This window comes from Paenibacillus sp. Y930, assembly GCF_056786375.1.
In genome coordinates this window covers 692,055-749,725 of the sequence record NZ_JBXCIX010000003.1, presented here as the reverse complement: position 1 = coordinate 749,725, position 57,671 = coordinate 692,055, and the positions used below count along the sequence as shown (strand labels likewise).

Here is a 57,671-nt window from a genome sequence, read left to right as displayed (position 1 = left end):
CGATAATACTGCATACAGAAAAGGAATTATGATGAAAAATACTAGCACAGTCTACTATATTAAGGCACTCATTGTTATCTGTTTAAGTGTTATAGTTGTTTCTTGTTCAGCATATAAAGAGCTAGAAGATTTATCTGCGCCAATGGAACCAACGCCAATAATAACTGATGAGACTCTTAATGAAGAGACTAACGAAAGTATACCACCACAACTTGATGAACAATCTACTGAGGAAGTATTAACTGGTCAAGAAGAGGCAGAACTAGACGGTAAGTTAGATGTTAATTCAGATCCAGATTCAGAACTAGAAACAGAAGAAACGATCGATACAGAAAACTCTGACGGTGAAAAATCAGAGGAAGATAGTGCTACTAGTGAAGTCATTGCAAAGCAAGATGATTTACCAAAAGGTTTTGTCTACTTAGATGAAGTTGTACCTACCGCCCAATTTGAGATGCGCTATTACAGTGATTATAACTTTGTTGGAGTACAGATCGATGGTTACTTAGCGCCGTTAGCGATTGGCACAAGTGCGATGGCTGAGGCACTATTGAAAGTAAGTGATGAGCTAGAGGATATGGGATATCAACTTCTCATCTACGATACGTATCGTCCAGCCAAAGCAGTACAACAATTTCTAGCGTGGTCCAAAGATACGGATGATATTGCTATGAAGGAAGATTTCTATCCGAATATTGATAAATCGACTCTGTTCAAATCAGGCTATTTATCCAGTAAGTCAGGACATTCACGAGGCAGCACAGTAGATTTGACGCTAATTTATTCTGATACTAAGAAGGAAGTAGATATGGGTAGCCCTTATGATCTGCTGGATGAAATTTCTCATTTCTCGACGAAGCTTATAACAGATGAGCAGGCTGCCAATCGCCAATTGTTGCAAGACGTTATGGTGAAGTATGGATTCAAGCCGTATAGCAAAGAGTGGTGGCATTATGTATTGAAGAACGAGCCGTATCCCAGCATATATTATGATTTCGATGTTCAGTAGAAATCATAATGAGTGATGCGAATGGAGTTAACTAATATGGAGCAACGATTGCAAGTGTGGACGGTTGCCACCATGCAAAAGTATTTGAGCATTAGTGGCTAAACTATGGAGATTTCTTGACAATAAGCGCTTATTTGGGACTGTGCTGACAACAGTGATACAATGGACGTAATGTATTATTGTCGCTCGGTAACAACAAGGTAAATAGCTGGCTTAGAATGGAAGGAAACTATTACAATGAAACTAAGTAAAAACAAGCGTATATTGACCATAGTGTTATTGATCACTATTGTAGTAACGGCAGCTTTAATGCTCGTCTTTGTTATGAATAGACCTACACTTGTATTAAGTGATATGGTTAGCTACGCTCCTACTACAGTTGAGATTAATACAGCTGAAGGAACGAATAATACAGCATCGATCACGGAACCAGAAGAAATTGAGCAATTACTTAGTCTGTTAAAGGTTAGTGCGTGGGATCACCACTCTGATAGTCAGTATAATAGTGGATCAGATGCTAACTTCAAGTGTGCTCCAAATTATTATGTACAACTCAACGATTACCAGCTTCAGCTGTTATGTAAAGATGATGTTGAAGGGTATGTAAAGATTGAAATTAGAAGTAAAGAGTATTACTATACAATTCCAGTAGACATCTATACAGAGATCGAGACTTATGTAGCAAGTCATTGATCTTAGACTTTAGTACAATTATTAATTGAATGAGTAGAATAAATGCACCATACAAAAAGTAGCACTGATTACTCAGTAGCTACTTTTTGTGCTATTTGCTTAGCTTTGAATAGAAGATGAGCAGAGCCCCATTGATGAATCGTATCGAGTATCGGATCAAGCGAACGTCCATACTCTGTTATAGAATACTCAACCTTGGGCGGTACTTGTGCATATACTTCGCGATGTACGATATATTCTCCCTCTAGATCACGAAGCTGCTGTGTCAACATTTTCTGTGTAATACCTGGAAGATGACGACGTAATTCATTAAAGCGCATAGTTCCATGTTCGAGAAGTAATAATAATATTTTCGGCTTCCATTTACCAACAATAATTTCTAATGCATCGTCTACCTTACAAGCTTCGATTGGTTTTTCCATATGATCTTCTCCTTACAGTATCTTTTAGTATACTATACTACTTCAAAGTGCGTACTATCAAATTAATTATACATAATGCATAATTGAGCTAATAACAGGATGAAAGGAAGAGGAACATGGAAAAATATCGTATTGATCGAAGCAAAGGAATTGAATTTGGTTTATATACATTAGGAGATCATATTCCGAATCCAGAAACGATGGAGCGTATCTCAGCAAAGCAACGTCTTGATGAAATTATCGAGCTTGCAAAGCTTGCTGAAGAGTTTGGTTTAGATGTATTTAGTGTAGGAGAAAGCCATCAAAAATATTTCGCGACACAAGCGCATAGCGTTGTACTAAGTGCGATTGCACAAGCGACTAAACATATAAAATTAACAAGTTCTTCAACGATTATTAGTACTTCAGATCCAGTGCGCGTATACGAGGATTTCTCAACGATTGATCTTATTTCTAATGGGCGTGTAGAAATTGTAGCTGGACGAGCTTCACGTGTTGGCTTATTTGAACTACTTGGATATGATTTGAAGGATTATGAAGGATTATTCGAAGAAAAATTTGAGCTATTAAAGCTTATTAATGAGAATAAAATTGTGAATTGGGAAGGCGAGTATCGCGCTCCGTTAAAAAATGCGGAAGTATTACCGCGTCCACTTCATAACACATTGCCTTTATGGAGAGCGGTAGGTGGTGCACCTGGAAGTGCGATTCGTGCAGGGAAGCAAGGCGTTCCAATGATGCTAGCGACATTAGGTGGACCTTCATCGAACTTTAAGATTGCAGTTGATGCTTATCGGAAATCTTTAAGTGAATCTGGATTTGACCCGGCAGAGTTCCCAGTTGCAACGACAGGACTATTCTTTACAGACAAAGATTCACAAGTGGCGATGCGCGAAGCATATCCGGGTGTTAATCTTGGTTTGCAATTAGTAAATGGACATGGTTTCTCTAAGCAACATTTTGCTCAAGCACAAGATGTTCGAGATGCATTAATGGTTGGTAGCCCGCAGCAAATTATTGAGAAGATCCTATATCAGTATGAATTGTTTGGACATCAGCGTTATATGGCACAGATGGACTTTGGTGGCGTTCCCTTCCCATTACTCGTGAAAAACCTTGAACTCATTGCATCAGAAATTTTACCTGCTATAAGAAAATACACAAAACAATAATCTGAAAATATACAATCCAATAGGAGGTATTACGATGAAAATAGTCGGATTGTCTGGTTCTATCGTAGGCTCGAAAACAAAAACGGCAATGCTTGTTTTTGAAAAAACACTTCGCGCAAAATATCCAGACGCAGAATGGACGCTTATTGATTTGGCAGATTACAATGTGCAATTTAGCGACGGACGTAATTATTTGGAGTATGAGGGAGATACAGCGTTTGTTACGAAGGCATTGATGGATGCAGATACTATTTTGATTGGTACACCGATTTTCCAAGCTTCCCTTCCAGCTACATTGAAAAACATTTTTGATCTACTGCCGATTAATGCTTTTCGTGATAAAGTAATAAGCTTTTTCGTTACAGCAGGATCATCTAAACACTATTTAGTAGCTGAACAACAACTTAAGCCGATACTAGCTTATATGAAGGCACAAATTGTGCAGACGTATGTTTTTATAGAAGATCAAGACTATGTTAAGAAAGAAATAGTTAATGATGATGTGTTCCTTCGAATGGAACGACTAGTGGAAGATACGGTTAATCTTACAGCTACGTACAAACTTATTAGAAAACAGCAAGAAGATCAATATGACTTCTAACAATTAGAGTAGTATAAGACATGAAAACAACCACTATATATGCTAAAATTAGCGTAAATAGTGGTTGTTTTGTTAGGATGATTTATTATTATTCTGAGCTTGAATTTATAGTCTTTGTACAGTTGAATTGAGAGGAGCAGTAGCATGAACAAAGAAGGGCTTCAACTGATGTGCCAAGCACATCCCGGAGTTACATATGACTATCAAGTGGAATGGCAAGCAGATCGATATTTTATTGGCGGAAAGATGTTTGCAATGATAGGAACAGATGCGAAGGGAACTTCTATTATTACGATGAAATGTGATCCTGAACGTGCAGAAACGTTAAGGGAAACGGTAGCGGGAGTAATTCCTGGCTACTACATGAATAAGGCCCATTGGAACTCGATATACTTTGATGCTGACGTATCATCCGAGATGATGGGCAGCTTAATCAAACATGCTTATGAGCTAGTATTCGACAAGCTAACGAAAAAGATGAAGCAAGAGATTTCTGGCTAGAGACTTAGTAATGGAATGGCAACGGACATTGAGCTTCACTACAGTAATTAGCTGGCATGCTAATTGTTGTAGGAGGCTTTTGGAACAACGATTTGTACTCAGAGTGTCTTGCTAATCTCGAGAAATGATACTAATTAACACTAAAATACTATAGAATATTTACAAGGGTGCAATAAATTATTAAGCGTATTAGAGGTGAATGATGAAAAAGGGTTTTGAAGTATTCGATTCTGTGCATCTTAGTTGGCTTATTACTATCGTAATTATAAACATATTGATCACTATCATTTATTCTCGAAGTTCAGCATTACAAAGAGAGTGGATTCGCAAAGGCATTGGCTATACATTGCTCATTGCTGAAATTTGTAAAGTTATCGTTGTGTTAGCTACTGGGCGGAATCTGTTGTTCTATCTCCCAATTCATTTATGTGGTTTCGCGATTTTTCTTATTTTATTACATGCCTATCGCAAAAATACGACCATCTCTGAAATACTATTCAGCCTGACGATACCTGGTGCTTTCATTGCACTATTATTTCCAGGGTGGGCGAATGAGCCTGTGATGAGTTTTCTTCATATCCATTCTTTTGTCTATCACGCACTTATCTTAACGTACCCAATCATGCTACTAGCTACTGGAGAAATAACACCTAACATTCGTAGAATATGGAAAGTTGTATTATTTCTCATCATAACTATTCCACCTGTATATTACTTCAACAAAATGTACGATACGAACTATATGTTTTTGAACTGGCCGATCAATAACTCTCCGTTAATGAGTATTCAGCAGCTATTTGGTGAGAGTAGATATATCGTAGGGCTTATACTCGTATTGCTTAGCGTATGGCTAATTCAATATGGTATATGGAGCTTATGTAGTATATGGTCTAGAGCAAGAAAAAGAATGATGAAACGATGAAGTCAATTTATACGTATTAAATGAGTATATCAACAACAATGTTGAATGATTAACAAAAGATGGGGAGGGTGGGTAATGGGAAGGATAAGCTATATGGCATCAAGCTAGCAAATAGTAATGGGATATGTAACATAACGTATGATTTCGATATGAGCATTGACTATTTGCTAGGGATATATGCAATACCCATTACGTTTATTCCTTAAGTAACATATGTCATCTGCAATATGATCGAATGAAGCAAGTAGGATCATCATATTGTAGGAGGTGGAGTCTTACTATTATAGTAAGGCGAAGAATTGACACTAATTAACATTATTATATTTACGGTGCTTATTATATTTACGGCATTTTTTGTGGCAACCGAATTTGCCATTGTAAAGGTTAGACATTCGAGGATTGATCAGCTAGTTGCCGAAGGCAAGAAAGGTGCGACGTCTGCTAAGCATGTCGTTGCGCACTTGGATGAATATTTATCGGCTTGTCAATTAGGTATTACCGTTACAGCATTAGGTATTGGTATGGTCGGAGAATCTACATTTTCATTTATACTGCATCCGGCGTTTGAAGCACTTGGCATTCCAACGAATTTAATTCATGTATTCACTATTGGTACTGCTTTTATGATGGCTACCTTTTTACATGTAGTTGTCGGAGAACTGGCTCCTAAGACGGTAGCTATTCAGAAGGCAGAGGCAGTAACGCTATTATTCGCTAGACCAATAATGATATTCTATAAAATATTGTTCCCGTTTATCTGGTTCTTGAACGGCTCTGCACGTATCCTTATCGGTATATTTGGCTTGAAACCAGCAAGTGAGCATGAGGCTTCTCATACGCAAGAAGAAATTCGATTATTAATCGCTGAAAGTAATAAGACAGGTGAAATTAACAATAGTGAGATGAATTTTGTTAATAATGTATTTGAATTTGATGATACATTAGCACGTCAAATTATGATTCCACGAACAGAAATTGTTGGTTTTAATGTAAATACGCCGTATGAAGCTGTATTAAAGCGAGTTTCCCAAGAAAAATATACACGTTACCCTGTATTTGAAGGTGATCGTGACAATATTATCGGTTACTTTAATATTAAAGATTTACTTATTCAACGATTGAATAACCCAGCTATTGTCTATGAATTAGCCCACTTTATTAATCCAGTTATCAACGTTATTGAAACGAAGCCAATTAAAGAAGTTCTGCAAAAAATGCAGAAAGAACGTATTACGATGGCAATTTTAGTCGACGAATATGGTGGTACTTCAGGGTTGGTTACGATTGAGGATATTATTGAAGAATTAGTCGGAGAAATAAGAGATGAATTTGATGGTGATGAAGTTTCTCATATTCGTATAGTAGATGACGGTCACTATATTATAGATTCCAAAGTATTACTGCACGAGGTAGCTGAATTGTTGGGGATACCATTGGAGAATGACAATGTAGATACGCTAGGTGGATGGATCTACACGCAAAATGCTGATCTTGAGAAAGAGATGATCATTGCTCATGAGGGTTATGAATTCTCGATTAAACAGCAGAAAGGTCTCGTTCTTCAGTTCATCGAGGTGAAGAAGCAACCAGCACTAGAAGCGATAGAAGTGTTAGCTGAATAGCGTAAGTAATGCATTTGCACATTATAAATTAGTTGAATAGCGTGAAGAGGACGAAAGGATTGAGTACTGTCATGCAGTTGAACTCAATCCTTTTTGTTGTATTTAATGCAATGATGACATTAAAAAGGAGTCTGATGATGATAGTAGCTCTGAAAAAGTGGAGTAAGCTAGTTACAACCTATCTAATTGGTGCAATCATCGTAATCTTTATTCTACTGAATCTATTGGGATTAGTGTTCATCATATTATTATGGCTTGCTGATCCGTTCTAAATGAATATGATTCCATCACTGCTGATAATGTAATGCTTATTGCCAGCATACAATTATTGTATTACAATGTAACCAACGGTTAGTAACCAATGGTTATGAGGAGGTTGAACGATGGAATCATCATTACAAGCAAGGGAACGCATTTTAATTGCTGCACAAAAGCTTTTTGCAACAAAGGGATATGAGCAAGTAACGGTCCGTGAGATCGCTAAGGAAGCGAACTGCTCACATACAAGCATCTATCTCTACTATCAAGATAAGAGAGAACTACTTGGACAGTTAGCACAACAACCATTAACGGAGCTATTACAACAATTTGAAAGCATACATAGTAGAACCGATGACACTGCCGAGCAGAAGCTCATTGAAATTGCTAAAGTATATGTAAAGTTTGGATGGTTACATCGTAATTTGTACCAGACTTTCATGACGATTGAAGCGGGGCGTGTAGATGAACCAGGTTCAGATTGGAAGATTAGCAAGCTGCGCCAACAACTCTTTCAATTATTACAGGCTTCGGCTGCAGCACTTTTGGTACATTCAGAGGAAGATCATGTGTTAGCATTTAGTAGAATATTATTCTACCAGCTACATGGCACGATTACGACCTATGAAAACTCAATAGAAGATTTGGCTCAAATTGAAGAAAGGGTATTACCTCTAGTTGAAAAGAGCATCACCTATTTAATGAATGGAGTGAGCAAACATGAAGGTAAGTAAAATATCTCCACATATATATAAGCTTGAAAAGTGGTTAATGATTAAGGTGAGTATATGGTTAGTCGTAAGTGAGGATGGTGTATACATTGTAGATACTGGAATTGCTTCGATGAGTAAAGATATACTGAAAGCTGCAAGAGAGCTAGGGGAACTCAAAGCGATATTGCTGACCCATGGACATTCTGACCATACTGGCGGTATTCACAATATATTACAGGAAGAAAATATTCCAGTCTATGTTCATCAAGACGAGATTAAGTATATGGAAGGCAGAGAGCACTTTCCAAGAAGAAAGAAATTAGAATACAATGTTCCGCCTAATCTCGTACAACCGTTAGAAGAGAGTGATGGTCAGTTATTACCTATTAGTGATCTGGTTCCTTATTATACGCCAGGTCACTCACCTGGTCATGTTGCTTATTATCATGTTAGAGATAAGGTGCTTATTGCTGGAGATTTGTTGAATTCTAAGCGGGGGAAATTCACTAGACCTATGTCGATGTTTACCGCAGATATGACAGAAGCTATAGAGAGTAGTCGAATTATTGCGGAACTGGAGCCAGAACTCGTAACGATTTGTCATAGCAATGATGTTCGGGATGCTGCGATGCAGCTAGATACGTATATAAGTAAATATGCCTCTAGAAAACTATAATTTGAAGCGAAAGCATTCGGAACCATTGAGGAAGCGGATTGTACCGATAGTTACAAAAGTAGTGTGGAAAAATGAAGATATCAAAAACACCCTGAATGTTAGATCAAAAAGCTAACATTCAGGGGACTGTTCATCACTTGATATATGGTTCATTAATTAGCTTTGTGCAGTATACTTTTTCACAGCAGGAATAATATCTCGACCGATAAGCTCAATGTTTTTCATCACTTTATCAAATGGTACGCCACCGAAATCAATTTGTGCCATAAATCGTTGTTGACCAAAAAGTTCATATTGATACAATAACTTTTCAATAATTTGCTGTGGACTGCCAACCATTAGTGCATCCTGATAGTCGATCGCTTGATCGAATTGCTGTTTTGGATATCCGCTTCTTCTAATTGCAGTGAAGCCCGCATTAATATACGGATAGTATTCGTTCAGCGCATCCTGTGAATGTTCTGCTGTATAGAAGAGGCTAGTTGTCGCAATAGGAAGCTCACTTGGAGTATGTCCATTGTTTGTTGCTGCCTCTCGATAAGCTTCAACAGAGGCTCTGAAGTTCACTGCAGGACCACCAAGTGTAGTCAGCATCATCGGAATACCAGCTTCTCCAGCTTTAATCGCACTTGCAGGAGGTCCGCCAACCGCTCTCCATATTGGTAGATGACCATGAACAGGCTGTGGTAAAATCTCTGCGCGATGTAACGGTGCACGGAATTGACCTTCCCAGCTGACAGGTCCAGTAGTTTCATTCAATTTCACAAGCAGTTTTAATTTCTCTTCGAATAGCTCCTCATAATCATTCAGATCATAGCCAAACAATTCATATGCTCCAATGCGTGAGCCACGTCCTGCAACAATTTCTGCTCGACCGCGCGAGATTAGATCCAATGTTGCGAAGTCTTCATATGTCCGAACGGGATCAGCGACGCTTAATACAGTAGCTGAGCTAGAAAGCTTGATGCGCTTCGTTGCTTGTGCAATGGCACCAAGCACAACAGTATGAGCTTGTGTCGTAAAGTAAGTTTGATGACTTTCACCGACTGCAAAAACATCAAGCCCAGCATCCTCAGCAAGCTTACTCGCATCAATGATTTCATGAAGTCGTTGCTCAGCACTAATCGGCTGACCAATCATCGAATGCGTCATATGATCCCCTAAAGTATAAATTCCAAACTCCATACCGCTCTGCGGTTGAATTCGATATTTGTCCATAACAATCTCTCCCCAAGTTCGCCCTATTATAATGGTGTTAACACTGCCTCTATCTCAGCCCGTCTCGCTTCAAGAAACGGCGGTAGATCTAGATGCTTGCCAAGCTCTGTAATGTCTGAATCGACCATAAAGCCAGGACCATCCGTAGCGAGCTCGAACATAATATTGTTACGATCACGGAAGTAGACACTTGTAAAGTAGAAGCGTTCTACGACACCTGTTGTTGAATAGCCAAGACTTCTAATAATGTTATTCCACTGGGCAAGCTCCTGCTCATTAGCAACACGAATGGCTAGATGGTGGACGCTGCCTTTGCCAGCACGCTCTCGGGTTCCATCTTGCTCTGTTAATACAATTTCACCCCATTGCTCGCCTTCAATAGCTTGCAAAATAACTGTTGATTCCGAGCTTGTTTTTTCTACGTATCCGAAAGTATCTCGTAGTAATTCAGCTGTTGCATTCAAGTTTCGAACAGATATACCGATAGGTCCCATGCCAAGAATATGATGCTCCTCTACTACAGAAGAGTCAGACCAATAACGCCAATGTTGGGGAATAGATAATCCTTCATTGCTTAATAGGACGATGTTCAGTCCATCGGGATCTTGGAAGTGCAACGCATCATATCCGTGATACGTCGTTATTGCGCCATGATTAACATTCATCTCAGTTAGACGTTGCTCCCAGTACAAAAGGCTATTATAGGAAGGAACAAGCAGTCCGATCAAATTAATCGCATTCGTACCAGGCTGAGTATGTCCCGTCATCGGCATTTCGAAAAAAGTAAGCTCTGTACCAGGGCTGCCAATTTCATCACCGTAAAAAAGATGATACATATCGGGTGAGTCTTGATTCACGGTTTTCTTTACTAAGCGAAGACCTAATACGCCAATGTAAAATTGCATGTTTTGCGCAGCGTTTTTCGTTAGCATCGATGTGTGGTGATGACCTAATATTTTTGTCATAGTAATATCTCCTTTAAGTTGAATTAACTTATTAAATGATGTTGCGATACAGTTGAAACTATTAAAAGTGTAGTGTAAGAATTCAATTGATTAGTCAAGTGACGGCTGTAAAGTAACTACGATAATGGAGGTAATTGCTTATGCTCGCTATTTTTATGAACCTTCGTTAGAAGGGTATAAAGTGTTTTCAATTCTTCGTCAGTTAATGCTTCCTTGAAAAAAGAGGTCTGAAACGCAAGCTGTTCAGGCATGGATATATCTAGAATGTCCTTACCTTTAGTACTTAACACAATCGTTTTTGTTTTCCAATCTTGCTTACGAATAATATATCCATCCTGCTCTAATCGGGCTAACATTCGGGACATTCCACCTTGAGTAACGATAACCTTTTCGGCAAGTTCAGATTGCGTTAATGGTTGAAAGGTGCGAATTTGCATAAGAACATCGAACTGAGCTGTAGTTAGCTGAAATCTTCTTAGAAAATCATTCGATAATTGGTTACTCTGATTACTAAAGCGCATTAACCTTAACCATGTTAATGAACCAAGTGTATGCTGTTCCATCTCATCAGCTCCTAAAACTTTTCATAACTACTTGAATTACTACTTTGTAAATGAAAAGTAGCATCGAAAGCAAATCCTAAAACTTTTCATAACTACTTGAATTACTACTTTGTAAATGAAAAGTAGCATCGTAAGCATCAGCTTAAACTTTTCATAGCCTTTTGAAGCAAAGTAGATTCATAAACGTGTTTGTTTTGTTCTTACTATCACTTTACTACGCAAGTGAAAGAAAAGCAAGAAAAATATCTTTAATTTAAGATTTAAATCTAATTAACTTAGTTGTGAATACTTTGGGAGTGGGCTAATATTAAAGTAGCTATTTTATGTTAATATTTAACACACAAAAAAAAGCTGAATGTTAAAATTAATATTTATTATTGAATTTCTTGTAAATTAGTTCTCTAACTACTTATTTTGTTTGATAAAATATAACATAATAAGAGATGTCTTAATAAAAATAGATAAAGATTAATAGGAGTGGATGGAGCAAATATGTACAAAAAAGTAGAAAATGAATTGGATCTTGCCATATTTAATGGCATTTGGACAACGGTGTGGAGAGAAAAAGGATATGAATTAGAATTTAGTGATGAAGTTCTTGAGCAAAATATAATTTCGACAAAAACAGGAGAATTTGTCGGAACAGCAGAATTAAAACCATACATAGCCGATGAACATCACAAAATTAATGAGATTTCCCCTTTTCATAAACATCCATGGATTAATGAATCTAATGGAAGAGTGGCCGAAATCGATAAAATTGCTATCTTAAAAACATTTCGAGGTACAGGAGAACATATTGCCCTAGTTCTTTCATCTATTGTACACAGCTCAGCACAGTTTCAACTGAAATATTTAGTATCATTAATGGAACCCGTTTTTATGAGAGCTTTGAGAATCACCTTTAAGGTTCCGCTACAGCGGGCAGGTGAGAAAACATTTTATAAGGGCGATTATGTTATTCCTGTTATCATTGATGTTGGTTTTATTATCGAGCATGCAGAGGAATTTTCATGGTATGTGCACCCCGCAGTAATGCAACCAAGTTATTAATTTATGTAGAGGCGGATGAGAAATGAATTATGGATTATCAGAATTAGACAAAAGGAATAGGTTATTAATTGGAATTATGTGGGCGGTGCTAGCACTTGGCATCATAACCGATATTAGTATTGGTCTAGGATGGGAAATGATTATATTACTTGTAGTAGTAGGGTCTATTATTAATATTATTGCAACAGCGATGACGTTTATAAAGTCACTTAGTGCATATGTTAAATATGTTTTGCCATTTGGATTAAATGCCATTGCTGCAGTATTAATCATATCTGATCCTGAGCCGATTATTAGCACTTACTTTCTAATATATGTGAATTTAGGTATCATATCGCTGTATGCTGATTACCGTCCACTAATATTAACGGGTATTCTAGGGGGAGCAGTTACAACGTATATTCACTTGGATCCTTTTATCAAACAACGTTTATTCCCTGATGAATCGTTGTTATTCCTATATTTATATTTGTTTTTTGCGACGTTAACACTATCCGCATCGGCGCATTTCACACAACGCTTACAGCGTGAGGTAGAGAAAAATGAAGTTGAAGCCGTTCATGCTAGAAAATTGGCAGAGCAGCTAATTGAAAAACTGAAATCATCCATTCTAATGCTAAATGTTTTCAGTTCTTCCCAGAAGGAGCAGGTACATACGGCTAGTTCTATTTCCAAGGAAGTAACGACGACATTTGGAGAGATGAGCGTATCTGTTGAGCAGCAAACTAATCATATTATATCCATTAACGAGTCCACTCAACGTATCGATCATGATATTAAAGAAATGGCAGAGAGCTCCGCATTAATGGATGAGTACACTCAAAATAATGCTCATCTTAATGAAAGTAATACTGTTAAGATGCAGCAGGTTAGCGAAGAAATGAAGCAACTACGTCAATCAACAGAACAAACATTGGAAGAAATGAAAGAGCTACGAGCGAAAAATGAACATGTTAGCAAAATTGTTGATACGATTAATGATATTGCTAAACAAATTCATTTGTTAGCGTTAAATGCTGCGATTGAAGCTGCACGAGCTGGGGAACATGGAAAAGGGTTTGCCGTTGTGTCTGGTGAAGTAAGTAAGCTGGCAGATCATACAAAACATTCGGTGGAAGAAATAAGTGAACTTCTGTCCAACATTCATCTTAGTATTGATTCTGTTTATCAATATGTGGAGCAAGGAAATAACTCGGTTGTTAGAAGTGATCACTCGCTTCAAAGTGCGAATGAAGTATTAGAGCATGTTCAAACGAATACAAAGCTTGCTACTGAGCAAACGATGAAAGTAACTGAATCGACGAAGCGTCTTGGCAATCAATCGTCCTTGCTTGCTGATAGTATGAACAGTATTTCAGCTACGACGCAGCAAAATATGGCTGCCGTAGAAGAAGTTAATGCTAATATGGAATTGCAATATGCTAATATGGAAAATATGGTTGAGCAATATGACCAGCTAGATCAATTATTGCATGAGCTTAAGGAATTAGTAGAACGTAAATAAAATATAAAAATGACCATATACTAACTTGAACTCTACATTTAAGAGGACTAACCAATGGTGAAGCAATGATCGTAATGTGTTCCCTACAGCCGAGTGTTTATTGGAAAGTGGCTTTGCCACAGACATCCGATAGATGCTCGGTTTTTTCACTTTTAAATTTAAAATTAAAAGTGAAATTAAGCAATAAGTCTACTGACAGTATTGACATTAAAAGGATGAATTGTTACCATTACAATAGACTGACGGTCGGTCTGTTGTAATGGAGGTTAGATTATGAGAATAACGAAAAATTCTGAAGAACGTAAACAAGAAATATTGGACGCTGCGGCTATATTATTTACAACGAAAGGCTATGGGAAAACGACTATTAACGATATATTGCAAGCTGTAGGTATTGCCAAAGGAACGTTTTATTATCATTTTCAATCGAAAGAAGAAGTAATGGATGCCATTGTCATGCAATTCATTAACCAAGGAGTCACTGCCGCTCAGCACATCATGAATGATTCGACATTGAACGCACATGAGAAGATGTTCCGTATACTGGGTGCTCAAAGTCATGAAACTGATCAAAAAGGGGAAATGATCGACCAGCTCCATCGGATTAACAATGCAGAAATGCATCAAAAAAGCTTAGTAGAGACGATTATTAGATTAACCCCGATTTTGACAGAGGTTGTGGAGCAAGGCATTCGAGAGGGGATTTATGATACACCTGCACCACGTGAAGTGATTGAGTTTCTATTGGTATCCTCACAGTTTTTGTTAGATCGCGGAATTTTTCCATGGAATGCTGAGGAACTCGTGAAGAAGGCACACGCCTTAGCTTATATGATCGAGAAGACATTAGGGGCACAAGAAGGAAGCTTTGCGTACATACCAATGATGTATGAACGTATGATCCAACAAGGGGAAGAATGAGACCGTAACAACAGTGCAGTTATTATTGCAGCCCAAAATCTTTCGGCTTAAAACTGACATGAAGGGTGGAAAGTATATATGGCGATTCAAAAGTCATTTGGGAAATTTCTGATTGTCTGGTTTGGTCAATTCATATCCTTAATAGGGATTGGTCTTACTGCATTTTCACTTGGTGTATATGCATTCGAGCGTACACAATCGGCAACAAGTGTGGCGTTAGTGACGCTATTCACATTTTTACCGTCGATCTTGTTAAGACCAATCGGAGGCATACTTGCTGATCGAATGGATCGTAGATTATTAATGATTATTGGTGATATTGGTGCGGCAGCAGGTCTAATATTTATCCTTATTATGTTGGAGGCTAGAGTGCTAGAGTTATGGCATATTTACGTAGGTGTAACGATAAGTTCTATTTTCTCAGCATTACATAGTCCAGCGTATAAAGCCTCTGCGACAGATTTATTGTCGGAGGAACAATACTCAAAAGGTAGTGGACTTGTGCAATTGGCGGAATCATCCAAATTTCTATTTGCTCCTGTTATTGCAGCGGTTTTGCTAAGTGTAACGACGATTGAGACGATTTTACTTATTAATATTGCTACTTTTATCGTTGCTATTGTAGCTGTATTTGTCATTAAGAAAGGCATAGCTGTTGATCGTTCAGATCAAGTCAATGGGCATTGGATGGATGAGTTTTTGGAAGGATGGTACACCATTAAGCGGAATAAGGGTGTATTGCTGCTTGTAATTATTATTTCTATGACTACGTTTTATATCGGCTTACTAGAAACATTAATTGGTCCGATGCTACTAAGCTTTACTGATGTGCAAAGTCTAGGTGTTTTTCAATCGATAAGTGCTATCGGAATGCTCATTAGCAGTATCATTATTGGCATGGTGACGATTACGAAAAGGTATGTAAATATGTTAATTATCGGACTGATTGTAGGAGGTATTGCCTTCTCCTTACTTGGGTTGTCGACAAATATTATGTTCATAATGATTGCAGGTTTTATCTTCTTAGCGGCGCTACCTTTTGTTAATACGAGCGCAGATGTATTAGTACGACAGAACATACCTAATGAGAAACAAGGACGGGTATGGGGAATGATTGGAATTCTATCGCAGCTTGGATTCATTGCTGCTTATTGTTCAGCAGGGTATCTAGCTGATTATCTGTTTAATCCATGGCTTGCTGAAGATGGAGCACTAGCTTCGACAGTAGGAACCGTTATAGGGACAGGACCTGGTAGAGGAATAGGAATGATATTCATTATTGCGGGCATATTTGTAGCTATTATTGGCGTAGTAACCTTTCGACTTCGATCAATTCGTGAACTTGATCATGTTAAAAATGGTGGTTAACGAGGATAGTTAACTAATCATATATAACGATTATGTGACGAATGAGGAATCTATCAAGCATTTTTGTTGTATAAGCGTGACGGAATGTTAGGTAGGGAGCAGATTGAAGAAATATGTGAACCAGTAACAGTATAATATTATCAATTAATAACAGTAGTATATAGTACGCTATACAATGAGTAGATCATGGTTATCGATAGGACGGTTATGTAACGTAACTGATCTCAAGATATCGTAGATCTACTTTTTTTGGATGAGCAGTAAAACAAAGCAATGGATGAATAGTGTTAAAGGTTATATTTATTGTAGTATGATAGGTATTGATCTCGATCATAGTATGATTAAATAAGGAGGCGAATTAGTATTATGCTATTTTCGCCAAGAGGATAAAGTATAATATTTACTATATAAAGTTTTAGCAATATGCTTTCGAAGCTACTTTTTATTACAGCCAGTATCTCAAGAAGTTCATAAAAAGTTCTAGGAGGTTGCATATGTACAAAGTATTGTTAGTTGATGATGAGATTTTCGTTCGAAAAGGAATTATAGGGTTAATGAATTGGAATGAGCTGCAATATGAGATTTGTGGCGAAGCAGAGAACGGCCTACAAGCTATTGAAATGATCGAACAGCTGAAGCCAGATCTTGTTATTGCTGATATTCGTATGCCGATATTAGATGGACTAGACTTAATTAAGGAAGTGAATGAAAGAGGGAAGCACCGGCCATTATTTATTATTGTAAGTGGATATCATGATTTTTCATATGCGCAGCAAGCATTACGCTATCATGTATCAGATTATATATTGAAGCCGGTTGATGAGAAGGAGCTAGAAGCGACACTACGTCGTGTAGCTAGTACATTATCGAAAAAAAGATTAACGACATTAACAGGTGAAAAACCGTTAAATGAATCGATTATTGAAACATTGCTGAATACGGAGTGTAGCGAGGAAGATGAAAAACAGCTAGCGGAAGCACTTCATATTCCTGTTAGCGGAAACTATTGCTATGTCATCGTGGAAGTTCATGATGGTCAGTTGCGTAATGGTGATTATAACCATGAACTATTTAGTCAATTAGATCATCTATTGCGCAATATTACAGAAGCGGTAGCCTATCATATTCCTATTCATGCTCTAGCAAAAAATCAATTCGGTTTGATCATACAAATGGATCTATTAAAGCAAGCGTTGCTAACATTTACTTTAGAAGAAGCACTTCGCTTATTACGCTTAGCGCTAGTTAAAGGTGTAGAAGCACCGATTACGCTCTATATCGGGGCAGAGGTTAATCGACTAAGAGCAATCGCAAGTTCCGCGAGTTCCGCGAAAGAAGTCATCAAATACAAATTTGCTGAAGATGGTAAGCATGTTATTTTTGCTAACGATGTAAGTGGAACTCCATTATATTATTTTGATATTGAAACAACTATATATAACAATTTACTTGAGCAAATAGAAGAGAATAAACATGATGCCTATGAACAAACGATTGAGCAAATGTTTCAGCAATTCAGATCAATGCGGTTTGCTCCGAGTGCAGTTGCGAATGCATTGACGCGTTGTACGATTGGAATTATTAATATTGTGCGGCAGATGGATGGTCAGGAAGAAGAACTGACCTTACTTCCTGAAATGTTAGGCTGGCAGAAAAAATATAGTAGATTGTCTGAACTACAGGAAATCTTCCTTAAGTTTGTACAGGAGGCTTCGCAATATATATTGGAGCGACGCGGGGAGCAAGGGAAAGGTAGCATAGAGAAAATTAAGAAATACATCGATAATCATTATACTGAGAACATTAACTTAAAAGGAATTGCCGCTAAATTCTATATGAACTCCGTCTATCTAGGTCAACTATTTCGTAAGTCATACGGGTCGTATTTCAATGAATATCTGTTGGGTATTCGCGTCGAAGAAGCGAAAAAATTACTAAGACAGACCGACTTACGTATGTATGAAGTAGCAGGAAAAGTAGGATTCCAAAATGCAGATTACTTTGTGACGCAATTTGAAAAACTAGAAAAAATGACACCAACTGATTATCGTAACAAAGTATTAGGCAAAAAATAAATAGGTGGAGATGACAAGTGCGAAGATTTCATATTAATAATCTTAAGCTTAGAAACAAGCTTGTAGTCATTTATTTTTTATGTGTATTTATCCCGATTTTATTGACTAATGTTGTGTTTTACAATGTGACGACAAATAATATTAGAAATCAAAAAGCAGCGGATGCAGAACTGGCTCTAGAACAATTACAAAATGAATTACGTGTTGTTATTGAGGATGCGGCGGGTAGTGCTTATCTGTATTATATAGATCCAGTGCTCAATAGCCATTTGAATCAACATTATGAAACCAATGATCAGTATATTGCATCATTGGCTGCTATAAGAAGTATATTTAATCGCTCTGAAAAAGAATATAAGACGATAAGTTCTACACTTATTATGACGGATAATCCAACCATATTATCTTCAGGCAACATCATATCACTGAATGAAGAAATATTAAGCTCGCCATGGTTTAAGGAGTTTTCGGCTAATAACAATTCCTATCCTTATCTACATGTTACTGAAAAAAGCATAAGTATTATTCAAGCGTTAGACACTGAACAAACGGGTAAGTACGAGCATCTAATTAAAATTGATCTGAACATGGAATATGTGAAGCAATTGATGGAGCTTTCTAGCTTCCAAGGTAATGTTTACTTTATGAATGATGAAAACAGCGTACATTATAGTAACGACGCAGAGTTATCATTAGTAGCAGGTCCCATTAGTTTTTCCGAGATTAAGCAACCACAGAAGGCATTAACCTTCTCCAAAACATATCATAATAATCGATATCTCGGTGGTTGGTCATTATATGGTGTTGTAGATGAAGAGCAAATTCTGTCTGAAGTAAGTCAAACAGCACAGTTTATTGTTCTATTAGCGATCATTAATTTTGTCGTACCAACGATGATTATTACGATGATTTCCAGCTCGATTCACGTTCGCGTGAAAAAAATATTGAGCCATATGAAGAAAGTAAAAGGAAAAAACTTTGAACAAATTCCTTATGATCGTGCAAGAGATGAAATCGGCGAACTATCGGTAGAGTTTAATCGGATGATTGAGCGTATTGATAACTTAATTAACGATGTGTATGTCGCTGATATACAGAAGAAGGATCTTGAAATTAGGCAGCGTCAAGCACAGCTGCATGCGCTTCATAGTCAAATTAATCCCCACTTTTTATTCAATGCGCTAGAGACGATACGTATGCGAAGTCTAATGAAAGGGGAGTCGGAAACGGCTCGAACGATTCAAAACATGGGGAAAATATTCCGTAAATCGATTTCATGGAAAAAAAGCTTTGTGACCATTCGTGAAGAAATCGAACTTATTGAGAGTTTCCTAGAAATTCAGAAGTATCGCTTTGGCGATAAGCTCCAGTTTCAAATTACGGTAGAGGATGCACTGAATGAACAGCTCATACCGAAAATGACCTTTTTGCCGTTTGTTGAAAATGCGAGTATCCATGGCATAGAAAGTAATCCTGGTATTGGCTTAATTACGATTCAGATTGCACATGAAGCTCAATCTATTGTTTTCGTTATTTCTGATAATGGAATGGGGATGAGTGAACATAAGTTAGGTGAATTACAAGCCTATTTCAGTGATGATCAGCAGATGGGTGATAATGTTGGAATGAAAAATGTATTTACTCGTCTACGCATCGTTTATGGTGACGACTTTACTTATAAGATGGAAAGTGAAGTAGGAGCAGGTACACGTGTCATGCTGCGACTTCCCATGAAAGAGCTGGAATAAGTAGTTGAATATTGCCGGGAATTGTCGTTTTTTGTAATTAAACATAGAAAAACTCGAAAAAAGCATAGAAATTTAAGCGGTTTCACAAATATCTAAGCTTTTCAAAGGACAATGTATAGTTTACTGGGTAACGAGTCCATCGTATTAGAATTATACTGAAAGTGCTTACAAAATAACATTACTAAAAGGGGGAACAAAGTTATGAACCAAAGAAAGTGGTTAAAGACAAGTCTTGCAGTTGTAATGGCATCAGTATTGCTTATTGCAGGCTGCGGAAGTAACGATGCAAACAACAAAGGAGCGAACTCCGGATCGACAGGAGATGAGACAGCACCAGTAACGTATACGTACTTCAGCTTTGGTAGTAACAAAGATATTAATGCAAGTGATACAGACATCGGTAAGAAGCTGCAAGAACAAACAGGTGTTGACTGGAAAATGGAGTTTGCAGTCGGAGATGTAAGCACTAAATCAGGAGTTATGATCACAGGTGGCGATTATCCGGACGTTATCGTTCCTGAGGGTGAAATTGATAAATTGATCGATGCGGAAGCATTCAGACCATTGAACGAATTGATTGAAGAGCATGCTCCTAACATTAAGCGTGTATACGGAGATTATATGGACAAGTTTACAGCTGATGATGGAAACATTTATGTTCTACCATTCTCTGCTGACCAAGGTTACATTAGTGATCCTAATATCGGTCAAGGTGCTTTCTGGATTCAACGTGGTGTATTGAAAGAATTCGGATATCCAGAAATCAAAACTTTAGATCAGTATTTTGATCTAATTGCTGAGTACAAAGCAAAATATCCTACTGTAGATGGTAAAGACACTATTGGATTTATCACTTATGCTGGTGTAGCTGACAACTTCTTCACCATTACAAATGCTCCAATGCACTTGGCTGGTTTCCCTAATGACGGCGGTGTAACCGTTGACATGGAAACTCATGATGCAAAAGTATATGCTGCAAGTGATATTGAAAAGCCTTGGTTACAAAAGCTTAATGAAATCAATGCTGCTGGATTATTCGATCCAGAAACATTTACAGCGAACAAAGATCAATATCTTGCAAAATTAACTTCTGGTCGTGTTCTAGGTTACTTTAACTACGGCTGGCAGGTTGGCGATGCGACAAACAACTTGAAGACTGCTGGTAATGATGATCTTCGTTATGTAGGACTTCCAATCGTATATGATGAGTCGATTACTGATCAATATATCGATCCACCAGCGTTTGTTAACAACCGTGGTGTTGGTATCTCTGTAAGTGCAAAAGATCCAGTTCGTATTATTAAATACTTCGATAATCTTCTAACAGAAGAAAATCAAAAGCTAGTTCAATGGGGTGAAGAAGGCGTTACTTACTCCGTTAATGAAGAAGGGCGTTATGTTATGAATGATGAGCAAATTGCTAATCGTAATGACAATGAATTCAAACGCAGCTATGGTTGGTCATACTTCGAGTACAGCTGGCCTCGTTATGGTAATAGCTCAGTATTCGAAGACGGTAATGCATATGCCGTAGGTAATCAACCTGAAGTTGCTAATGCAGGATACACAGAAGGTGACCTAGCTATTCTTAATGCCTATAACATTCAAACATTTGCAGAACCATTCTCTGATCCACAAGATCGTCCTTGGTTCCCAGCATGGAGTGTTAACAAGGAACAAGGTTCTGCTGAACAAATCTTCGAGCAAAAATCAGGAGATGCTCAACAAAAATACTTCCCTAAATTAGTATTTGCAAAACCTGCTGAATTCGAATCTGTATGGAACGAATATGTTGCAGAATTCAGTAAACTTGATGTAGCTGGCTATGAAGCGTTCATGACAAATAATGTGAAAGAGCGTGTAGCTGGTAACTGGTAAGAAGATACAAATAAATGGAGAAGCGGAGTTCAACCTTCGCTTTTCCCTTCTCATAACAGTAACTTATTAACTCACGCAACTTTGTATTGCCGGAAGGGAGACTAATCAGGTGGAGAAACATACTGAACTAACTGTAACAGCTGCTGGTACCTCACGTTTTCAAAAATATATGACAGCATTGTCTAAGCAAAAAATGCTAATGCTAATGTCTCTTCCTTTTCTTATTTGGGTATTTATTTTCAAGTACGTTCCGCTTTGGGGATGGACAATTTCATTCCAAAAATTTAGACCATCAAGAGGTTTGTTTGAGCAAGAATGGGTTGGGTTAACTAACTTTAAGTTTCTATTCCAAGAAGAAGCGTTCTATCGTGTATTGCGAAATACATTAGTCATGAGTTCAATTAACTTAGTTTTAGGATTCATAACTGCAATTGTTCTAGCTATTCTACTTAATGAGCTTAGAAGTGTTATGTTCAAACGTACTGTACAAACCATTAGCTATTTACCTCACTTTATTTCTTGGGTCGTTGCGGCCAATATTGTTCAATCAGCATTAGCACCAGAAGGTATCATTAATATTTTAATGTTAAAAATGAATCTAATTGATCAACCCGTTCTGTGGTTAGGTAAGGGTGAATACTTCTGGGGTATTCTAGGAGCTACAGAGGTTTGGAAAAATGTCGGCTGGAATACAATTATCTATCTAGCAGCAATTACAACGATAGATCCTTCGCAATATGAAGCAGCTGAAATTGATGGTGCAAGTCGTCTCCAGCGTATTTTGCACATTACACTTCCAGGCATGAAATCGGTTATTGTAATCTTGTTGATCATGAATCTTGGGCATATTCTGGAATCTGGATTTGAGCCACAGTACCTACTAGGTAATGGTATGAACGTGGATTACTCCGAAAACCTTGATATATTCGTTTTGAAATACGGGATGAACATGGGTAACTACGGTTTGGCAACAGCAGCCGGCATGTTTAAAACCGTTGTCAGCTTCATCTTCCTCATGGCAGCTAACTCCGTAGCGAAGAAACTAGGCGAGAGTAGACTGTACTAATCATCACGTAAGGAGGCTATAACGATGGATCAAGCCAAATCATCACGTAAAGTGTACTCAACAGTACCTGATAAAATTTTCGATACATTTAATATTGTCTTTATGATAGGTTTAATGATCTTTACGCTATATCCATTTTTGAATATGTTTGCACTATCCTTTAATGAAGCAAACGATTCTATTCGTGGGGGAATTTATATTTGGCCACGACAATGGACTTGGGCTAACTACGAATATGTATTGAATGAGTCGTCAATTTTCTGGGCAACATTTATTTCTGCGGCTCGTACAATTATCGGTACAATCACATCAGTATTTGCAACGGCGATGCTAGCCTATACGATTAGTAGACCTGAATATTTACTACGTAAATTTGTAACGATAGCTTTTATTTTCACAATGTACTTCAGTGGTGGACTGATTCCTAACTATCTATTAACGAAAGAGTTAGGTCTGCTAGATTCTTTCTGGGTATATATCATTCCAGGTCTTGTCGGGGTATTTAATATGATCGTTATTCGATCATTCATCGAAGGACTGCCAGATGGTATTATGGAATCTGCGAGAATCGATGGTGCAGGTGAATTTACAACATTTATGAAAATTGTATTGCCGCTTACGATTCCAGCATTAGCAACAGTATCCTTATTCGTAGCGGTATATCAATGGAACTCATGGTTCGACGTATTTCTATATAACTCATCTAATATTAAGTTGAGTACATTACAATATGAGCTAATGAAAATACTATCCACATCAACGACATCAACAGGCTCATCTGCAGGAGATGCCTTTGCTAACGCACAAGGCAGTGCAACGGCTGTAACTCCAACGTCTATTCGTGCAACGATGACGATTGTGGCAAGCTTACCGATTATTGCTGTATATCCGTTCTTGCAGAAGTATTTTGTGACGGGTATGACGGTCGGTGGCGTTAAAGGCTAATAAGTGCGGACTTTGATAACGATGAATATACTGACGTAGTTTACTCGGCAAGCGTTTTACTTGGACTAAAAATAGGTTAAACAAAATAGATTGAAAATACTAGGGCTGTGTCCGTTCGATAGGTTTATTCGGACTAAGACACAGCTTTTAGTCAACGAGAGGAACAATACGATGAATAACAATGGTTATGAGGCTTGGTTAAGATATGATGCAATTGAGGACGAACAACTAGTACATTCATATTGTAAATATATTAAGGAAATTATTGTTGCACCGCAGCTTGGAGCAGGTCCTGTTCAATCAGCAGTAGAAGAGCTGCAACTAGCGATTCCAAAGCTAGTGGAGATTATACCGACAATTAATGAAGGTAAAGCAGTTAATGATACTTTTCTAGTTGTTGGTACAAAGGATAGCAACTCGTACATTTCGGATGCGATTGTTGGCCCAATTGCAGCGTTAAGCAGTGATGAAGGTTATATTATTAAAACAATTACGAGTAAACAGTCTTCATACATTGTCGTTGCTGGTGCCACAGAAAAAGCAACATTATATGGTGTGTTCCATCTGTTACGTCTCATGCAGCAGGGCGAAAGCCTTGAGGCACTGAACATTCAAGAAGCTCCTAAGTATAAACTGCGAATGATTAATCATTGGGACAATATGGATGGCAGCATCGAGCGTGGTTATTCAGGTCAGTCTATTTTCTATCATAACAATGAGCTATTAGTAGATTCACCACGTGTACGAGATTATGCAAGATTAATGGCTTCGATCGGAATTAATAATATTGCGATTAACAACGTTAATGTTCATCATCATGAAACATTTCTTATTACACAAAAACTACTACCGAAGGTTGCTCAATTTGCAGCAATTTTTAGGGCGTATGGCATTACATTATTCCTTAGTGTGAACTATGCAGCTACAATAGAGCTTGGAGAAGTAGATTCTGCTGATCCATTAGATGAACGTGTGCAAGAGTGGTGGAAACGTAAAGCGGCAGAAGTATATGCTACAATTCCAGACTTTGGTGGTTTCCTTGTAAAAGCAGATTCAGAGAATCGTCCTGGTCCATTTACTTATGGTAGAGATCATGCAGATGGAGCTAATATGCTGGCAGAAGCATTACAACCATTCGGTGGTTTAGTACTATGGAGATGTTTTGTCTATGATTGTCATCAAGATTGGAGAGATCGTTCTACTGATCGTGCGCGAGCAGCATATGATCATTTCAAACCATTAGATGGTCGCTTCTTAGATAATGTTATATTGCAAATTAAAAATGGTCCGATGGATTTCCAAGTTCGTGAACCAGTTTCACCATTATTCGGTGCAATGGAACAAACAAACCAAGTGATGGAATTCCAGATCACTCAAGAATATACAGGTCAACAACGTCATGTATGCTACCTAATCCCGCAGTGGAAAGAGGTACTACAGTTTGATACACTTCATAAAGGCGAAGGCAGTACCGTTCAAGAAATCGCAGCGGGTAATGTCCATCCTTACTCACATAGCGGTATCGCTGCAGTAACGAGTATTGGTGATGATGACAACTGGACAGGACATCATCTGTCACAGGCGAATTTATATGGCTATGGTCGTCTATTATGGAATCCAGAGCAATCTAGTGAACAAATTGCTGGGGAATGGACAGCGTTGACATTCGGTACGAATCGTCAAGTACAACAAATGATCAATACTTTCCTAATGGAATCTTGGTCGATCTATGAAAGCTATACTTCTCCTCTAGGAGTAGGCTGGATGGTCACACCTCATTATCACTATGGTCCAGACATTGATGGATATGAATATTCAAAATGGGGTACGTATCACTTTGCCGATCATAAAGGAATCGGTGTTAATCGTACCGTTGCTGATGGAACAGGTTATATCGGACAATATGAACAAGCGAATGCACAGCTTTATGAAAATGTGAATACTTGTCCAGATGAATTGCTATTGTTCTTCCATCATGTACCTTATACGCATGTGCTACATTCAGGGAAAACAGTTATTCAGCACATTTATGATACGCATTTCACAGGAGTAGAACGTGTCCAGTACTGGATTAGTCAGTGGAATGAGCTTAATGAAGTTGTGGATAGTGAGCGTCATGCTCATATATTAGATAGATTGGAAGTACAGCTAGAAAATGCTAAGCAATGGTGTGATATTGTCAATACGTATTTCTATCGAAAATCAGGCATTGAAGATGCAGCGGGCAGAACGATTTACTAATGTAACAATGTCCTAGTAATTGAAGCGATCAAGAAAAGAGCGAAGAAACATGAATAGTTGGAGGGGAAATTGGATGAGCAGTATTCCGAAATTATGGGAAGTTTATAAGTCCTATTTTGATATTGGTGCAGCAGTAAACCTTGAGACTATTAAAGGTTCAGAAAAACTACTAGCTACACATTTTAATAGCATTACGGCAGAAAATGATATGAAATTTGTTAATGTTCAGCCTGAAGAGAACCGCTATACATTCGAGGCAGGGGATGAATTATTAGCTTTTGCGAAGCAGCATGGCATGAAGATGAGAGGTCACACATTAGTATGGCATAATCAGACGACGGATTGGATATTTGAGGGTGAAAATGGCGAACCAGCATCTCGTGAATTATTGCTATCTCGTATGAAAGCTCATATCGATACCGTTGTTGGCAGATATAAAGGAAGCATCTATGCTTGGGATGTTGTGAACGAGGTTATTGAGGATAAGAGTGACATATGGCTGCGTGATTCGCGTTGGCTACAAATTATCGGTGAAGATTTCATCGAGCATGCCTTCCGTTATGCACATGAGGCTGATCCGGATGCGCTGTTATTCTACAATGACTACAATGAATGCAATCCAGAGAAACGCGATAAAATTATTAAGCTTGTGAAGTCACTACAAGATCGCGGGGTACCTATTCATGGTATTGGCTTGCAAGGGCATTGGAATCTTTCAGGGCCAAGTATTGCAGACATTCGCGAAGCGATTGAGAAGTATGCAGCTCTAGGGCTACAACTGCAATTTACTGAGCTTGATATATCTGTCTTCGATTATGAGGATCGTCGGACGGATCTTACTGCACCAACAGCAGAAATACTAGCGAAGCAAGCAGTGCGCTATAAAGAAATTTTTGATTTATTCCGTGAATATAAGGATGTTATTACAGCTGTAACATTCTGGGGTGCAGCAGAGGACTACACTTGGCTTGATGATTTCCCAGTCAAAGGTCGTAAAAACTGGCCATTTGTATTTGATGAACAGCATGAGCCAAAGGATTCTTTCTGGCGCTTGGTCGATCATGAGCTGACAAGAACAATTGAATATACAAACCCAATTCTTCCAGGGTTTTATCCTGACCCAAGTGCGATTCGCGTTGGTGAAGATTATTATATGGTAACTAGTACATTCGAATACTTCCCTGGTGTGCCGATCTTTCATAGTAAAGATCTTGTCAACTGGAAGCAAATCGGGCATGTATTGACGAGGGAGAGTCAAGTCAATTTGCTTACTCGTAATAGCTCAGAAGGAATATACGCTCCTGTACTTCGTTATGATGATGGCTTGTTCTATATGATTACAACGGATGTATACGGCATCGGCAATTTCTATGTTACAGCGGCTGATCCAGCAGGTCCTTGGAGTGATCCGATTAAGATTCCTTATGGAAATATTGATCCATCCTTGTTCTTCGATGATGATGGTAAAGTGTATGTTTCTATTCAAGCTGGTTTTGGCGAAACCTCTCATATTATTCAATATGAGATAAATGTCGCTACAGGAGAGGTATTATCAGAGCCAGTTGTTGTATTCGAGGGGGATGAAGGACCGTGGGTTGAAGGTCCACATTTGTATAAAATTAACGGCATTTACTATATGATGACGGCTTCAGGTGGTACTGGTCCGATGCATCGCGAAATTATTGGACGTAGCAATCATCCGTATGGTCCCTTTGAAATGTTGGAGTATCCCATTCTTACGCATAATGCGATAAAGGAGCACCCGATTCAGTATACAGGTCATGCGGAGCTAATCGATGATATTGACGGCAACTGGTGGGCGCTATTTCTAGCGGTTCGTCTGCGTAATGATCGTGGTAGTGTGTTAGGTCGTGAAACATACCTTGCGCCGGTGACATGGGTAGATGGCTGGCCGATTATTGATAATAACGAAGGTCATGTAGAACTAGCAATGTCGGTTACCGTTCCGACACTACAACCTCGTGAAGATATCGTTATGCAAGCCGCGCCAGAAAAAAATGTAACGACATTCTCGGCACAGCAACCACTCCATATGGAGTGGATCTATACTCGTGTGCTGCCTTCTGAATCAGCGGTTTCATTGTGTAGCAACGATGGATGGCTAACATTAGTCGGTAATGAATATAGCTTGAAGGATGGCCAAAATAATTTATACGTATGCCGTCGTCAGCTTCATCATGCGATGCGCATTGAAACGTATATGGAGTTTGCTCCTGTAGTTGATGGGGAGCATGCAGGTATTGCTGCACGACTAAGTGACAATACGTTTTATGCTATAGGCGTAAGTCAGCAGGACGGACAATTCGGAATTGCTGCGATTACGATGAAGAATAAGCAGGAGGAAGCTAGCTTCCTCGCTGTTACGAAGCAAACAGGCGTATGGTTAGCTATTAACTCTACCGAAAAGCAATATGAGCTGCAATATTCACTGGATCGTAAGCAATGGCATTCGATTGCTAGTGCGGATGCTAGTCATATTTCACCAGATTCAGACGGTTCATTTACTGGTGTATGTATAGGGATGTTTGCTAACGGAACAAAGCAGGCTACAGCAGCCCCAGCTAAGTTCGAATATTTCCAATATGAAGCACGATAACTCAATCGAAGCTGAGCTAGCTCCATAATCTTTTCAGACAATTGCTATATTAAAATTAATAAGCGTGATATATTCTGTTCATACAATAGAATATATTACGCTTATTTTCGCTTTTATTTGAACTATCTATAAGCTACAAATGCTGTTTAATATATTGAAAGCTTGCGACAAGATCATCGTGTATAACGATATCGAACAAGTAATCTAGCTCAGTAGCCTCGTAGTTAATAATAGCTAGCTTAGGCTGGCTAGCCCGACTGGCGTAGAAAGGCAATTCCTTTACCGGAAATACTTGCAGCGACGACCCAAGCGTAAGAAATAGATCGCATTGCTCACTTGCTTCATAAGCTTCAGGCAGATGACGCACGATACCGCCAAATAGGACAACATCAGGCTTTAATATGAAGTTATCATGCTCGCAACGTGGAATCTTCTCAGCCATAACATAATTCAAATCGAAACTACGCTTGCATTTAGGACAATGAGCATGATCGATGGAGCCATGAGCTTCGAGAATATGACGACTCCCAGCTTTACGATGCAATCCATCTACATTTTGCGTAACAATCGTAACCTTTTTCCCGAGAGCTTCGAGTTCAGCCAGCATCGTATGTGTAATATTAGGCTCGTATTGCTGCATCCGCTCCATTAGAAAAATGTCTTTGAAGTTTGTCCAAAAGTCTTTGGGGTGAGTTGCGTAATATCCTTCAGATAGTAAATATTCAACGTTATTAACTTGTGAATAGATCCCATTCGGTGAACGAAAGTCTGGAATTCCACTCGCAGTGCTAATGCCGGCACCCGATAGCACAGTAATAAAGTTAGCTTTTCTTATTTGTTCAACTAATTGATTAAGCATAGATATGTTCACATCTCCAGTTCATGAATTACTTATTAACTACTACTTATTTACTGCTCATTAGGTTGTTTAGATTTTCGTTCACGCAATGCTACACTTAATACGGTACCTACAATTAGTGACCACAATGCAGCAGAAATACCAAAAAAAGATATGTTAGCTGCAGAAATAATAAAGGCAAATACGACAGGAAAGCTATTTTTTGTATCGGCAAATGATGAACTCATACTATTAAGAAGGACTCCTAACAATGAAAAGCCAATAATCGTTGCAATAAAGTATTGCGGAAGTGATGTAATGTATGGGACTAGCTTCCAAGCAAAAATACCGAAAATAATGCAAAGCACACTGGAAACAACAGCTGCACGATAACGTTGCTTATGCTCGCCACTTTCATCACTACTGCAGATCGTTGTCATCATGCCACCAGTATTGATAGAATGCTTGTGAAAAAGCTGCCTAATGCAGAAGCGATACCTGAATAAGAAATTATTCGATTAATTGGTGGCTTATAACCTTGCTTAGTTAATGAGGCTAATGATACTGCTAGATCATTGCTTAATATGAGCACTGCAATTGGAATAGCTATCGAAATTAATCCCTGCCATGTAAATTCAGGTGTTATCCATATAGGGAATTCGTATGCAATTGGTGTTACTTGTGGAAATGTATAAGTGAATAATAATCCGATTAGACCAAATACAATGACACCAATAATAGGTGGAACAGCTTTGAAAATTCTAGGTGCCACAAAATATCCGATCAGGGCAAGTAAACCGACAAGTGGGTTAGCTTTGAATGAAGGGATGAGTTCTAATATATATTGCATAATGATACCTGCAAGCATAGCATCAATAATTGATCGTGGAATATGTTTGAATAGAACATTGAATATACCAGTGAATCCAAGCACTGCAATAATGAGCCCCGACATTAAGAAACTTGCCGTAAGCTGGGGTAATGTTAATTGTATAGAAACGGTACTTAAAAATGCGACAGTGGTAATGGAGTGTGCTCCAGCAATCGGTAATTTGTATCGCAAAGCAAGAAATAAGTTGAATAATCCTGCTACAGCGTAAGAGACGAATAACCAAGAAAGTAGTTCTCTTCCATTGAAACCTAGATGGTTAGCGCTGTGAATCGTTAATATTGCTCCGCCTGTACACGCCATTAATGCAGAACTCATGCCTGTTGCTACTTGTTGTTGATTTACGATCATGCTTGCTCGAACTCCTTAATATTGTATTACGTAATTGCTACTTATACAGTATAGCAAAATAAAGAGTCTATATTTGTGAAAGTTACACAAGTATTTCACATCGCTAGAATATCTGAATACAGAGTTGAAAAATTAAGTCCACTGATATAATCATATCCGCATTCATGGAACGCTAGGCTATTAATACCTATCGAGTTCAGGCATATTCCCTCATTAAAATTGTTCAGTTTAGTGTCAATAGTCCAATTTATCCATCAAACAAACTGTGATTCTAGTAAATGAAAAAATGTTGAAGCATATCACCACCAGTATTGGCGTTAAATAAATGCAAACATTAAAAAAAACGGTGTTTTCGTACAACGGTATGTAAATATACCTTAAATTGGTAGTCAGGAATCCAGGAATATAATATAATAATTACAAGGGTATAAGCAGCCTAAGACATTTCTAATAGATACTTTTATTAACTAGAGAGAGTCGTATCGATTATTAGTTTGTCAAATATGCTAACATAATAATAAAAACTAATAAACAGACTTGGAAAAATGAACGATTGTGGATGGTGATACCGATAAAAGTATGGAAAAGACAATTACTTTGGTTTCGGAGCCTTACGTGGAAGATGAAGGTGATCTACGTTATTGTTTATTGCTTGATGGGTGTAGTTCGACTGGGGATTATAGTGCTACCATTCAAACATATTGCCCCAATACTAGGCAAGAAGAATATACATTCCACCCTCGAAGTGGAATGTAAGGTGCTTAAGAAAGCAGCGAAGATCGGCTATGCAGTAGAGATGATAGGCAACTACACACCATGGGAGAGCAAGTGTCTAGTAAGAGCAATTACCGCACAGGTTATTCTTAGAATACTAAGGACACCTAGCACGTTATATCTTGGGATGTCGAAGGATGAATCCAATAAGCTAATAGCTCATGCCTGGCTACGTTGTGGGAAATTAATTATTACCGGAGCCAGTGAGAGTGAGAATTTTAAGAGTGTTATGCATTTTTCTAGTCTCACCAGAGAAGAAGCGGTAGGCATGCAGCATTGAATGAATATGAGAACGTTATCACGGGAGTAGGAAGTGAAGAGATGGGAGTCATATGTGGAATTTTCACACCTAAGGATCAAGCTAAAGCAGCTGAATTTGGACCTCAAATATTTCAAAAACTTCAAATCTACAATTACGATTACGTTGAAAATACAGAGGATAACGGTGTATATCTTGGTTGCGGGATAATCTTTAACACACCAGAATCTCGCTTAGAACAACTGCCAAGAAGAAGCGTCAATAATCGTTACATAATAACAGCGGACGCCATTATTGACAATAGGAAGGAGCTGCTAGATTCATTCGGCATGGACGATACGGATATGTCCACAATTACCGACAGTGAATTAATTCTTTGTGCATACGAGAAGTGGGGGTATGATTGTCCGAAATACTTGATAGGAGACTATGCTTTTGCAATCTGGGATAAGGATCGTAAAGAGCTATATTGTGCTCGTGATGTAATGGGATCGCGATCGTTGTACTTTACAATGGTTTCGGATATGTTCGCTTTCAGTACGATCGAGAAGCCATTGCTCGGTATTGCAGGCATGAGGGCAGAGCTGAATGAAAAGTGGATCGCGGGGTTTCTAGCAATTGATGGTCTTCAGCATAATATTGACAATTACGAAACGATATATAGTGGTATCTATCAGCTCCTTCCCGCTAACTATGCTATCGTGAATGATGATGGGGTTAAGCAAATTCAATATTGGGATATTTTAAAGGATGTTAAACCAGTCCGTTTCCAGACGGATGAGGAATATGTAGAAGCATTCAACAAGATTTTTGATGAAGCTGTTTCTTGTCGTCTAAGGAGTGCAGGAGAAATAGCAATAATGCTAAGTGGTGGTATGGATTCAGGCTCTGTAGCATGCGTGGCGGCTAAGCAATTGGAAAAGTCTAACCGCAAACTATACGCGTTTTCTTCGGTACCAGTAGAAGGGTTTAACGAGGTGCCAGCCAAGCATAACATATACAACGAATCAAATGAGATTAACTTAGTGGCCCAAGCTTATCCAAACATCGATGTCTCGTATTGCAGTTTTGAAGGGACAAGCTCATTGACTGATATAGACAAGTTCATTGAAATCTTGGAACAGCCATATAAAATTTTTCAAAACATGACTTGGTATGTACCCATGTTGCAGAACGCTCAGGATAAGAACTGTAGCGTAATGTTGAATGGTCAGATGGGTAATAGTACCATATCTTATGGGGAATTCGATATTCATTTGCTGACATTATACAGGTCAGGTAAGCTAATTGCTACCGCTAAGGAAATTCATGCAATAAGTCGAATGATGAAAGTACCGATAAAGAAGGCTTATAAGTTAGCTACACAAGTCATTATGCCCTATAACATAAGAAGCTGGCGAGATCGACGTCGCGCTCAAGACTTTGATCGATATAATAATGTAATTGTGAATCGGTCTTTGGTCAGGAAGTGGGGAATAGATAAACTATTAGATGATCTGGGCGCAAACTTGCTGACTCCAAAGAATTATGACTATGAGGAAGATAGAGCGCACCGTGTTGGTCACATTGGATTGACCCAAATAGCGGCTACGGAAACTAAATTGTCTCTGGCTAATCATATAACAATTCGTGACCCTTCTAAAGATCGACGAGTAGTTGAGTTTTGCCTGTCTATTCCATCAGATCAGTATGTAAAGAATGGGAACGACCGGTACTTGTTACGCAGAGCTATGAAAGGTGTCTTACCAGAATCTATACGTACCAATACAATGACTAAAGGTCGGCAGAGCGCCGATATGATACACAGACTGAAGCCAGTATGGAACAAGGTTGTTGAAGAGATGGATGCCATACTTGATAGTAGAGAAATAGAACATTATGTAGAGATGAAGAAGCTCCAAGAAATAAGAAATGCAATGGATAAATGTCTAGAAGATAATGATGTTTTAACAGTGCGCTTAACGCTAATTGTAATTATTTTTTATAGATTTATTATTAATTTTAATCGATCTTTTTCAAGTGGGGTGGTTAAATGAGTAGCGAAAATAAGTACTATTATAAGGCGTTTGGACTAAATTTGGAGTCTGACTATTTTTTGAACGGGTTGTTACCATCAGATGGACCTACTGAAGTACGCATTATTGAAGGGGAAATTTCTGTCCAGTTTCCAGGGCCGCTAGGAGAGAACGCATATTGGAGCGAAGGAAAGGAAAATTTTTCATTTCGGATTAAAGGATTAGGTGCTTTCTCGATAAATAGTGGAAGGGAAATCACGATACATAATGACACACAGATGCCTGACGATAGAAATGAATTATTTATTCTAGGTACATGTATAGGAGTATTATTACTACAAAGAGGACTTATCCCGATGCATGGTAGTGCCTTGTCACTGCATAATAAAGAAGTCATAATTACAGGGGATTCAGGAGCAGGGAAATCGACCTTAACCGCTTCGCTCATCAAGCGAGGATATTCTTTTCTTGCGGATGATATTTCTGCTTTACAGGTTGAGGGGAACGGTGATGCCTGGATTATGCCAGCATTCCCTAAGCAGAAATTGTGTGGTGATACAGCTACTATGATCTTTGGAGGGTTAGACGGCCTCGAACGAATTCCGGGAATACGAGATAAATATCATGTGCCAAGTAGCGATCAATTCATTGCAGAAAGCAGGAAGTTATGCGCGCTATTTGAACTTTCTACTCATTCGGGCTCGGAGGTTGAATTAGAGGAAGTAGAAGGGACAGAAAAGCTTGCAATCATCATACGCAATACCTATAGATTTCTATTTATCGAAGTGAATGGGATGGAAGTACAACACTTTCAACAATGTTCCAAAATTGCTTCAACAATTAAAGTATATAGGTTGAAACGACCAATGAAAGGCTTTACGGTTGAAGAGCAAATTAACAAAATTATAATGGTGTTGGACAAAATATAGGCTTAAAAATAAAACGAGAGGCTGCCCCATTGTCATCTATGATGATTATTGGGACAGCCTACTCACTTTAACTTTGGTTTTCTCTAACTCAATCAATTGTCCATTCTTAAGTTCGTAGATTCTGTCACATATATCAGCGACGGATAATCGATGCGTGATTGCGATACATGTTTTTAGAGGTGCCATTCGCTTAAGACTACTAATAACTTCCCATTCCGTGTTTAAGTCAAGTGCAGAGGTAGCCTCGTCTAGTAATAGAATAGGGGCTGGCCGTAATAGCGCTCGGGCAAGAGCAACTCTCTGCGACTGTCCCTCAGATAATCCATATCCTCCTTCACCTATTCTCGTTTCTAATCCATTCGGTAACTTCTCGATAAATTCCCATGCACATGCTTGTTTGGCAACTTCTATAAGTTCGTTGTCAGTAGCTGATGTCAGGCCAATTCGGATATTGTCAGCAATTGTACCTGATAATAATGTATTTCCTTGAGGTACATAGGAGAAATATGATCGTGTGTTTGAGGATAGAATATGTTTCTGTCTATCTCCATCATAGATACATAATTGTCCCTCTTGAGGCTGAATCAAAGTGAGTAAGAGACGCAGCAGTGTCGTTTTCCCTTCACCAGACGTTCCTACAATCGCGATAATTTCACCTTGATTTATTTTTAATGATACATCGATTAGGATAGGACTGCTTTCCTCATAGGAAAAATGAACACGATCAAGAGTAAGGGAGTTTAATGTTGATTGGGAATGAACATCCTTCGATTTTTCTGCTTCCAATGTTAAAGATTCAAATTCCTTGAGTCGTTCTGCAGATGCGGCGGCTGCAATCACAAGAGGCAATGAGCGTGACAATCCTTCCATAGGTGCTTGAATTTGTCCGACTAATTGCAAAAAGGCTGTAAAAGTACCAAAACTCGTAGTGCCGGCCGATAATTTGAATGCTCCTACGCCAAATGCGAGGAAAAAACCGATACGGTAGCCGATTCCCATGCTAACCCCAGTAGTAACAGCATACATTTGGCGTTTCATTACCCAGAACAATTTGTTCTTTTGGAGTCGATCGACATTCCCTATACTTTCTTTTTCGTTCTCGAATGTCTTTACGATTAGGGAATGATGAACACTTTCCGTCAGATACGATCGGTACTGGCTTTCCGCAGATTGAATATGATGCTGAAACTTTTTTAATTTACGTCCTATAAACCAACTAATTAGAATAAAGAAGGGGCCTACCAAGAAAGCAGATATAGCCAGGGTACTATCAAAGTACCAAAGTGTCGTAAATGCCGTAATTAACTGTACAAACAGGGATATCATACTTGGAAACGTGTTTGCCCAAACGTCAACAACGTTAGTCACGTCGCTAGTTAATCGGGTTTGAATATCTCCATTATGATATTTGTGCAAGCTGCTCCACTCTGTCCTGAACAGGCGATCTAGGAACTGCTTTTGTAATTTATAACTTAGCAGTTCTTTGAATTTGGTGACTCTCATGGTGAGATAAGCCCCAAGAACGATCTGTGTAATAAGGATGAATGCAAATAGAAAAATATAAAATGCGGATTCGGAAAATCCTTTTTCAATCGATGTATCAATCATTTTCATGGACACAATCGCGGTTGCTACTGAGCTTACTGAAATAATAATGTTGAGGGAAGTAATTAGCGTCAATAATCCCCAATAGCCGCGAACTTGTCTAATCAGCCAGATATAGACGTTCCAGTCGGTTAATTGCTTGAACTTGTTAATTTCTGATCGCCTCCTAGATGTCTATGAGAGGACGCGATTATTTTCAAGATGCTTTGCCATTGCTTTCAGTAGCGGCTCTCGCAGATCCGAAGTATTGAGAGCAAAATCGAGGGTTGTTAGAATGAAACCAAGCTTTTCACCAACATCATGACGAGTACCTTCGAAATTATATGCAAGCACAGATTCATACTCATTAAGTTTCTGAATCGCGTCAGTCAGTTGGATTTCGCCTCCTGCACCGATTTCTTGCTTCTCAAGAAAATCAAAGATTTTCGGGGTGAATACGTAACGACCCATTATTGCGAGATTAGATGGCGCTGTACCTGATTTCGGTTTCTCAATGAAACGGTTGACATTGTATAATCTATCTTTCTGTCCTGCTGGATCAATGATGCCGTATCGGTGAGTCTCATCATAAGGGACCTCTTGAACACCAATGACTGATTGGCCAGTATTCTCATATACATCTATCAACTGGCGCAAGCAAGGGACTTGACCTGTTACGATGTCATCACCAAGCAATACTCCAAACGGCTCATCTCCTATAAATCTTCTTGCACACCATACAGCATGTCCGAGTCCTTTGGGCTCCTTCTGTCTAATATAATGAATTTCTACTTTAGCAGAGCGTTGGATCTCTTCAAGCAATTGTAGCTTACCTGATTCGAATAACCGTTCTTCCAACTCATAGGAATTGTCAAAATGGTCTTCAATCGCTCTTTTTCCTTTTCCGGTTACAATAATAATATCCTCAATTCCTGAATTAATGGCCTCTTCCACGATGTATTGTATAGTTGGCTTATTAATGATCGGAAGCATTTCCTTTGGCATTGCTTTTGTTGCAGGCAAAAATCTGGTACCAAGTCCTGCTGCGGGAATAATTACCTTTTTGACTTTTTGCATCATAAATCACACTCCCTATCCTTTTTCTATTTTTCTGTAGTAACTAATCGTATTAGATTTAAGTCCAAAAGCGAATTTAGAAATTGAAGTGTTTGTTCCGAGCAGGTAGCTTCATCTACTTCATATAAAACCTTTAGTTTGTCTACAACATGTTGTATGTGAATTGGCGAATCTATTAAATTCCAGATAGAGCTACTTACATCTTCGAGTGCATAATACTTACCGGTTTCGATTTGAATCATGCCTATTTCTCCATCCAAATCTGTTGTAGGAATATCATCGTTACGGACTACCTCGTCACTCAACTGTAACCGACTGTCGATCAATAATTACACCCCTCATAGATAAATTATTCCAGTGATTTGTACTATAATTCCATAAAATATCTAGAAAAGAAGAAACCGCAAACAGATTAGTCATTATTATCAGTTTGCGGTTTCAACTGTTTTCAATTAAGACATTGACCACCAATTATTACCATCTGGGTCTGTAAACATTCCGTCGGGATTAGTTTTAAACTGAGTACCCTTTGCCGTTTCTTTCACGTCTAGTTCCTTAATCTCTGGTTGTGTCCATGTCATTTTTTCCATTGTGCTCACCACCTTTCTTTAGAAAGAGTGCAATGCGTTTTTCCCGATTCGCATAGTATAGCCTGAAAAATAGACATTATAGGAATTTAACCTAAATAATGGTTCGAATCTTGTCTAATATCTTACAACTACTTACCATTTTTTACAAGAGAAAATAATGAAATTCTAATCTTTTTTTTTTAGTAAATAGATTAAAAGATTTGCAATCGTATTCATTGATATTACAAGATATAATTTACAAAAAAAAGAAGTGATTTTCTTTTTTTTGTCATAAAAGTAGTGGATTAGTAGAAAGATGTATAGTATATTTGTTCTAATCTAGTAACTATAAGGTAGGTGGAACAGTATGCATAAATCAAATCTTCTGGCAAACGTTAATTTAATACAGTTTTTCATTGATGTGGTCACAATGGTCGCATCGTTCATTTTGTCCTTTATAATTACAAAGAACCTTACTAACCTGTTCCCAATAATGGAGTACGTCTGGATACTCATTATTTTTATACCGGCGTGGATATTTTTGATGAATATTAAAAAGATGTATGACAAAACAACGTTTATGTATACCGACCGGATTATTCGTAACATTTTCTATTCTTCTTTTGTATCCGCCATTGTAGTAGCTGCATTAATCTTTTTTATTAAGGAAACTCATATCAGCCGATTGCTTTTTGGAATATATATTTGTATATCATTAGTTCTTCTCGTTATAGCAAGATTTAGCTGCAACTTTTATTTGCAAAGATTTAGTAAAATTTGGGTTCCAAGAACAATAGTTGTAGGAACTCCCCAAATGTCAAAGAAGTTACGCAGGTATTTGCTAAAGACAAATATACAATTAAATATTATTGGTTTTGTGCAAGTCGAACCGCAAAAAAAACTCCGAAAAAACTACCATCTAGGTTATCTTCATGATCTCGAAGCCATTATTAAGCAAAACTCTATCGATGAAGTCACAATCGCTCTTCCTAGTAATTACGTCAGTAAAATTGAACCTTACATTCTAAGATGCGAGGAAATGGGAATTACGGTACGAATGATTATTGATTTATACGAACTCAGATTTTCTAAAACTTATCTCTCCTACTTAGGCACTTACCCCATGTTGACCTTTCATTCCGTGACTTTAAATACAGTTAATCTGTTTTACAAACGAGCAATTGATGTAATAGGGGCTCTTGTAGGAATAACCCTCACCACGTTAATTGCAGCCGTTATCATCTTTGCCATAAAGCTAGAATCGAAGGGACCAGCAATTTTCTCACAAGATCGAGTTGGTCAAAATGGTCGAACGTTTAAAATTTATAAATTCCGAACAATGTACATAGATGCTGAAGAGCGAAAAGAAAAATTGATGAAATTAAACCAAGTAGACGGCGGATTCATGTTCAAGATCAAGGATGATCCAAGAATCACTAAGGTGGGGGGGCTTCTTCGGAAGACCAGCCTAGATGAACTTCCACAATTTATTAATGTACTTAAAGGTGAAATGAGTCTAGTGGGAACGAGACCACCGACGCTTGATGAAGTTGGCAGATATGAAGCCTATCATCGAAGAAGGTTAAGCTTTAAGCCTGGATTAACCGGTTTATGGCAAGTAAGTGGAAGAAGTGACATTACGGATTTTGAAGAGGTCGTAAGATTGGATACAAGTTATATCGATCATTGGTCATTATGGCTCGATATTAAGATTATATTGAAAACGGTAAAGATGGTATTTTGGAAAAAGAGTGGGGCAATGTAAATAAATATCAGGAGGGATTCAAAGTGCAGATCAGCAGATACGAGACAAACAAGCGAAAAAGAATGATTAAAATGAAAATAAGTATGCTAACGGTATGCATATCTACTATTGTTCTACAAACGTCCTGCGCTACGGGGTTAAATCTGGAGACAAAACTCGAACCGGCTTTAGTAATGGGAGCAGGAGATTCCTCTAATTATTATACAGTAGAGAAGGGAACTGCAATAACAACTCTAGTGGGAAATGGAAAAATTGTACCTACTAAAACGACAAGTTTATACTTTAACAATGTGTCTGGCCAATTGGATAAGTTAAATTTTGGTTTGAATGATCAGGTTAGAAAAGATGATTTGTTTGCGGAGATTAGGCCTACAGATATTCAAAACCGGCTCGAGGCACAACGAATCGTAGTAGAGAAGGGACAGGCGAGACTACAGTTCTTGAGTTCGAACCAATCGGAAATTCAAAAAATCAGAAAAAGCATTGAGTTAGCACAAATACAGCTTACAAACTTATTGGAAAAGAAAGAAAATCTATCTGCTGATAATAAACTAACGATAGATAAGGCTAAATTGGCATTGGAACAATTGCAAATACAAATGAAATCTTCTACAGTGTCCAAGGAGCTCACCGAGCTTGAATCGCATCAAGATGAGGGAGCAATCGAGAAAATTAAAATACGTCTTGAACAAATTGAAAACGAGATTACTTCTGCAGGTGCTGCTGTTACGGAACAGCAAGCCGTTTTCGATAGCCTATCGCAAACTGACGTAAGTGAGAATGATATAAAACTAGCCAAACTTCGTCTAGAGCAACTTAAGTTAGATCTAGTGAATACTGAGAAAAGTAAACAACTTTCTGAATTAGATTTAGACCTAGCTCTTGCTACGAAAAATTCGCAAGGCATTCAAAAATCAGAAGGAGATCTTACTAAAGCTGAATTACGCATGGTCCAAGCGGAGTTGGCATTGGAAGGCATTCAAAAATCAATTGATATAGCAACGCTTACCATAGAGCAAACGTCTAAATCAAATGATGAGAAAGTAAAGGCAACGGGAAGTGATATTTTACAAATAAAAACACAACTAGAGCAACTTAAATTACAGTTAACTTCACAAATGAAAAATACTGAATATGACAAGCTCCAGGCTGACTACGATCAACAAAGCGCAGAATTAAGTTTGAGAATATTAGAGGAAAGTCTTGAAAACAGTAAACTTTATTCTCCTGTAGACGGCGTAGTATCTTATCTAAACAATGTTTCCATTACCGATATAATCGGAAACAGTCAAATACTTGCAAAAATTGCTGATCCCAAAGAGCTTGTTTTCCAATTCTCAGCAGTAGATGCGCATTACGTAAATGATGCAAGCCGTATTGTACTAACTATTGGTGTTGAGAAATATAATGTTGAGATGTATAAACCTCAACCGGGAGACTCATTCTTACAGAACAATAGTGCAGAGATGAAAAACATCAGCAATCTGTATGTGAAATTCAAGGATAACATACCTGCTCTAAAATTTGAGGAATTGGTACAAGCGCAATTGGAAGTAGAGAAGAACGACGTATTGCTTATACCAAAAACAAACGTTCGAGTAGAAAACGGTAAAATACTTGTTGAACTATTGAAAGAAAATGAAATTGTTACGACAGAGATTGTAAGAGGAATTGAAACTGATACGACCGTTGAAGTTATAAATGGTCTTAAGGTCGGCGATCGAATTGTCATAAGATAAATAGAAACTAGGGTGAGAATTATGGAATTTCAAAGATTAGTAGACGCAATTATTCGTAAGTTTTGGTTTATTGGTATATTCGCAATTGGTGGTTCAGTTCTTCTTGGAGGATACAGTTACGCAACTAGTTATCCCGTGTACCAAACTGAAACCACGTTATACATTATGAAACAAAGTAATTCTGTTCTATCTGGTGATAGCATTAATCTTCAGGATATTACATTAAGTCGGGAACTGATTAAGGATTACGGATATATCGTATTATCGAGAAAAGTATTAGATCCGGCAATAAAAAATCTTAATGAACGTGGAATTGAAGTAACCGATATTAGTTCAGCCATTTCGGTGAATTTGAAAAAAGAATCTAATGTAATGTCCATTGTAGTCAGATGGCATGATCCGGTTCAAGCTACAGAAATCTCCAATGCAGTTAGTCAATCATTTATTTCTGAGATAAGGCAGTTGGCCAACACAAGTTCAGTTGGAATCTTAGATGAAGCTCGTGTGCCTTTGGCTTCAGTCCCTGTGAATCATATGAAAAAGGCAATTGTTGGTTTTATGGCTGGCGCAATTTTTTCGCTAGCGATTATCTATTTAAGGGAGTTATTCGATAATACAATTCGATCAACTTCCGAAATTGAAAAGGGCTTGGGTTTGAAAATTGTTGGGATTATCCCCGGACATAATATTAGTTAAGGAGTACTCACATAAATATGCAAACTAAAACCTTTAATGTTTATAACGAAGAAAACAAGGCTGTTCAAGATGCTTACGCAATGTTAACGGCCAATATTCATTTAAGTAGCAGTCATAATCCAAATAAAACACTGGCAATTACAAGCTGCAAGCCAAAAGTGGGAAAGACTTCCATAGCAATTACATTAGCGATAACGATGGCAGGATTAGGTTGGAATGTGCTATTGGTAGATGGGGACATGCGGCGACCAGCTGCGGGAAAGCGTCTTAGTGGAAATTCATTACTTGGTTTATCAGATTATTTGTCAGGGAACTATGACCTTCAGGAGGTACTGTGTCAAACTAATATAAATAATCTAACGTTTTTGCATAGTGGTGAAAATGAGGGAAATCCAATAGGGTTATTATGTAGCAGCAAATTTGAAGAGCTAAACAGAATAACAAAAGAAGCGTATGATTACGTTATTTTCGATACGCCTTCCCTTTCATCCGTCGTAGATGCATCCTTAATCGCTGCAAAAGTAGATGCGACGCTGCTTGTTGTTGAAATTGGAGCAACCTCAATGAACTCATTGCGTCCTGCAAAACAACAGTTGGAAAAAGCTAAGGCCAATCTTCTGGGCGTAGTATTGAATAAAGTGAAAAAAAATGACTATAAAAAGTTTTTTGGGTCATTCGATTATTTTATGGATGGAAAGAAGTTTATTAACAAAAATAGTAAAAGAGAATTAGAGTAGAAGGCTCTTTTTGCGGAGGGCATAAATGGGGAAGTTCGGGATAAAGAAAATAGCAGTCTTTATAGTTACAGTACTAATTTTATTTGTCATAATCCTGATCACCCGAGCGGCGTCAGAGCAGAGCGGTACACATTCCAATATAGCAAGCGGGAAAATAGTGAAATATACTATGGAAACTATGATCAACAATAATCTTCCTGTTAATAGGGAAGATACTTTTTGGAGAATAACAGCAAATGAGCTCGTAAGAAAAGCTGCCCACTTTATAGAGTACTTGTTAATCGGATTGTTTTTGTCAGTATTAATTAACTTATTCACAAAAAAAATGTGGATTTCGATACCGGGAGCATCATTAGTATGCTTCATATTAGCCTATTTGGATGAGTACCGTCAACAGTTTATAGCTGGTAGAGGGTCGACATGGTTTGATGTAAGAATAGACACTTATGGTTCGTTGACGGGTATTTTAATCGTAACAATCTTCTTTGTTATTTATAATAAGTTTCGGCAGTTAAAGGCTGAAATTCTCAATCTGGAAGAAGAACTAGTGAAAAAAACATCGTAGTTAGGGAGATTATATGATATTCATTACTCTCGGTACACAGAAATTTCAACTTAATCGGCTATTACAACAAATAGATGAGTATGTTGAACAGGGTTTAATAGAAGAGGAGATCATTGCCCAGGTAGGACACTCCGATTACAAACCTAAAAATTATAAGTGTTATCCGTTTTTTGATAAAAAAAATTTTGACGAGTATATTCAAAGGTCAAGTATGGTTATCACACATAGCGGTGTTGGATCTATTGTGGCGGCTCTTCATTATAAGAAACCGATAATCGTATACCCTCGACTCAAAAAATATAATGAGCATGTTGATAATCATCAATTAGATATAGCACGTGCTTTTGCTCAAAAAGGTTATATTTTGTGTTGCAATGAGAATGATCATTTAATTAATTTAATTGAGAAATGCAGTGTCTTGGAATTTAAGGAATATGTTTCCCAAAGAGAGCGAATTGTTAGTATGATTGATATCTTCTTGAATGAGAATACTCAGATTACTACGCATAGATCCACAGGAGTTGGGCAGGACATGAATTGAGCAAAGATATGAGCGAGAGGTGTTAAAAATGATACATGTTAGTATTATTGTTCCGGTATATAACGTCGAGCAATATCTTGATAAATGCTTACATAGCCTAGTTAATCAGACACTCAAGGAAATAGAAATTATTGTAGTGAATGATGGTTCCACTGATCAATCTCAAAAAATTATAGATCAATATAAACATAATGATAATATCAAAGCCTACTCCAAAGTAAATGGTGGCTTGTCTGATGCTAGAAATTTTGGAATGCAGTTTGCTGTTGGAGAGTATATCGGATTTGTCGATTCGGATGATTTTGTTGAACTAGATATGTACGAAAATATGTATTTGAAGGCGAAAGCAGAAGATAGCGATATAGTGGAATGTAACTTGCGACACACGTATCCTAACGCTGAAGATATTGAAATAGGTAAGGAAATATACGATAAGAAAGAAATGTTAATGGTTGGTAGGTCAGTTGTGTGGAATAAGATCTACAAAAGAGAATGGCTACTGAATACAAATGTAACATTCCCAGTAGATTTGATCTATGAGGATGTAGAGTTTTTTGTTAAATTAATTCCTTATATTAGCGTTTATTCATATGTACAACCTGCATACATCCACTATCTCCAAAGAAACACCTCCCTGAATAATAGATCTACATTAAAAACACTTGATATTTTGCAAATACTTATAAACATTAAAAAGTATTATATTGAAAATGATTATTATGATGACTACAAAGAAGCATTAGAGTTCTTTTTTGCAAGAATTCTATTATGTAGCTCGTTTTTCAGGATGAGTAAGATCGGTAATGCAAGTGACAGAAAGATGGCTTTACAGCTTAGTTGGAGACTATTAATTGAACATTTCCCCGAGTGGAGATCCAATAAAATTTTACTTGAGAGCACGAGCCGACAAGCTATATTTATGAAGACTGTTAATAATATGACCTATCCACTTTACTCTGTTGCTTTTCCGTTCATTTTTTCCGCAAATAAAAACATCAAGAGAATATTTAATAAGTAAAGCTAATGACTTGGATAGATATAAAGGAGAGAGCATTGTATGAAGCTTAGTGTTATAGTCCCGATATATAATGCCGAGAAGTATTTGTCAAAGTGCCTAGATGAAATTTTAACCTGTCCATTTCCAGAAATGGAGTGCTTAATGATTAATGATGGGAGCACTGATTCTTCCTTACATATATGTGAGACCTACGCAAAAAAAGACTCGAGGTTTAAAGTCATTGATAAATCTAATGAAGGTGTTTCCATTGCACGAAATACGGGGCTATTTCGTGCATCTGGAAAGTATGTCATGTTCCTAGATGCGGATGATTACATAAAATCCAATAAATGGAATGTAATTATGGATGCAATCAATTTAGAGTTAGATTTCGTTGCATTCAGTTACTATACACTTTACCAAGATGGAAAGGTTATAGAGGAGCTTTTTGATATTGAATCAAAGACGACAGACGATATAAATAGCATACGGAAGTTACTCTTGGGCACTGCTGCTCTAAATACATGTTGGGGAAAATTGTTTAAGTTAAATACGATCATAACCAATCACATCCAGTTTAGAGATGGGCTTAAGACGGGAGAAGATGCTATTTTTGTTCTCGACTACTTAAAAGTAGCCAACGATCTCTTATTAATAAATGAAAGTGTATTGTATTACAGACAGCATGGAGAAAGCGTCATGCATAAGCTTGATATTCATTCCAAAATCCAAGATTTTAGGGAACTATTCGACTGCAGAAAACGGTTGGCGGATATTTGGAATAATGGCGAGTTAAAAGGAGTAATGTACAGAGAATTTTTTTCTGTTATTACCAATTTATTGCTATTGTATTCGTATAAAAATAATTTTTCAGAGTGTAATAGAGTTGTAACTCAAGTTGTTAAAGAAGATATGATTAAAGATATATTAAGTAATGTTAACCCATCCCAGTTAAGATCGTTTTATAAACGATTCGAGCTTCAGATGTTGAAGCGAAATAATATTATATTGTTGTCATCTTACTTCAAAATAAAAAGTTTGTTTATGAGAGTGGCAGGTGATTAATATTAAAAAGAAATTCGGAAAAATTGATCGCAATGTCGAGTTGCTACTTGAGCTCTTAAAATCGACAATTACGGATGAATTTATTCATCTGGAGAGATTTGTGAATGAGAATACTGATTGGGAGTATATTTTTACTGTAGCACGTAGCAGTAAAGTTGATGGTTTACTCTATTATGCTTGTTTAAGAGATCCCAGACTTAAAACAATATTATCTGAGCATTCTCAACAATGGAAAGAGCACAAAAGAGTTCATCATATAACACAAAGCTATAAGCAAGCTGCAATTAAACAGATTATTGCAGAAGCGGAAAAAGATGATGTTAAGTTAGTATTGTTTAAGGGAATGATTCTAGCTGATTTATATCCCCAGTTCGATCTTCGTCCTTCAAAGGATACCGATATTTTCGTATATGAGAAGGATAAAGAGAAAGTAACGAATCTATTATATAGACTTGGATACGAAAAGAATGAGGAGCACTCTAAAAACAATGTGCCGGTTTTTGTTTCTCCCAAAATGAATCACATGATTGAAATCCACTATTCCCTCTGGGAAGACTATGAGGGAAGAAGAATAAATATTTTAAATGAGATGAAATTGACCGAACGAGAATCATTAATTGAACTTGATGCATGTAACCTTAAGCTTACGACATTAGGCCATGAGGAGCATTTCATTTATCAGATGTTTCATATTATTAAGCATTTTGTAATAGACTCCATTGGTATAAGGTGTTTAGTTGATATTACTTTTTTTGTGAATAAATATGGGGATAGCATTGACTATCAATATTTTTGGGAATGTATGAGAAGACTTGGATACACCAAATTTTGTATAAACTTCTTATGCCTGTGCGTAAAATATTTTAAGATGAATAGCAGCATATTACTCAATATGACCTATGAAGATGACGGGACAGAGGAAGCGCTACTGTTAGATATGATTCATAAGGGCGTACTATACGAGCATAAAACAAGCCCATGGCAAATTCTTGGAATAATGACCCCGTATCTGGTTGGAGAGGAAAAGGTGCCAGTGACAGGCATCAAAAGAAAAATAAAAGTGCTCTTTCCAGCAGCAAAGGCGCTGCCAGAGAAATTCAGTTACGCAAAAAATAACAAGATTTTACTACCTTTAGCGTGGGTGCATAAGATCATTGATTTTATGTTACGGTACAATACTTACAATAAGATCTACAAAGATTGGTACAATCCACTTGAAAAGTTAGAGGCAGCTGATTATAGACTCCAATTAATCAAGAAACTTGAGCTTTAACAAAGATAGTAAAGGAGTGGATAAAGATGGCTAGTAAAATATGTTTCGCTGCTTCGTCTGGAGGGCATTTAGAAGAAATTGCTCGTCTGATAGATTTAACTCATAAATATGAATCATTTCTGATTACTGAAAAAAGCCACTTTCAGGAACTGGATATGTGCGACAACATATACTATGTCAGTCAGATCAATCGTATGGAGCCACTTTTTCTATTTAAATTATTCATGCTGTTCTTTAGGTCCCTATATATTTTGATAAAAGAAAGACCAAGCTGCATCATATCAACGGGAGCATTGGCTACGTATCCAATCTGTATAATTGGATTTATTCTGAGGATAAAAATAATATATATCGAGTCTTTCGCCAGAGTAGACTCACCATCATTGACAGGAAAACTCATGTATAAGTTTGCTGATCTGTTTATCGTTCAATGGGAAGAGATGCTAGAGGTATATCCTAAAGCTAAGTATGGAGGCGGGATTTTCTAGTTATGAATCTTGATTATATGGAGCTGCGCAGAAATGAACATATATTTATTATTGCATTTTGTATATTTATCTTAAAAAATCTCTTACCTATCTCAGCTTTAATATATTACCCGAACAAACTAGACTTAATTATGATTCTATTGTTTGCTATGTGTATTGGCTATAAATTGATTACCCAAAAGTATAATCCCTATAGTTTGTTATTGCTAGTGCTTTTTACGCTTCTATTTGGATATGCTGCGTTATCAACACAATATTACTCCATTTTTTATGGATATTTATGTTTAATTGCAATGCAAAACGTTAAATTAGAAAACGTTCTAAAAGCTAGTGTAGTAATTAAGAAGGTATATCTATTTATTCATGTATGTATATATTTTAGTATTCTATTTCTATATCCCGATACAGTTGAGTTGATTGAGAGAAACGGTGTAATCAGACATTTCTTTCATATGCAGCACCCCAACTTATTTTCTGCAATATTAGTTTGGACATGCTTGGAATATATTTATTTGAAATATGATCGTATTAAATTTAATGATTTACTAATCATTTTTCTAATCAATATGTTTTTTTATTTTTATACGAACACAAATACCGGCTTAATTGTAATAGTCCTTGCTATAGTATTCATCCTTTTTGAGAAACGGAAAGGAGAAGCATTTCAGCTCTTTTTGAGTAAATGTACAAAAGTTATTTTCCCTTTACTAGCGGTGTTATTTATTTTACTGGTTGCTATGTATACCAAACTAAGTGGTATTGCATATACAATTTGGCACGAATTGGATAAAGTTTTAACCGGAAGATTGCTCTACGGGGCGTATGCATATGATCAATATGGATACTCGTTAAATGGTAGGAATATATCATTTCCTGAAAAGTCATATTGGGGTGGATTTTGGTTAGATAATATTTATTTTGATAATTCATATCTATATTTATTCATAACATACGGGAGCTTCTATTTAATATTTATTTCTGCTATATTTTATGTACTTGAACCAAAGATGGAACCAAAGGATAAAATTATGGTTATTATGCTAGCGGTGTTTGGTGTCATGGAAGGCTATGTGTTAAATATTAGCTTGTGTTTCCCTCTAATAATAATTGGAAAATATATTTATGATCTAAATTATAAATTCATTGGAAGAGGTCACTTATTATATGAAGAAAAAAATTAGTATAATTATTCCTGCCTATAATGTTGCAGGATACCTCGAAAAGTGTTTGGATAGTCTAATTGAACAGACATTTATGGATTTTGAAATTATCGTTATCAATGATGGTTCTACGGATGAAACCCCTCAAATCTGTAACGATTACGCCTTACGAGACTCCAGAATCAAGATTATACATAAACAAAACGAAGGTGTATCCATGGCAAGAAATACCGGGGTTGAGGCTGCATCGGGAGAATTTATTCTATTTTTTGATGGAGATGACTTTGTAGAACCATACACATGTGAAGAGCTTTATAACACGATTACCGAAAAAAATGTTGATGCTTTAATATATGGATACCACTGCTATGAAAATGGAAAAGTAAAAGCAACGTGCTATCCAATTTTTGAAGAAGGCTTCTATGAAGGTAATGCGATTCTAAATACACTAGTACCTAGATTTATCGGAGTATCTTACGATGGAGTGAACAAGTGGCTTAATCGTGAAGAAAATGCATTGTACGTTGAAAACCCAGCTCTTTGGAGAATTATGCTTAGAAGCGACATTATTAAGACCAACGCTTTGAAATTTAATAGAAATCTCAAAGTGGGTGAAGATACTATATTTATTTCCGAGTATTTAAGCCATGCTCAGAAATGCTACGTCTATCATAAGTGCTTTTATTACTTGGTGACGAGGGAAACATCAACCATTTACAAGTATGAAAGAAACCCAACAGCGAAGCTTGAAGGAAAGATCAATTTATTGGATGCCAGACTAGAATTGACTGAACGAATTAAGAATAGAGTGGGCATAAATATTGACAACGATTGGCGTGGAACGGTATTAATGTCATGTGTGGAAATGGCATTCTTGTTAGCCAAAAAACATCCTAGTTATCGATTTATGAAAAGATACAAGCTTTATATGGGTTACATAAGACAAAGTGAAGTCAAGAAAACGATCGTAAATTATAAGCTTGATTATGTACCTAATGTTAAGACAGTGCCTTTTCTTATGATGAAGTGGCATATGTTCTTAATTCTCTTCGGATGTATGCCACTACTGCATCTACTGAAATATAAATTTCAAAGAGAATAGAACGATAATTATGGGAGCCTATATGAAATGAAAATTGCTTTTTTGAATCTATGCCACTGTGATCCAGATGTCGTTACTAGGGTAGCTAATAAATTAACTCAAAATCAAAGCTTTGATATGTATATACATGTAGATAGAAAGGCTGATATCACTCCTTTTCAAGAGAGATTAGCACACAATAATCAAGTTTACTTTATTGAAGATAGGCAAAAGGTATATTGGGGAGGATATAACGCAATAGAAGCAACATTAGAATTGCTTGAAACCGCCATTAAATCTGAGCAGAAATACGATTACTTTGTACTTCTTCAAAACCTTGACTACCCTGTCCGCTCCAATACATATATCGAAGAATTCTTCAATAGTCACAATGGCAGTGAATTTATAAGAGGATGCAAAATCGCTAACACTAAAGACTGGCATTACTCTAGTAAGTATAAGATTTACAATAAAAGAGACGATGATTTTTATATAACAAATAAGTCGAAATTAAAAAAGTATATGAGATATTTGAAGCTTGCCTTGAAGAGTATTGCGACCATTGGTTTTAATGGTGTCATTAAAGAAAGTGGACAGACTTATGACATTCATTATGGCGCTGCACAATGGGCGATAACTAGAGAATGTGCACAATATATTGTTGAATTTGAAAAATCACATCCAAAATTCAATAACACTATGAAGCATATTCAATTTCCGGATGAAGAGTATTTCCATACCATTGTACATAATTCAAAGTTCAAATATAGCTGTGTGAAATATGATGAGCCCGAGCAAAGATGGCTTGTGAATTGGCGAAACCTACACTATTTTGAATTCCCCCAAACCGTGACCGTATTTACTGAACATGACATTGAAAAAATAATGAAAGAAGATGTTTTGTTTGTGCGGAAGGTTAAAAGTGGGGATTCGGATGGCTTAATGGATAGAATAGATGAAGAAATCAAACAGATTGAAATGAAATTATGGAGTAAGGAGAGAAGTTAAATGGAGTTAAAACAACGTAATCATCCTATGGAAAATCTTAAACATAAACTTAAAGATATAACGAATGTGATACCATCTGGATCGAATGTATTCTACATTGATTATCCTGTCCATGGAAATTGTGGTGACCTTCTGATTATGAAGGGCACAGAAGCCTTTTTTAAGGCATTCAATGTTAATGTGAAGGCAAGATACAGTGTTATAGACTTTCCAGAAAAATTGAAAGTGGAAAAAAAAGATATTTTTGTCATGCATGGAGGAGGGAATTTTGGAGACTTATATCCGATCCATCAAAAAATAAGAGAAAAAGTCATATCTCAGTATCCGAACAATAGAGTTGTTATATTACCGCAGACCATCTTCTATAAAAGTGAAAGGGAGTATAGCAAAACAGCTGCTATATTTAATGCACACAAGGATGTACATATCTATTTAAGAGACACAGATATCTACGAGACGGCTGTTAAAGAATTCAAAAACTGTAATGTGTATTTATCTCCTGACATGGCACATCAACTTTGGCCAATCGAACATAATCGTAAACCAACAAAGGCAATACTACGCTTTTTCAGAACAGATGTAGAGAAGTCACCTAGTCAAGTACGCATGGAGGCAGACGCTAATGGAGACTATTTTGATTGGGCTACTCTATATAGCAGAAATGAGAGAAGGATGATAACACTTATTTCCAAGCTAGCTGAAAAGAATATTCCGGTTAGTTATATGTGGACCAAGTATTCGGATTATCTAGTAAATAAAGCTATAAAGTTATTTGGTTCCTATCATGAAATTCAAACTTCAAGGATGCATGGTCATATACTTTCTTGTCTAATGGGTAAGAAAAACGTGTTACTTGATAACTCGTACGGCAAAAACTCTAATTATTATAAAACATGGACTAAAGAAATAACTTCGGCAAGTTTAATAAAAGAATAAATCAAAGTTATTAACATTAAATCAGAAAATTAGGAGGAAAGTATTTGGATAATATAATTTCCGTAATTGTTCCTATCTATAATGTCGAACCATACCTGAAAAGATGCATAGAGAGTATTAGAAGTCAAACTTATCAGAATCTAGAGATTATATTGGTAGATGATGGTTCTAAGGATGACTGCGGGGTTATTTGTGACGAGTATGAAAAGCGAGATAGTAGAATAAAAGTAATCCATAAAGTAAATGGAGGACTATCTGATGCTAGAAATGCAGGAATTGATATTGCTACAGGGCATTTTATCGTATTTATAGATTCTGATGATTTTATTCATTACACAATGTGCGAAAGATTATTGACTACATTAATTAAAACAAATGCAGATATTGCTATATGTAATTTGAAGTATGCATACGAAGCAAATGAATCTGCAATTGATGTCACCGGAACGATTGCGGAGTCTGAAGGGATCATTCTTGATCGAATGTCAACACAGCTAATGTATTTTGATAAGCAACAAAGTGTCATTGGCACAGTTGCATGGAACAAAATGTATAAAAAAAGTATTTTTGATAAAGTGAGGTATCCGAAGGGGAAGATCCATGAGGATGAATTTACAACCTATCAATTATTGTATCGGGCGGAGAAAGTCGTTTATTTGAATGAACCAATGTACTTTTACTTTCAAAAAAGTGACAGCATTATGGGCCAATTTAATGAAAAGAGATTTCATTTATTTGAGGCTTATCGTCATCGGATGCAATTCTATGGCGATAACAATGAATTTGAACTATTCAGAAAAATGCTAATGCTGTATATAAGAATGAGTGCGCAATATATGAAATGGTCGAAAGATAAACAAAGTAATCATGCCGAATTAATTAGAAGTGACCGATCTAAATTGAAAGAGATTTACTTGAAGAACAAGAAGATGATTAGAACAACAATGATGGAAAATCTAGAATTAATGGTATACTTTTTTAATGAAAAAGTGTATTACAATATGTGGAGAATGAGGGGCAAAATGAGTACACAATCTACCCGTAACTCAGGGATTAATTAAGGGGAAACTGTGTTGGATAATAATAGCAGAACTTATAATTCTACAAAAAATATGGTAATGGGTTTCGCCAGTAAATTTTTATCAATCATTCTTACTTTTGTTGGAAGGGCCATATTTGTTAGAATCCTCTCAGTTGAGTATCTGGGTATAAATGGATTATTTGCCGATGTACTGATGATGCTTTCTCTGGCGGATTTAGGCTTTGGAACCGCTATGGCATATAGCTTCTATAGGCCTCTTGCAGAGAACAACAAAGTGAAAGTAACCGCGTTGATTAACTTTTATAAACGAATTTACTACTTCATTGCTATAGTTGTTGCAATAGTTGGTGTCGGATTTGTTCCTTTCTTAAAGTATATAGTCAATGTGGAAGTTCCAATTCCGAATCTTGAAATATATTATATAGTCATGCTAGCAAATACAGTGATTTCATACCTGTTTGTTTATAAATCATCACTTATTGTTGCTGATCAAAAAGGATATCATATAGCCAAGTATGAGATGTGGATAACTGCAAGTAAGCTTATTTTACAGACATTGGTATTGTTGATTACTCACAGTTACCTGCTTTATATTATGGTGACCATTGTTACAACCGTTTCGAACAATCTACTCATCTCAAAAATTGCAAACAAATTGTACCCTTACATAAAAGAAAAAGTCATCCTATCTGCTGCGGAAAGGAAAGAAATATTTGGTAATATGAAGGGTGTGTTCGTTTACAAGTTTTCAGCCGTGCTTATTACGGGAACAAACAATATCCTTATTTCTGTAATGGTCGGAACGGCCAGTGTCGGTTTTTTTGCGAATTATTATACTATAACAGCAAATATTAGCGCCATGGTCTTTATTGTGTTCAGTTCCCTTACACCGAGTATCGGGAATCTCGTGGTTAATGAAGGAACTGAGAAAAGGTATGAAATCTTTAAATCTATGGAAATGGTGAGCTACTGGTTAAGTGGTGTTTGTGTTGTATGTACCTATTTTCTTGTGCAGGATTTTATATCATTATGGGTAGGAGTCGACTATGTATTAGGCAAGACAGAGTTACTGTTTATTATACTTAACTTTTATTTAGGTATTGTTTTACAACCGCTATGGGCTTTTCGGGAAGCAACAGGTTTGTATATGAAAACAAAATATGTAATGTTAGTAACGGCATTACTTAATATTGTTTTATCTATCATCTTGGGATCTCACTTTGGTCTAGCGGGTATATTGGCGGCAAATTTCATCGCAAAAGTCACTACATATTTTTGGTATGAGCCTATCGTTTTGTTTAAAGAGTTTTTCAATAGAAAAGCAACACAGTATTTTATTGGTCATGCCTTGAACTTTGCTTTGGCTATTGGAATATTACTAGTAGTTAAATGGATGCTTTCTGATTTTACAGAGCAGTCCCTATTTATATGGTTTATAAAAGCTTTCATTTGCTTGATTGTTGTCAATTTTATTTATTTGGTCAGATATATGAAGACTGAGGAGTTCCGATCCATTTATTATAGGATAAGAACTATGCTAAGAAAAGGTAGTAAAACCACTTGACTTCGAATTAATTGATTGGAGATTCAAATTATGAGTAAGCCTAGATTAGATTCAATTGATATGGCAAGAGGCGTAAGTATTTTGCTTGTTGCTGCCTTCCATGCTAACTTACCGACATCGATTAACGAGGTATTAGCGCACTTTAGGATGCCGTTATTTTTTTTGTTGTCTGGCTTTCTATTTAGTCAAAGGTATTTTGCTAGTCCGCAGTTGCTTTTAAAAAACCGAATTAAGACGCTGCTCTTACCATACTTTGTAGCGGCTTTTTCTTTCTATGTATTTTTTGTTTTACGTACAATAATTGGTAAGGACGAGGTTTCATTGTCAAGGACATTTGTAGGAGTTTTTTACGGAATTTCTCCTGATGATTGGCTGATCATCAATATAGCATTGTGGTTTCTAGTTTGTCTCTTTTGTACACAAGTCATTTTTAGTATTGTGATGAAATTTGTTCAAAACATTAATAGTTATGTTCAATTATTTGTGTTCCTTGCAATTAGCATTGTCGGAGTTTTGGTTGGCAAGATTATGTATTTACCTTGGAGTTTTGACGTTGCGTTGGTATGTCAGATTTTTGTGTTTACTGGTTATAAGCTAAAAGAATATGAAATATTGGATAAGTTTAAGCCTATAAGTTTTGTCACATTGGGATTGGTAGTACTCTTTGCTGTAGCAGCCTATTTTAATGCTGAGGTTGACGTCGGTTTTAGAGTGTACAGTAATGTACTATTATTTTATTTGGCAGGTATTTGTGGAAGTATCGTTGTTCTTAAAATAGTATCATTATTCTCTTCAATTAAAGTTATTTCTAAGTCTCTCTCCTATATTGGGAGGGAGTCATTAATTATACTTATCTTCCACGGTGGCCTCTTTCTTTATACGACGGGAGTTTTAAGCAATCGTTTTGGGATCAATATTCATTGGATTATTGCTTGGATGATCTCCATTGCTGGTTCTCTTGTGATTGCTGAAATCATTAAAAAAATCCCGATATTAAACCTAGTGTTAAATGGAAAATCAATGAACAAGTTAGCAACAAGTAATAAGAGGGTTGCGGAGGCCGCGGAAGTTGTATAATTGTAAAAGAAGTGAACGAGTTTGGTAGGACTAGATTTACTGAAAGCATCTTTTTTGCCTCCTCTCTACTCGAAATGGGTAAAGAGGAGGCGAGTTTATTCTTTCAAAAGATAGCGAGGTGTGACTCCAACTACTGTACAATGCTCCGGCACGTTTTTTACAACAACCGTTCCGGCACCAATTTTAGCGCCATTACCAATGTGGATGGAACCAAGTACATTCGCACCTGCTCCAATCCTAACATTATCTCCAATCGATGGATATCCGGCTTCTGTAAATCCGATTGTCACTTGTTGATTAATCCAACAATTCTCACCTATGGATTTAGCTGTTATAATTGTACTAAAACCATGTTCAATATAAAATCCTCCTCCGATCTCCAAAGTGTAAATATAAAGTGTGTTTAGTCTCGGATAAAAGATGGATAGAAATACGCCAAGCAGTCTGTTGTGTTTTTTTATACGGTGGTAGAACAAGTTTCGAAACTCTGGCAAATGAACTAGCAACCAATTTAATTGCATAAGTATATGTAGATGGCTAATATTACGTCTTTTTGACCATACTGTAAGATCTTTATTAATTGTATCTTTCATAGGTGAGAATTTATACGCTAGGAGAGCTGGAATCGAACGGAAAATATTTGCATTGCACCACAGTTTTTCAATATTCACTCATATTTCCTCCCTTGATATTAGTAATCAAATTGTAGCATAAAAAATATTGACAAGGAATCATCAGGAAGGGTTTATTATGAAAAACATGAAAAAAACACCTTTTTTTAAAGTGGTAGCAGTTATTTTGATGATCACTTTAATCTTCATGTTAGTACCTACAGGCCGCACTGGAGTTGCGGAAGGCACAGGTACAGCAACTAATACTGTGAAAGCAATGAAGTTAGGCTGGAACTTAGGCAATACATTAGATGCTTTTAGTACAAATCCAGAAGCGTACGAAATTGCTCAGCAAAAAAGGGATAAGTATCAGATTATGGCGGTATACTCGACAAAAGAATATAGCGGATGGGATGCATCGCCAACATCTTACTTAACTGGAAATGGATCAGAATATGTCTTAACGTGGAATATTCAAAAATTAAACTCGGATAAAAAGCAACAGAGCGGGACATTTTCATTTCAAATTATTAATCAAGAGATTGGAGCTACAGGATCTAGTACTTTAGATTTTACTGTCACTAAGGCCGAATTTAAAAAGAAAGACGGTTCGATTGTTAAACTTAGCAATATTCTAGGGAAACATTCTGAATCCATAAATAGTAAAGTGACAGCATATATTACTTCAGATCTAACAAAACAGTCTAAATTAAAGAACGCAACGGATATTGTGGGTGGAACGCTGACGATTAGAATAAAAATAAACAAATATCCAATGCCTAAAAATCCAAATATTACAAAAGAAGTGTATTATGAAACCTTATGGGGAAATCCTGTGACCTCAAAGGCTATGATAAAAGATATAAAAGATGCTGGTTTTGGTGCTGTAAGAATACCTGTTACTTTCTATAATCATATGGATTCCCAAGGAACGATCGACCTCGCTTGGCTTGAAAGGGTTAAAGAAGTTGTACAGTATGTAATAGATAACGACATGTATTGTATTATTAATGTGCATCATGATACCGGTGCAAAGGGATGGTTGAAAGCAGATCCTACAACATTGAATGCTAATGCTGAGAAATACAATTACATGTGGAGTCAAATATCCAGTTATATGAAGGATATTGATGATAAATTGCTATTTGAAGGGTATAACGAGCTCTTAAATGAATCCAATAAGTGGTCATGGGCTGATCAAGATTCCTATAAAGCTGCCAATGACTTAAATCAAGCTTTTGTTAATACGGTAAGAAGTACTGGCGGGAATAATGCTCAAAGATGTTTAAT

General features: G+C 37.0%; 52 protein-coding genes and 2 pseudogenes (1 of these 54 only partly in view). 43 read left to right on the top strand and 11 right to left on the bottom strand.

The window, feature by feature from the left end; all coding sequences use genetic code 11:
- Nucleotides 1-28: 28 nt before the first annotated feature.
- Both AC1TO5_RS12230 and AC1TO5_RS12225 read left to right on the top strand, forming a co-directional pair.
- Nucleotides 29-1,009 carry a M15 family metallopeptidase gene (locus AC1TO5_RS12230; protein ID WP_482063077.1) on the top strand — a complete coding sequence of 327 codons (981 nt, stop codon included), beginning with the start codon at nucleotides 29-31 and terminating at the stop codon, nucleotides 1,007-1,009.
- 237 nt (nucleotides 1,010-1,246) lie between these two features.
- Complete coding sequence (locus AC1TO5_RS12225; RefSeq protein ID WP_482063076.1) at nucleotides 1,247-1,702, top strand: hypothetical protein; 456 nt, start codon at nucleotides 1,247-1,249, stop codon at nucleotides 1,700-1,702.
- 68 nt (nucleotides 1,703-1,770) lie between these two features.
- On the opposite strand, the gene AC1TO5_RS12220 is transcribed toward AC1TO5_RS12225, so the two are convergent.
- The gene (locus tag AC1TO5_RS12220) at nucleotides 1,771-2,124 is read right to left on the bottom strand and encodes a winged helix-turn-helix transcriptional regulator (RefSeq protein WP_482063075.1); all 354 of its coding nucleotides are present in this window, start codon (nucleotides 2,122-2,124) and stop codon (nucleotides 1,771-1,773) included.
- Nucleotides 2,125-2,240: 116 nt separating this feature from the next.
- Between AC1TO5_RS12220 and AC1TO5_RS12215 the strand changes: the two genes are divergently transcribed.
- The 8 genes from AC1TO5_RS12215 to AC1TO5_RS12180 all read left to right on the top strand — a co-directional run bounded on the left by AC1TO5_RS12215 (nucleotide 2,241) and on the right by AC1TO5_RS12180 (nucleotide 8,589).
- Nucleotides 2,241-3,296, top strand: coding sequence for an LLM class flavin-dependent oxidoreductase (locus AC1TO5_RS12215; RefSeq protein WP_482063074.1), 1,056 nt, complete (start codon nucleotides 2,241-2,243; stop codon nucleotides 3,294-3,296).
- A gap of 34 nt (nucleotides 3,297-3,330) precedes the next feature.
- Nucleotides 3,331-3,897 (top strand): NADPH-dependent FMN reductase, encoded by a 567-nt coding sequence (locus tag AC1TO5_RS12210; protein ID WP_482063073.1) that lies wholly within the window; start codon nucleotides 3,331-3,333, stop codon nucleotides 3,895-3,897.
- Nucleotides 3,898-4,041: 144 nt separating this feature from the next.
- Nucleotides 4,042-4,398 carry an MmcQ/YjbR family DNA-binding protein gene (locus AC1TO5_RS12205; protein ID WP_482063072.1) on the top strand — a complete coding sequence of 119 codons (357 nt, stop codon included), beginning with the start codon at nucleotides 4,042-4,044 and terminating at the stop codon, nucleotides 4,396-4,398.
- 199 nt (nucleotides 4,399-4,597) lie between these two features.
- Nucleotides 4,598-5,320 (top strand): YwaF family protein, encoded by a 723-nt coding sequence (locus AC1TO5_RS12200; RefSeq protein ID WP_482063071.1) that lies wholly within the window; start codon nucleotides 4,598-4,600, stop codon nucleotides 5,318-5,320.
- A gap of 299 nt (nucleotides 5,321-5,619) precedes the next feature.
- Nucleotides 5,620-6,942: a hemolysin family protein gene (locus AC1TO5_RS12195; RefSeq protein WP_482063070.1), complete on the top strand. Its 1,323-nt coding sequence runs from the start codon at nucleotides 5,620-5,622 to the stop codon at nucleotides 6,940-6,942.
- A 134-nt stretch (nucleotides 6,943-7,076) separates the two neighbouring features.
- On the top strand, nucleotides 7,077-7,214 hold the full coding sequence (locus tag AC1TO5_RS12190) for a hypothetical protein (RefSeq protein ID WP_482063069.1): 138 nt from the start codon (nucleotides 7,077-7,079) through the stop codon (nucleotides 7,212-7,214).
- Nucleotides 7,215-7,325: 111 nt separating this feature from the next.
- Nucleotides 7,326-7,934, top strand: coding sequence for a TetR/AcrR family transcriptional regulator (locus AC1TO5_RS12185; protein ID WP_482063068.1), 609 nt, complete (start codon nucleotides 7,326-7,328; stop codon nucleotides 7,932-7,934).
- Entirely contained in the window at nucleotides 7,921-8,589 is a 669-nt protein-coding gene (locus AC1TO5_RS12180) for an MBL fold metallo-hydrolase (protein WP_482063067.1), read from the top strand. The genes AC1TO5_RS12185 and AC1TO5_RS12180 overlap by 14 nt, the downstream gene beginning before the upstream one ends.
- A gap of 156 nt (nucleotides 8,590-8,745) precedes the next feature.
- Here AC1TO5_RS12180 and AC1TO5_RS12175 read toward each other — a convergent pair whose 3' ends face one another.
- The 3 genes from AC1TO5_RS12175 to AC1TO5_RS12165 all read right to left on the bottom strand — a co-directional run bounded on the left by AC1TO5_RS12175 (nucleotide 8,746) and on the right by AC1TO5_RS12165 (nucleotide 11,335).
- Nucleotides 8,746-9,807, bottom strand: a complete 1,062-nt coding sequence (locus AC1TO5_RS12175) for an LLM class flavin-dependent oxidoreductase (protein WP_482063066.1) — start codon at nucleotides 9,805-9,807, stop codon at nucleotides 8,746-8,748.
- A 26-nt stretch (nucleotides 9,808-9,833) separates the two neighbouring features.
- Entirely contained in the window at nucleotides 9,834-10,772 is a 939-nt protein-coding gene (locus AC1TO5_RS12170; protein WP_482063065.1) for a ring-cleaving dioxygenase, read from the bottom strand.
- A 116-nt stretch (nucleotides 10,773-10,888) separates the two neighbouring features.
- A complete protein-coding gene (locus AC1TO5_RS12165; RefSeq protein ID WP_482063064.1) occupies nucleotides 10,889-11,335 on the bottom strand; it encodes a MarR family winged helix-turn-helix transcriptional regulator in 447 nt (148 codons plus the stop codon).
- Between the two features lie 492 nt (nucleotides 11,336-11,827).
- Between AC1TO5_RS12165 and AC1TO5_RS12160 the strand changes: the two genes are divergently transcribed.
- The 12 genes and pseudogenes from AC1TO5_RS12160 to AC1TO5_RS12105 all read left to right on the top strand — a co-directional run bounded on the left by AC1TO5_RS12160 (nucleotide 11,828) and on the right by AC1TO5_RS12105 (nucleotide 28,751).
- On the top strand, nucleotides 11,828-12,388 hold the full coding sequence (locus AC1TO5_RS12160; RefSeq protein WP_482063063.1) for a GNAT family N-acetyltransferase: 561 nt from the start codon (nucleotides 11,828-11,830) through the stop codon (nucleotides 12,386-12,388).
- Nucleotides 12,389-12,410: 22 nt separating this feature from the next.
- Entirely contained in the window at nucleotides 12,411-13,892 is a 1,482-nt protein-coding gene (locus tag AC1TO5_RS12155; RefSeq protein WP_482063062.1) for a methyl-accepting chemotaxis protein, read from the top strand.
- Between the two features lie 273 nt (nucleotides 13,893-14,165).
- Nucleotides 14,166-14,813: a TetR/AcrR family transcriptional regulator gene (locus tag AC1TO5_RS12150; RefSeq protein WP_482063061.1), complete on the top strand. Its 648-nt coding sequence runs from the start codon at nucleotides 14,166-14,168 to the stop codon at nucleotides 14,811-14,813.
- A 78-nt stretch (nucleotides 14,814-14,891) separates the two neighbouring features.
- On the top strand, nucleotides 14,892-16,181 hold the full coding sequence (locus AC1TO5_RS12145; protein ID WP_482063060.1) for an MFS transporter: 1,290 nt from the start codon (nucleotides 14,892-14,894) through the stop codon (nucleotides 16,179-16,181).
- Between the two features lie 494 nt (nucleotides 16,182-16,675).
- Nucleotides 16,676-18,256, top strand: a complete 1,581-nt coding sequence (locus AC1TO5_RS12140) for a response regulator (RefSeq protein WP_482063059.1) — start codon at nucleotides 16,676-16,678, stop codon at nucleotides 18,254-18,256.
- Nucleotides 18,257-18,273: 17 nt separating this feature from the next.
- A complete protein-coding gene (locus AC1TO5_RS12135; RefSeq protein WP_482063058.1) occupies nucleotides 18,274-20,004 on the top strand; it encodes a sensor histidine kinase in 1,731 nt (576 codons plus the stop codon).
- Nucleotides 20,005-20,205: 201 nt separating this feature from the next.
- Nucleotides 20,206-21,882, top strand: coding sequence for an ABC transporter substrate-binding protein (locus AC1TO5_RS12130; RefSeq protein ID WP_482063057.1), 1,677 nt, complete (start codon nucleotides 20,206-20,208; stop codon nucleotides 21,880-21,882).
- Between the two features lie 169 nt (nucleotides 21,883-22,051).
- Nucleotides 22,052-22,948 carry an ABC transporter permease gene (locus tag AC1TO5_RS12125; RefSeq protein ID WP_482063121.1) on the top strand — a complete coding sequence of 299 codons (897 nt, stop codon included), beginning with the start codon at nucleotides 22,052-22,054 and terminating at the stop codon, nucleotides 22,946-22,948.
- A 24-nt stretch (nucleotides 22,949-22,972) separates the two neighbouring features.
- Entirely contained in the window at nucleotides 22,973-23,893 is a 921-nt protein-coding gene (locus tag AC1TO5_RS12120) for a carbohydrate ABC transporter permease (protein ID WP_482063056.1), read from the top strand.
- 171 nt (nucleotides 23,894-24,064) lie between these two features.
- Nucleotides 24,065-26,134 carry an alpha-glucuronidase family glycosyl hydrolase gene (locus tag AC1TO5_RS12115; protein WP_482063055.1) on the top strand — a complete coding sequence of 690 codons (2,070 nt, stop codon included), beginning with the start codon at nucleotides 24,065-24,067 and terminating at the stop codon, nucleotides 26,132-26,134.
- A gap of 73 nt (nucleotides 26,135-26,207) precedes the next feature.
- Nucleotides 26,208-27,194 (top strand): annotated as a pseudogene (locus AC1TO5_RS12110) (endo-1,4-beta-xylanase); the annotation flags it as partial.
- Entirely contained in the window at nucleotides 27,186-28,751 is a 1,566-nt protein-coding gene (locus tag AC1TO5_RS12105; protein ID WP_482063120.1) for a glycoside hydrolase family 43 protein, read from the top strand. The pseudogene AC1TO5_RS12110 and the gene AC1TO5_RS12105, both read left to right, overlap by 9 nt.
- A gap of 133 nt (nucleotides 28,752-28,884) precedes the next feature.
- Here the strand turns inward: AC1TO5_RS12105 and AC1TO5_RS12100 are convergent, their stop codons facing one another.
- Nucleotides 28,885-29,610, bottom strand: coding sequence for an NAD-dependent protein deacylase (locus tag AC1TO5_RS12100; RefSeq protein WP_482063054.1), 726 nt, complete (start codon nucleotides 29,608-29,610; stop codon nucleotides 28,885-28,887).
- Between the two features lie 50 nt (nucleotides 29,611-29,660).
- Nucleotides 29,661-30,781, bottom strand: a pseudogene (locus AC1TO5_RS12095) (benzoate/H(+) symporter BenE family transporter).
- A gap of 670 nt (nucleotides 30,782-31,451) precedes the next feature.
- On the opposite strand from AC1TO5_RS12095, the gene AC1TO5_RS12090 reads away from it, so the two are divergent.
- Genes AC1TO5_RS12090 through AC1TO5_RS12080 form a run of 3 tightly spaced genes read left to right on the top strand, consistent with a single transcriptional unit; the run spans nucleotide 31,452 to nucleotide 34,806 of the window.
- A complete protein-coding gene (locus tag AC1TO5_RS12090; protein ID WP_482063053.1) occupies nucleotides 31,452-31,883 on the top strand; it encodes a lasso peptide biosynthesis B2 protein in 432 nt (143 codons plus the stop codon).
- A complete protein-coding gene (locus tag AC1TO5_RS12085) occupies nucleotides 31,880-33,898 on the top strand; it encodes an asparagine synthase-related protein (RefSeq protein ID WP_482063052.1) in 2,019 nt (672 codons plus the stop codon). Before AC1TO5_RS12090 ends, AC1TO5_RS12085 begins: the two co-directional genes overlap by 4 nt.
- Nucleotides 33,895-34,806: an HPr kinase/phosphorylase gene (locus AC1TO5_RS12080; protein ID WP_482063051.1), complete on the top strand. Its 912-nt coding sequence runs from the start codon at nucleotides 33,895-33,897 to the stop codon at nucleotides 34,804-34,806. The genes AC1TO5_RS12085 and AC1TO5_RS12080 overlap by 4 nt, the downstream gene beginning before the upstream one ends.
- A gap of 45 nt (nucleotides 34,807-34,851) precedes the next feature.
- Here AC1TO5_RS12080 and AC1TO5_RS12075 read toward each other — a convergent pair whose 3' ends face one another.
- From AC1TO5_RS12075 to AC1TO5_RS12060, 4 genes are all read right to left on the bottom strand, one after another.
- Nucleotides 34,852-36,486 carry an ABC transporter ATP-binding protein gene (locus tag AC1TO5_RS12075; RefSeq protein WP_482063050.1) on the bottom strand — a complete coding sequence of 545 codons (1,635 nt, stop codon included), beginning with the start codon at nucleotides 36,484-36,486 and terminating at the stop codon, nucleotides 34,852-34,854.
- A gap of 99 nt (nucleotides 36,487-36,585) precedes the next feature.
- Entirely contained in the window at nucleotides 36,586-37,470 is an 885-nt protein-coding gene (galU, locus tag AC1TO5_RS12070; RefSeq protein ID WP_482063049.1) for a UTP--glucose-1-phosphate uridylyltransferase GalU, read from the bottom strand.
- Between the two features lie 23 nt (nucleotides 37,471-37,493).
- The gene (locus tag AC1TO5_RS12065) at nucleotides 37,494-37,793 is read right to left on the bottom strand and encodes a PqqD family peptide modification chaperone (protein WP_482063048.1); all 300 of its coding nucleotides are present in this window, start codon (nucleotides 37,791-37,793) and stop codon (nucleotides 37,494-37,496) included.
- Between the two features lie 126 nt (nucleotides 37,794-37,919).
- Entirely contained in the window at nucleotides 37,920-38,057 is a 138-nt protein-coding gene (locus AC1TO5_RS12060) for a paeninodin family lasso peptide (RefSeq protein ID WP_482063047.1), read from the bottom strand.
- A 346-nt stretch (nucleotides 38,058-38,403) separates the two neighbouring features.
- Between AC1TO5_RS12060 and AC1TO5_RS12055 the strand changes: the two genes are divergently transcribed.
- From AC1TO5_RS12055 to AC1TO5_RS11975, 17 genes are read left to right on the top strand one after another with little or no spacing between them, the layout of a single operon-like run.
- A complete protein-coding gene (locus AC1TO5_RS12055; protein WP_482063046.1) occupies nucleotides 38,404-39,801 on the top strand; it encodes a sugar transferase in 1,398 nt (465 codons plus the stop codon).
- 23 nt (nucleotides 39,802-39,824) lie between these two features.
- On the top strand, nucleotides 39,825-41,540 hold the full coding sequence (locus AC1TO5_RS12050; RefSeq protein ID WP_482063045.1) for a permuted SH3 domain-containing protein: 1,716 nt from the start codon (nucleotides 39,825-39,827) through the stop codon (nucleotides 41,538-41,540).
- Nucleotides 41,541-41,561: 21 nt separating this feature from the next.
- Nucleotides 41,562-42,236: a YveK family protein gene (locus AC1TO5_RS12045; protein WP_482063044.1), complete on the top strand. Its 675-nt coding sequence runs from the start codon at nucleotides 41,562-41,564 to the stop codon at nucleotides 42,234-42,236.
- A gap of 17 nt (nucleotides 42,237-42,253) precedes the next feature.
- The gene (locus tag AC1TO5_RS12040) at nucleotides 42,254-42,973 is read left to right on the top strand and encodes a CpsD/CapB family tyrosine-protein kinase (protein WP_482063043.1); all 720 of its coding nucleotides are present in this window, start codon (nucleotides 42,254-42,256) and stop codon (nucleotides 42,971-42,973) included.
- A gap of 25 nt (nucleotides 42,974-42,998) precedes the next feature.
- Complete coding sequence (locus AC1TO5_RS12035; protein ID WP_482063042.1) at nucleotides 42,999-43,538, top strand: VanZ family protein; 540 nt, start codon at nucleotides 42,999-43,001, stop codon at nucleotides 43,536-43,538.
- Nucleotides 43,539-43,551: 13 nt separating this feature from the next.
- Nucleotides 43,552-44,079, top strand: coding sequence for a PssE/Cps14G family polysaccharide biosynthesis glycosyltransferase (pssE, locus tag AC1TO5_RS12030; RefSeq protein ID WP_482063041.1), 528 nt, complete (start codon nucleotides 43,552-43,554; stop codon nucleotides 44,077-44,079).
- A 28-nt stretch (nucleotides 44,080-44,107) separates the two neighbouring features.
- A complete protein-coding gene (locus tag AC1TO5_RS12025) occupies nucleotides 44,108-45,097 on the top strand; it encodes a glycosyltransferase (RefSeq protein WP_482063040.1) in 990 nt (329 codons plus the stop codon).
- Between the two features lie 39 nt (nucleotides 45,098-45,136).
- Nucleotides 45,137-46,141, top strand: a complete 1,005-nt coding sequence (locus AC1TO5_RS12020; protein WP_482063039.1) for a glycosyltransferase — start codon at nucleotides 45,137-45,139, stop codon at nucleotides 46,139-46,141.
- Nucleotides 46,134-47,414 (top strand): nucleotidyltransferase domain-containing protein, encoded by a 1,281-nt coding sequence (locus tag AC1TO5_RS12015; protein WP_482063038.1) that lies wholly within the window; start codon nucleotides 46,134-46,136, stop codon nucleotides 47,412-47,414. Before AC1TO5_RS12020 ends, AC1TO5_RS12015 begins: the two co-directional genes overlap by 8 nt.
- Before the next feature lie 26 nt (nucleotides 47,415-47,440).
- The gene (gene pssD, locus AC1TO5_RS12010) at nucleotides 47,441-47,902 is read left to right on the top strand and encodes a PssD/Cps14F family polysaccharide biosynthesis glycosyltransferase (RefSeq protein WP_482063037.1); all 462 of its coding nucleotides are present in this window, start codon (nucleotides 47,441-47,443) and stop codon (nucleotides 47,900-47,902) included.
- A gap of 2 nt (nucleotides 47,903-47,904) precedes the next feature.
- Complete coding sequence (locus AC1TO5_RS12005) at nucleotides 47,905-49,083, top strand: hypothetical protein (protein ID WP_482063036.1); 1,179 nt, start codon at nucleotides 47,905-47,907, stop codon at nucleotides 49,081-49,083.
- Nucleotides 49,067-50,164 (top strand): glycosyltransferase family 2 protein, encoded by a 1,098-nt coding sequence (locus AC1TO5_RS12000; protein ID WP_482063035.1) that lies wholly within the window; start codon nucleotides 49,067-49,069, stop codon nucleotides 50,162-50,164. The genes AC1TO5_RS12005 and AC1TO5_RS12000 overlap by 17 nt, the downstream gene beginning before the upstream one ends.
- 27 nt (nucleotides 50,165-50,191) lie before the next feature.
- Nucleotides 50,192-51,151: a beta-1,6-N-acetylglucosaminyltransferase gene (locus AC1TO5_RS11995; protein ID WP_482063034.1), complete on the top strand. Its 960-nt coding sequence runs from the start codon at nucleotides 50,192-50,194 to the stop codon at nucleotides 51,149-51,151.
- The gene (locus AC1TO5_RS11990) at nucleotides 51,152-52,087 is read left to right on the top strand and encodes a polysaccharide pyruvyl transferase family protein (RefSeq protein ID WP_482063033.1); all 936 of its coding nucleotides are present in this window, start codon (nucleotides 51,152-51,154) and stop codon (nucleotides 52,085-52,087) included.
- A 44-nt stretch (nucleotides 52,088-52,131) separates the two neighbouring features.
- On the top strand, nucleotides 52,132-53,148 hold the full coding sequence (locus AC1TO5_RS11985) for a glycosyltransferase family 2 protein (RefSeq protein WP_482063032.1): 1,017 nt from the start codon (nucleotides 52,132-52,134) through the stop codon (nucleotides 53,146-53,148).
- A gap of 12 nt (nucleotides 53,149-53,160) precedes the next feature.
- Complete coding sequence (locus AC1TO5_RS11980) at nucleotides 53,161-54,693, top strand: lipopolysaccharide biosynthesis protein (RefSeq protein WP_482063031.1); 1,533 nt, start codon at nucleotides 53,161-53,163, stop codon at nucleotides 54,691-54,693.
- Nucleotides 54,694-54,723: 30 nt separating this feature from the next.
- On the top strand, nucleotides 54,724-55,770 hold the full coding sequence (locus tag AC1TO5_RS11975; RefSeq protein WP_482063030.1) for an acyltransferase family protein: 1,047 nt from the start codon (nucleotides 54,724-54,726) through the stop codon (nucleotides 55,768-55,770).
- Nucleotides 55,771-55,865: 95 nt separating this feature from the next.
- Here the strand turns inward: AC1TO5_RS11975 and AC1TO5_RS11970 are convergent, their stop codons facing one another.
- Nucleotides 55,866-56,441 (bottom strand): serine O-acetyltransferase, encoded by a 576-nt coding sequence (locus tag AC1TO5_RS11970; protein WP_482063029.1) that lies wholly within the window; start codon nucleotides 56,439-56,441, stop codon nucleotides 55,866-55,868.
- A gap of 79 nt (nucleotides 56,442-56,520) precedes the next feature.
- Between AC1TO5_RS11970 and AC1TO5_RS11965 the strand changes: the two genes are divergently transcribed.
- Nucleotides 56,521-57,671: the 5' portion of a glycoside hydrolase family 5 protein gene (locus AC1TO5_RS11965; protein WP_482063028.1), read on the top strand. 409 nt of this gene lie beyond the right edge of the window; the window shows 1,151 of its 1,560 coding nt (coding positions 1-1,151); the start codon lies at nucleotides 56,521-56,523; its stop codon lies off the right edge, out of view.

What these genes read in the sequence shown, in the direction of transcription:
- AC1TO5_RS12215 (WP_482063074.1), top strand. Translation starts at nt 2,241, where the DNA reads ATGGAAAAATATCGTATTGATCGAAGCAAAGGAATTGAATTTGGTTTA.
- AC1TO5_RS12000 (WP_482063035.1), top strand. Translation starts at nt 49,067, where the DNA reads ATGAAGAAAAAAATTAGTATAATTATTCCTGCCTATAATGTTGCAGGA.
- AC1TO5_RS12140 (WP_482063059.1), top strand. Translation starts at nt 16,676, where the DNA reads ATGTACAAAGTATTGTTAGTTGATGATGAGATTTTCGTTCGAAAAGGA.
- AC1TO5_RS12230 (WP_482063077.1), top strand. Translation starts at nt 29, where the DNA reads ATGATGAAAAATACTAGCACAGTCTACTATATTAAGGCACTCATTGTT.
- pssE (WP_482063041.1), top strand. Translation starts at nt 43,552, where the DNA reads ATGATATTCATTACTCTCGGTACACAGAAATTTCAACTTAATCGGCTA.
- AC1TO5_RS12220 (WP_482063075.1), bottom strand. Translation starts at nt 2,124, where the DNA reads ATGGAAAAACCAATCGAAGCTTGTAAGGTAGACGATGCATTAGAAATT.
- AC1TO5_RS12090 (WP_482063053.1), top strand. Translation starts at nt 31,452, where the DNA reads ATGAAGGTGATCTACGTTATTGTTTATTGCTTGATGGGTGTAGTTCGA.
- AC1TO5_RS12200 (WP_482063071.1), top strand. Translation starts at nt 4,598, where the DNA reads ATGATGAAAAAGGGTTTTGAAGTATTCGATTCTGTGCATCTTAGTTGG.
- AC1TO5_RS12055 (WP_482063046.1), top strand. Translation starts at nt 38,404, where the DNA reads ATGCATAAATCAAATCTTCTGGCAAACGTTAATTTAATACAGTTTTTC.
- AC1TO5_RS12025 (WP_482063040.1), top strand. Translation starts at nt 44,108, where the DNA reads ATGATACATGTTAGTATTATTGTTCCGGTATATAACGTCGAGCAATAT.
- AC1TO5_RS12175 (WP_482063066.1), bottom strand. Translation starts at nt 9,807, where the DNA reads ATGGACAAATATCGAATTCAACCGCAGAGCGGTATGGAGTTTGGAATT.
- AC1TO5_RS11990 (WP_482063033.1), top strand. Translation starts at nt 51,152, where the DNA reads ATGGAGTTAAAACAACGTAATCATCCTATGGAAAATCTTAAACATAAA.
- AC1TO5_RS12205 (WP_482063072.1), top strand. Translation starts at nt 4,042, where the DNA reads ATGAACAAAGAAGGGCTTCAACTGATGTGCCAAGCACATCCCGGAGTT.
- AC1TO5_RS12130 (WP_482063057.1), top strand. Translation starts at nt 20,206, where the DNA reads ATGAACCAAAGAAAGTGGTTAAAGACAAGTCTTGCAGTTGTAATGGCA.
- AC1TO5_RS12210 (WP_482063073.1), top strand. Translation starts at nt 3,331, where the DNA reads ATGAAAATAGTCGGATTGTCTGGTTCTATCGTAGGCTCGAAAACAAAA.
- AC1TO5_RS12155 (WP_482063062.1), top strand. Translation starts at nt 12,411, where the DNA reads ATGAATTATGGATTATCAGAATTAGACAAAAGGAATAGGTTATTAATT.
- AC1TO5_RS12170 (WP_482063065.1), bottom strand. Translation starts at nt 10,772, where the DNA reads ATGACAAAAATATTAGGTCATCACCACACATCGATGCTAACGAAAAAC.
- AC1TO5_RS12115 (WP_482063055.1), top strand. Translation starts at nt 24,065, where the DNA reads ATGAATAACAATGGTTATGAGGCTTGGTTAAGATATGATGCAATTGAG.
- AC1TO5_RS12165 (WP_482063064.1), bottom strand. Translation starts at nt 11,335, where the DNA reads ATGGAACAGCATACACTTGGTTCATTAACATGGTTAAGGTTAATGCGC.
- AC1TO5_RS12145 (WP_482063060.1), top strand. Translation starts at nt 14,892, where the DNA reads ATGGCGATTCAAAAGTCATTTGGGAAATTTCTGATTGTCTGGTTTGGT.
- AC1TO5_RS11995 (WP_482063034.1), top strand. Translation starts at nt 50,192, where the DNA reads ATGAAAATTGCTTTTTTGAATCTATGCCACTGTGATCCAGATGTCGTT.
- AC1TO5_RS12020 (WP_482063039.1), top strand. Translation starts at nt 45,137, where the DNA reads ATGAAGCTTAGTGTTATAGTCCCGATATATAATGCCGAGAAGTATTTG.
- AC1TO5_RS12190 (WP_482063069.1), top strand. Translation starts at nt 7,077, where the DNA reads ATGATGATAGTAGCTCTGAAAAAGTGGAGTAAGCTAGTTACAACCTAT.
- AC1TO5_RS12005 (WP_482063036.1), top strand. Translation starts at nt 47,905, where the DNA reads ATGAATCTTGATTATATGGAGCTGCGCAGAAATGAACATATATTTATT.
- AC1TO5_RS12180 (WP_482063067.1), top strand. Translation starts at nt 7,921, where the DNA reads ATGAAGGTAAGTAAAATATCTCCACATATATATAAGCTTGAAAAGTGG.
- AC1TO5_RS12040 (WP_482063043.1), top strand. Translation starts at nt 42,254, where the DNA reads ATGCAAACTAAAACCTTTAATGTTTATAACGAAGAAAACAAGGCTGTT.
- galU (WP_482063049.1), bottom strand. Translation starts at nt 37,470, where the DNA reads ATGATGCAAAAAGTCAAAAAGGTAATTATTCCCGCAGCAGGACTTGGT.
- AC1TO5_RS12185 (WP_482063068.1), top strand. Translation starts at nt 7,326, where the DNA reads ATGGAATCATCATTACAAGCAAGGGAACGCATTTTAATTGCTGCACAA.
- AC1TO5_RS12125 (WP_482063121.1), top strand. Translation starts at nt 22,052, where the DNA reads ATGACAGCATTGTCTAAGCAAAAAATGCTAATGCTAATGTCTCTTCCT.
- AC1TO5_RS12060 (WP_482063047.1), bottom strand. Translation starts at nt 38,057, where the DNA reads ATGGAAAAAATGACATGGACACAACCAGAGATTAAGGAACTAGACGTG.
- AC1TO5_RS12150 (WP_482063061.1), top strand. Translation starts at nt 14,166, where the DNA reads ATGAGAATAACGAAAAATTCTGAAGAACGTAAACAAGAAATATTGGAC.
- AC1TO5_RS12045 (WP_482063044.1), top strand. Translation starts at nt 41,562, where the DNA reads ATGGAATTTCAAAGATTAGTAGACGCAATTATTCGTAAGTTTTGGTTT.
- pssD (WP_482063037.1), top strand. Translation starts at nt 47,441, where the DNA reads ATGGCTAGTAAAATATGTTTCGCTGCTTCGTCTGGAGGGCATTTAGAA.
- AC1TO5_RS12080 (WP_482063051.1), top strand. Translation starts at nt 33,895, where the DNA reads ATGAGTAGCGAAAATAAGTACTATTATAAGGCGTTTGGACTAAATTTG.
- AC1TO5_RS11975 (WP_482063030.1), top strand. Translation starts at nt 54,724, where the DNA reads ATGAGTAAGCCTAGATTAGATTCAATTGATATGGCAAGAGGCGTAAGT.
- AC1TO5_RS12035 (WP_482063042.1), top strand. Translation starts at nt 42,999, where the DNA reads ATGGGGAAGTTCGGGATAAAGAAAATAGCAGTCTTTATAGTTACAGTA.
- AC1TO5_RS12120 (WP_482063056.1), top strand. Translation starts at nt 22,973, where the DNA reads ATGGATCAAGCCAAATCATCACGTAAAGTGTACTCAACAGTACCTGAT.
- AC1TO5_RS12100 (WP_482063054.1), bottom strand. Translation starts at nt 29,610, where the DNA reads ATGCTTAATCAATTAGTTGAACAAATAAGAAAAGCTAACTTTATTACT.
- AC1TO5_RS12160 (WP_482063063.1), top strand. Translation starts at nt 11,828, where the DNA reads ATGTACAAAAAAGTAGAAAATGAATTGGATCTTGCCATATTTAATGGC.
- AC1TO5_RS12225 (WP_482063076.1), top strand. Translation starts at nt 1,247, where the DNA reads ATGAAACTAAGTAAAAACAAGCGTATATTGACCATAGTGTTATTGATC.